Raw genomic sequence first — 57671 nt, 5'->3', positions numbered from 1 at the left:
ACAAACTGTCAATCCCCTGATCCATCAGCCATAAAGCAAAATCCTCATGGTCTGACGGACCCTGACCACAAATCCCCACATACTTGCCTTGACGTTTCGCCGCCTGAATGGCCATCGACAGCAACGCCTTAACGGCTTCATTGCGCTCATCAAACAGTTCAGAAACCACACCGGAGTCGCGATCCAGCCCCAATGTTAACTGAGTCATATCATTGGAGCCGATAGAGAAGCCATCAAAATGCTCAAGGAATTGATCCGCCAGCAATGCATTGGACGGGATTTCGCACATCATAATAAGCTTCAGGCCATTCTCACCACGTTTCAGTCCTTGTCTTGCCAGTTCTGCCACCACCGCCTCTGCCTGAGCCACTGTACGTACGAAAGGCACCATGACTTCGACGTTAGTCAACCCCATCACATTCCGCACCCGCTTAACCGCCTCACACTCCAGTGCGAAACAATCACGGAAGCTGTCTGCGACATAACGCCCCGCCCCACGGAAACCTAACATCGGATTCTCTTCATGTGGCTCATAAGCTTCTCCGCCAACCAGATTGGCGTATTCGTTAGATTTAAAATCCGACAAGCGCACAATCACACGTTTCGGCCAGAAAGCGGCACCCAAGGTAGAGATCCCTTCGGTCAAGCGACCAACGTAAAACTCGACCGGATCGTCATAACCCTTCATCAAGGCTTTGATTTCTGCCTGAATTGCAGGCTCCTGGCTATCGAATTCCAGCAATGCTTTAGGATGCACACCAATCATGCGGTTGATGATAAATTCCAGACGCGCCAAGCCAACGCCGTCATTTGGGAGACGGGCAAAGTCGAAGGCTCGGTCTGGATTGCCAACATTCATCATTATTTTCAACGGCAAATCAGGCAGTTCAGTAACTTGTGAGCTCTGAATCGAGAAATCGAGCAACTCTTGATAAACATAGCCCGTATCCCCTTCGGCGCAAGAAACCGTAACCTTCTGCCCTTCTCTCAGAATATCAGTGGCATTACCACAACCCACAACGGCTGGGATCCCCAGCTCACGAGCGATGATTGCCGCATGGCAGGTACGCCCGCCACGGTTGGTCACAATCGCTGATGCTTTTTTCATGATCGGTTCCCAGTCAGGGTCCGTCATGTCTGTTACCAGTACATCACCCGCCTGAATACGGTCCATCTCGCTGATATCATTAATCACCTTAACCGGCCCCGCACCAATACGATGACCAATGGCGCGCCCCTCCACCAGCACCTCACTTTGGGCATTCAGCAGATAACGCTCCATAACTTGCTCGTTGGAACGTACTGTTTCTGGGCGAGCTTGCACGATAAACAGCTTACCGGTATGGCCATCTTTGGCCCACTCAATGTCCATCGGGCGGCCATAATGCTTTTCGATTGATAGTGCCTGATGCGCCAGCACTTGTACCTCTTCATCACTGAGAGCGAAACGATTGCGTTGTACTTCTGGCACATCTTCAATCTGTACCTGTTTGCCATGTTCCTGGCTTTCGGCATAGATCATGCGAATTTTTTTCGAACCCATAGTGCGGCGTACTATCGCGGGTTTGCCATTACGCAATGTTGGCTTATGGACATAAAACTCATCCGGGTTCACCGCCCCTTGCACCACCATTTCGCCTAAACCATAAGCTGCGGTGATAAAAACCACCTGATCGAAGCCTGATTCAGTATCAATAGTAAACATCACGCCCGCCGAGGCGAGATCAGAGCGCACCATCCGTTGTACACCAGCAGATAGCGCCACCCCACGGTGGTCGTAGCCTTGATGCACACGATAGGAAATAGCGCGATCATTGAACAGTGAGGCAAATACGTGCTTGATAGCAACCATCACCGCATCAATCCCCTGCACATTCAAGAAGGTTTCCTGCTGGCCGGCAAAGGAGGCATCTGGCATATCTTCGGCAGTAGCCGATGAGCGCACAGCAAAAGAAGCCTCAGGCTCACCGTCAGCTAATTGTTGGTAGGCTTCATGAATAGCCTGTTCAAACTCGGGATGGAACGGCGTCTCAACCACCCATTGACGAATCTGCGCGCCCGCTTTGGCTAATGCCGCAATATCATCAACATTGGTCTGATCCAACAATTGATAAATGCGTTGGTTAACACCGCTTTGCTCCAGAAATTCGTTAAATGCTTGAGCTGTGGTAGCAAAACCATTAGGTACCGAAACACCCAGGTCTGAAAGATTGGTTATCATTTCACCCAGGGAGGCATTCTTGCCGCCTACCCGCTCAACATCGTTCATGCCAAGCTGATTGTACCAAAGCACATTGCACAGATTTAGGCCATTGTTGGACATCGAAACAATCCTTTTTACATTGTCTATTAATTATGGACGGTCAGTAGGGTACAGACGGAGGTATCACGGCTGACGAATCAGCTATTTCAGACTAGCACAATGATCCATAGTCCATGGACAGGTGAATCGATCAACCCAACAAGAAAAGTTATTTTCAGGCGATTCTGACAGCAAACGCTTTACCGATAGGCCGAATCAGGCACACTGATTAGGCTAAACTTGTCACCAGATGCTTATTTATCAGTGTGGTCAATCCGACCAGAAAAATACTCAGGAGTCAGCGTGGAGAGAAGTGTGTTTTATATTTCGGATGGTACCGCCATCACTGCAGAAGTACTCGGTCATGCTGTTTTGTCGCAGTTCCCTGTTAAAGCCACTACCTTTACGCTGCCGTTTGTCGAAAGTGCTGCGCGTGCGCAAGAGGTTTGCCAGAAGATTAATCAGATATATCAAGACACTGGCGTTAGACCGCTGGTTTTCTATTCGATAATCAGTGCGGAAGTGCGTGAACTCATTCAGCACAGTGAGGGATTTTGTCAGGATATTGTGCAAGCACTGGTTGCCCCACTACAGGGCGAACTGGGGGTTGCCCCACAACCGGTGCTCAACCGAACCCACGGTCTTACTGAAAGCAATTTGGGCAAATACGATGCGCGGATTGCGGCTATCGACTACGCCCTGGCCCATGATGACGGTATTTCTCTGCGTAATCTGGATCAAGCACAGGTGATTCTATTGGGGGTTTCCCGTTGCGGTAAAACCCCAACCAGCCTCTATTTAGCCATGCAATTTGGGATTCGTGCTGCAAACTACCCATTTATCGCCGATGATATGGACAATTTGCAACTTCCCGCCGCGCTGAAACCTTTTCAGCAAAAACTGTTTGGTTTGACAATTAACCCTGAACGGCTGGCGGCAATCCGTGAAGAACGACGTGAAAATAGCCGTTATGCCTCGCTGCACCAATGCCGAATAGAGGTGGGTGAAGTAGAAGCGCTATTTCGCAAGAATCAGATTCGCTATCTGAACTCCACTAACTACTCCGTTGAGGAAATCTCCACCAAAATCCTGGATATTTTAGGCATGAGTCGCCGCATGTTCTAATGGAATATTTGCCTGAGATATTATTTACAGTTTATTTCATCACAAATTGTATGAATCAAGGCCGTGGCGGTTGAATTCATTTAGTTTTGGTTTATTGTGATCGCCATCACTTCCCGGTATTCCTGCCGCAGAGAAGAACAGATTTAGAGAATTTCCATGCACAAAACAGATGAACTGCGGACTGCGCGCATCGATAGCTTAATCACGCCACAACAACTGGCGGAAAAATTACCGATTTCTGCCAGCATTGCCGATAACGTGACAGCGTCACGTAAACGAATTGAAAAGATCCTCACCGGCGAAGACTCCCGCTTGCTAGTGGTTGTCGGTCCCTGCTCGATTCACGACCTTGATGCCGCCATTGATTACGCCACCCGACTGAATGTATTACGCGAGCGCTATCAGGATCGCCTGGAAGTCGTCATGCGCACCTATTTCGAGAAACCGCGCACCGTCGTGGGTTGGAAGGGGTTAATTTCTGACCCGGCGTTGGATGGCTCATGTCAGGTCAATCGAGGGATTGAGATGGCGCGCAAACTGCTATTGGCAGTTAATGAGTTAGGTCTACCTACTGCCACCGAATTCCTTGATATGGTGACAGGTCAGTACATTGCCGACCTGATCAGTTGGGGGGCCATTGGCGCACGTACCACGGAAAGCCAGATTCATCGAGAAATGGCATCGGCCCTCTCCTGCCCGGTGGGTTTCAAAAATGGCACTGACGGCAATACCCGCATTGCAATTGATGCTATCCGTGCCGCGCAAGCCAGCCATATGTTTTTATCCCCGGATAAAAACGGCCAGATGACGATTTACCAAACCAGCGGCAACCCGCATGGGCACATTATTATGCGTGGCGGTCGGCAGCCTAATTATGGTGCATCTGATATTGCCACAGCCTGTGACAGCCTGCGTGAATTCGATTTACCGGAACATCTGGTGGTCGATTTTAGCCATGGTAATTGTCAGAAAATGCACCGCCGCCAGTTGGAAGTTGCCGCTGATATCGGGCAGCAAATCCGTAACGGTTCTAGCGCTATTGTCGGTGTGATGGCTGAAAGCTTCCTGATTGAGGGCTCGCAGAAAATTGTTGCGGGTCAGCCCTTGATCTATGGACAATCCATTACCGACCCTTGCCTGAATTGGGCCGATACTGAACAGTTATTGAACTTATTGGCCATTGCTGTCAGCAGCCGGTTTTAATTAACACACAGTGATAGAATGGGTTAACACGCCACATTGACTCTGTTCTATCACTGGATTAAATGGTCCACGCCCCCTCATTCCGCTCAAGCTCCCTTTTTACAAATCAATTCTAAACTATCTATCCAAAATATTAATTACTAAGAAAAATAAAGGAATTAACATAAAAAGTAATAGAGATTGTTATTGAAACCATCCACAGATGAAGATGATAATGATTATCACTTAACTGGATACTCTAAAGAATACTTCTTATGCGCAAGGGCACCTATCCTAATCAAGCCGTAAATTGCACACCAACCCCATCTCCTGCGGTGTTGCAATTATCCTGTATTAATAGCGGACAACTGCTTGGTCAACATGATGTCGTGGTGATCAATCACCAAGGGCAGTTCTATTATTTGCGCCAAACCAAAGCAGGAAAACTAATACTGACTAAATAATTTTTAGTCACTCGATCCTATTTGCAAAAAATATCCACTACGCCAGCCACCTTATATTGAATACTCAGGCAGCCAGCAACTTATTGATTATGTTTAATAACATAGGGAGAGTTGCTTATGCTTCGTTTTTTTCGTTTGTCTTTATGCAGTCTGGCAATAACCGTGGCGTTATCCCCGCTGGCAACAGCTCATTCGGCACCTGCCAGTAAGAATCACACCCTTATTGTTACCGGAACTCAACCGGCGACTGACAGTTTCAACACCCCCGGCACAGTCACCGTCATTGATGCTGCATTACCAGACAAACAAACTGCTACCACCGCCGCAGAAATGCTGCAAAACGTACCCGGTGTGAGTGTTAGCGGTGTTGGGCGCACCAATGGACAGAACGTTAATATCAGAGGCTATGATCAGTATGGTGTGCTGGTGCTCATTGATGGTATTCGTCAGGGCATCACGGGGGCCAATATCAGTGGTACTTTCCTTGATCCGGCCCTGATAAAGCAGGTCAGCATCATTCGTAGCCCATCAACATCAAGGTTTGGCAGTGGTGCCATGGGCGGGGTGATTGCTTACCAGACCGTTGATGCGGCCGACTTGCTGGCTGAGGGCCAAAATCTTGGTTTCCGAGTCAGTGGCTTTGGCGCCACGGGTTATCACAGTATCGGCTCTGGGGTGTCCATGTTTGGCCGTACAGAGAGTCTTGATGGCATTATCGCGCTAAGTAAACGTAAGGTCGGCAATATTTACCACGGCAACGGTAATGAAGCGCCGAATGATGAAACGATTAACAGCTTGATGTTTAAGGGCACCGCCTATCTTTCTGACAGCCAATCGTTAACCACCGCCCTGCGTTATTACAATAACCAAGCACTAGAACCGCGCATGGCTAATCTTAGTACGCCTGACTTAAAATTTAATAAAAATCCAATGATGAATCGTTCCACCCTTCAACGTGATGCCGAGTTAACCTACCGCCTGCAACCACAACACCTTGATTGGTTGGATGCCACCAGCCAACTCTACTATTCCGAGATCAATATTAGCGATGACGTCAATCGCGAAGGCTCAGGCCGCCGAAAACAGATCACCCGTGGTTTAAAGCTGGAAAATAGCAGCCTGCTATTTACTCACAGCCCGGCTGCAAATTTATTCACTTATGGCATTGAAACCTACCATCAAGAGCAAGTTCCAGTCGGTGTTATTCGTAGTTTCCCCCCGTCTGAAATCAAATTTTCCTCCGGTTGGTTGCAAGATGAAGTTACGCTGCGTGATTTACCCGTTACCTTGCTGCTAGGCAGCCGTTTTGATCGTTATCACAACAGCCGCGCCGGTTTTGCTGATAGAGAAGCTAAAAACGGGTCAACTCGAGGTGCCGTTACCCTCAAGCCCACCGATTGGCTGATGTTGTTTAGTGCCTACAGCCAAGCGTTCCGTACCCCAACGCTGACTGAGCTTTATAATGATTCGATTCATTTCTCTATGGGGCCTTTTACCAATCGCTGGCGACCCAATCCAAACCTAAAACCCGAAAGCAACGTCACTCGTGAGGCTGGTTTTGGTTTGAACTTTGAACAATTATTGTCCAATGATGATTTGATTGAATTCAAAGCCAGCTACTTTAATATTGATGCCAAAAACCGCATCACCAGTGAAGTCCACACCGAATTTTTTGGTAAAAATTACTCCGGCTACATCAATATCCCGCGCAGTAAAAGCTGGGGTTGGGATGTGTCATTGGATTACCAGAATCAATGGATTGACTGGGCGCTGGCCTATAACCGCACTCGTGCTATTAATCTCGACACCCGCCAATTTATTAACAGTATCAATCCAGATACCGTCACCAGCAGGCTTAATATCCCTATTGCCAACAGTGGTTTTAGCACTGGCTGGATCCTGACAATGGCAGAAAACACCAAGTTTATGAAAAATAACGATGCCAAAACGTCGTCACGCCGTTCCTATGCGCCGCAAGCTGGTTATGCGGTCCATGACTTTGACCTAAGCTACCGTGGGGCTGGCAGCTTGAATGGCCTCACCACCACCGCAGTATTGGGTAATGCGTTTAATAAGGAGTACTACTCACCGCAAGCAATCCCGCGGGATGGGCGTAATGCCAAACTGTTAATCAGCTATCAGTGGTAATCACAAGGAAGCGACTCATGGAAATGTCACATTACCAACACTATCTCAACATTCGGCAGCAACACCCCAGCAAGCCTCTATACGATATTGCCCTCATGATGAATATCAGTGAAGCCGAGCTATTTTATGCGCGGGTAGGACAGGATGCAGAACGCCTGGATATCAGTGCCGATAGACTGCTGACTGAGTTAGCCAGTGTCGGTGTCACTAAATCGATCACCCGTAACGATTATGCAATACATGAGCATTGGGGTGAGTACCAGAATTTACGCTTGCACGGTCACCTGGGCTTGGTTCTTAATCCACGCGCGCTGGATTTAAGGCTGTTTTTCCGCCAATGGGACAGCATTTTTAGCCTGAGTGAGGAGACACCACAGGGTAAGCAACTGAGCATTCACTGCTGTAATCTGCAAGGCAAGGCAATCCATCAAATCTACTGTACCGAAGAAACAGACCTTAACGCATGGCAGCAGTTGGTAGAAAAGTATCGCTGTGAAACCAATGCGCGATTGGTGTTCTCCCCCGCAGAAAAGGCGTTAACTCAAGAGACAGCCATTGATAACGCTGCGATAGATAATGAATGGCGCAAGATGAACGATATCCATCAGTTCTTTATGCTACTCAAACGCAATAAAATCACCCGCCGGCAAGCCTTCCGGTCTGTCGGTGATGATCTGGCTTATCCGGTTGATAATAAAGCATTAAGGCAAATTTTATATGCGGCACAGGCTTGCCAGAATGAAGTGATGATCTTTGTCGGTAACACCGGGTGTATGCAGATCTTCACTGGCGTGATAGAACAATTTATTGCCTGTCAGGGGAAGCAAACACCGCCGCCTCATTGGATCAGTGTGCTTAACCGCCGTTTTGCTTTGCACCTGCATGAGAATGCCATTGCAGAAAGTTGGGTAACACGCAAACCGACCAAAGAGGGTTACATCTCAAGTCTGGAGCTGCTGGATACTCAAGGTAATCATATTCTGCAATTATTTGGGCAACGTAGCGAAGGCCAACCAGAGCAGCACCACTGGCATCAGCAACTGGCCGAATTGACTGCCATAGGCTCCGCTGATGAATAAATGGCTAATATTTATTGCCCTTATAATTCCAATCAGTGGCATTGCCAGCCAACGCATTATCACACTCGGTAGTGATATCTCTGAAATCACCTACGCATTAGGCGTAGGTGCCAACATGGTGGCCAGGGATAGTGCCAGCCAGCACCCCAGTGAATTGAAAACCTTACCCGACGTGGGTTACTTGCGACAACTCAATGCCGAAGGCATTCTCGCGTTACAACCTACGTTGGTGTTATGTCGTAAGCAGGCTTCAGCGTCACGAGCGCTGAAGCAAATCACTGACTATGGGGTAAAGGTCATACTTATTCCCGCGGACAGCTCGCCACAAACAGTGGTAACTAAAATTCAGTTGATTGCCACCGCAGTTAATCAGCAACAGAAAGGCCGACAACTGATCAATCACTACCAGCAACAGCTAGCAATGATAGATTCCACACCATTGTCGGTAAAGGTTCTATTTATCCTAAGCCACGCGGGGTTACCGCCGCTGGCTGCGGGTAAAAATACTGCTGCGGATAGCTTATTTCGCCTTTCAGGCCTGAACAACACCATGCAAAAATTCAGCGGCTATCGCCCTTTATCACAAGAAGGGATTATCGCCAGTGCTCCTGACCTGCTGATTGTTACGTCATATAGCGTTAAATCACTGGGTGGCATTGATAATATATGGCGCTTACCGGGAGTAGCTCTGACTCCTGCGGGTAAAAAACAACGATTACTGGTCATTGATGATAGAGCATTACTGAGTTTTGGCCTGCAAACACCCCAAGTTCTACAACAGTTGCGGAGTGCCGGGGAGTCCAGCCGGTAAAACGTCTTCTGTTAGCGACGAGTAGGAGTGATTGAAATACCTTTCATCCTTGAAGCCACCGCTAAGTTAGCGGTTGTTACTCACCCGAGTCACTGAATACGTTGGATATGCAACCAACTAACTGGAACAGGAGATTTCCAGATGTTTCCCCCAGTCAGGAGGTAATGCCGCCAAGTCATCAAATTCAGGTTGCTCTGCGAAAGGATGTTGTAATGCCTGATGCAACCGCTGTAGAGGTTGAATATCATCCTTTTCAGCGTGATCAATCACTTGCTGTGCCAGGTAGTTACGCAATATATATTTCGGGTTAACCGCTTTCATCAATTGCTGACGCTGAACATCGTCAATCAGCTCTTGTTGCAAACGTGTACGATAACGGTGGTACCAACTGTCAAAACCGGCTCTATCGATAAAATCATCACGTAGTGGCGATTGCGCCGAATGCATTTCAACCTGGCTCAACAAGCGGAATGTACGGGTATAATCTCGCCCCTCTTGAATCATCAAACTCAATAATCCTGTCAGTAACTCGTTATCCTGGCTGCTGTTTTCGACAAAACCTAGTTTAGCGCGCATCTGTTGGCCATAAGCTGCCATTAACTCTGGCTCATAAGCCTCTAGTGCCAACTGTAGCTGCTCCACCGACATTAAGCCGGACAACGCCTGCCCCAACCGATGCAGATTCCATAGTGCGACCGCTGGCTGATTATCGAAAGCATAACGCCCCTGATGATCAGAGTGATTGCAAATATATCCCGGTACATAGTCATCAAGAAAACCAAATGGACCATAGTCCATGGTAATACCAAGAATCGACATATTATCGGTATTCATCACACCATGAGCAAAACCGACCGTTTGCCAATGAGCGATTAAACGTGCCGTGCGTTTTACCACATCAGTAAACCACAACAGGTAACTTTCCGGTTGACCGGCCCATTGCGGCCAGTGACGAGCAATAACATAATCAGCCAACTGTCTGACCTGTGCAGGCTGCTGTCGATAATAGAAGTGTTCGAAATGGCCAAAACGAACATGACTTTCAGCCACGCGTAATAACATCGCCCCACGCTCTGGTTGCTCACGATAAACAGGATGTTCGCTGGTAACAATGGTCAGTGCACGGCTGGTAGGTATTCCTAGATGGTGCAATGCTTCGGAGGCTAAAAACTCCCGGACGACTGAGCGCAAAACGGCCCGCCCATCTCCCATGCGGGAATAAGGGGTTAACCCTGCGCCTTTCAAATGCCAATCCATACTGCGGCCGTCACTGAGTTGTTGTTCCCCGAGCAAAATCCCACGGCCATCCCCGAGTTGCCCTGCCCATACGCCGAACTGGTGGCCACTATATACTTGTGCCAGCGGCTCCATACCTGGTAGCAAAGCCTCTCCTGCCCATACGCTGGCTTTCGGCAAACTAAACCAACTCTCATCCAGCCCAAGCTCCAGCGCTAACGGGGAACTGTGGTACAGCAAGCGTGCCCCCTTTAACGGCGTTGGTTGCAAGTGAGTATAAAAACCGCTCAATTGCTGCCCGTAGCTATTATTAAATTGAGGCGTATTCTCAGATTTTGAAGCGCTATCTGATTGAATGAAGTTAAAAGGGGTCATCAGCGTAATACCTCAGCCAGCCAGTGACTAACTTGCAACAGCTCAGCATGTGACTCAGGAAAATCATCGCTTAATTGCTGACAAACAACGTTAATAGCCTCGGGACGATACACCGTCCCTTGTAGCCGCTCAGCCAAAGCTTCCAGCGGAGCAGGATTCAAACTATCCGTAAAGATTTGGCAGCGAGCGATGGCACCCTGTAATACATCAAAATGCAGTTCAATTCCGCCCCAAATAAAACGGGTATCGACTAAGTGGCTAAAGGCGGGGGCCTGACCGAAATTCCATTCCCAGCTACTCTGTTTCGCAAATTGTTCGGTAAAACCAGGTAGGTCGGGCAATGCTTGTGGGGAGATTCTTTCCGCCAGCACCTTTTCATTATAATAATCGAAAAAAGCCTGCTCAATGGCGACACAAATCTGTTGATGCTCAATTCCCGGTAATAGCTCCACCAGATTGGTGACTCGGGAGCGCACTGATGTAATCCCTTTGGCCTGCAATTTTTTCGGATCAGGATTAAGGTAATCGGCCAAACGACTCAGATCCGCACTCAATAACAATGTGCCATGATGAAAACCACGATCTTTGGTCTCTTTATACGCCGAGCCCGAAACTTTGCGCTCATCATCACCGTTCTTAACCACCAAATCATTACGACCTGAAGCGGTGGCCTGAATTCCGAGCGAGGCTAACGCAGTAAGAATAATTTGAGTGGAGACCGTTTTATCATATTCAGGTTTACCCGCCATAAAGGTGAAACAGGTATTGCCCAAATCATGAAATACCGCCCCGCCGCCGCTGCTGCGCCGAGCCAGCTTCACGCCATCTTGCTCCATTTGGCGCGTATTACACTCTTTCCATGGATTCTGAGCACGGCCTATCACCACGGTGTCAGCATTACGCCACAAAAATAACACTCGCTGATCCGGGGACATCTGACGGAAAATGCACTCTTCTACCGCCAGATTAAACCAGGGGTCATAAGAATCAGAAATGAGTAAGCGAAGGGATGACATAAACGCGGCTCCGAACCAAAATAAGCAGCTATTAAGATAACATAACCAACGCCGATATCTTTAGGTTCGAGGATTCATTCTGTATTGATTAAGAACTATATCGAAAATGCATCAAATGCGACGCGCTTGCCAGTACACACGTTTCCAGTAAACATTTTCCAACGATGAACGGATCACACCTTTACTCGTTGAGGCATGAATAAATTCATCATTAGTATCGTAAATACCGACATGCAGCCCATTTTGTCCACTGCCAGTTTTGAAAAACACCAAATCGCCAGGCATGAGTTCATCACGAGAGACTTTAGTGCCTAAGGTGGTCTGCGCTGCTGTTGTTCGGGGTAATTGCATATCAAAACGATCACGGAATGTGCGGTAAACAAACCCTGAACAATCAACACCACTTTGATCCAGCCCACCATTACGGTATGGCGTTCCTTCCCATTGACGCAGTTGTTCATTCAGTTTAGCGACTACCACAATAGAATCTGATAAGTGACCACTCGGTGTTGGAGCATGGCTGCTACAACCAGCAAGAATCATACTGACCAAAAAGATCCAGAAACGCATCCGCATCGAGATATCACCAGAGTAAGGCTTAGCCAATCCACCGCACAGCAAGCTATTCGGCGCTATATCTGGCCAGCGAGAGGTACCAGTAGAGCTAATTTAGCTATCGAGTCTGGAAAAAACAAGTTATATGAATGAGATAATAGATTTAATCACTTTTTATGGGTTTGGTGTGAATCAGCCATATCCCCAGTAGGATAAACCCCGCCCCTAACGTTTTTAGTAACGTCGCCGACTCATTGAACCAGGGTAGCAATACAGCGGCTAAATAGACCAGCGCATAACTAAGACTCAGTAATGGATAGGCTCGATTGAGTGGCAAATACCTTAAGGCAAAAAACCAGCACAACATGGATACTGCATAGCCGACTAGCCCGAAAGTTACCGCCATTAATTGTGTCAGATGATGTGCTAAAAACTGACCATTAATATCTGCCAACGATATTAATGGAGTATGCATCATCCCCCACTTCAACATGAGTTGGGCCATGGTCACCAACACCACACTGCCTATTCCCCACAGGTAACCTTTCATAAATGCCAACTAATCAAAAGGATGCCAAACATAATGGCAGCAACACCCAACCAATGGCGAGAAGTTGTCTTTTCTCCATAAAACAACTGCGCGGCCAAGGTCACCAGCACAAAGTTAAAGCTTAATAGCGGATAAGCCACACTCAAAGGCAGATGTTGCAATAAACGCAACCACAGCACCATTCCTAAGCCCAGCAATATCACTGCGATAGCAAGCCAACGCAGTGTGGGCGCAAGCCGTTTTTCACCAGATTGCCCCCAACATTGTGCAGCTTGCTTCTGACACAGTTGCCCCGCACAGGTCAATAAACTGACAACTATCAATAGCAAATAATTTGTCATGGTGTCTTTTGGTACCACAAAAGTGCCAAACGATTCATTAAATTAACCTTGTCGGCTACCGGATAATGGGTAGAGATGTCCTCACCGCGAGATAATTGCACAACTAACGACACGTCACCTTGCTGCCTTGCATGAGCCAACCATTCACTAAAATCTTTATTGCTAATGTATTTATCTTTGCTGTCAGCATAGTTCAGCCCATAAGACAGCTCGCCCTTTTCGCTGAACATCAGTATATCGCTACGTTTCAGTTGCCAGGCTAACCCTGCCGCTACACCCACACTGTCGGTAAGCACATAGCGGCTGCTGCTCAACGCATCAAAATTATTCTGAATAAAATTTTGCGGCTGTTTGGAATCAATAACCTGTTGAGGAATCAGGTAACCCACCAGCAAAACCAACAATAATGGACAGGCGGCAGCCCAACGCCAATAACGGGCGTTATTATACAATGTAATCAGCCCCACCAACCCCCATCCAGTAAAGGCGACTATCCCCAACACTACTTTCTGCTGCTCTTGTGGCCCATAGGCGACCAAGTGCCCTACCAAATTCAAACCAATAACTAACACCGCCAGCGCGCAAACTAATCCAAAAATAAGATTTATTGCACCATTTATTTTCAGCGCGCGCATACGCATGTTACTGGCGCAATCTGTTGCATATGCCGCTATCAGTAAAGATAGTGGAGCCATACATGGCAAGATATACGTTGGGAGTTTTCCTTTAGCCACACTGAAGAATAACAACGGCATGACGACCCAACTGAGCAAAAAGAACAGCTCTGGTTTTGCCACCCGTTCACGCCACCCTTTAAGTAACGCTCCCGGTAATAACCCCAACCACGGCAATACACCGATGCAAAGAATAGGCAGGTAATACCAAATGGGGGCTTTATGTTGAGCATCTTTTTCAGCGAATCTCTGAATATGTTCAACCCAAAAGAAGTAATGCCAGAAATCGGGTTCACGTTGCGCGATGGCCAATGCCCACGGCAAGCTCAAGATTACCGCACCCAATATCGCTATCGGGCCAAAAATGATGAGTTCTTTTATTCGCTTTTGCTGTATGACAATAGGCAATACCGAAATAACCGGCACGGCCAACGCCAGAAAACCTTTAGTCATAAAGCCCATGCCACAGGCAAGGCCGAGCAAAAGGTAAGCCCCAACCTTCTGCGCCAAAGTTTCGGCCCGCAATGTGAGATAAAAACAGACCATTGAAGCGGTTAGCCATAATGAAATCATCGGGTCCAATACCGCATAGGAGCCGATACTAAATACCAACAACATGGAGAGATAAATTAATGTCGCCAGTACCGATGTAGAGCGGTTACGCCACAATAAAGTCGCTAACCAATAGACTAAGATTGCACTCAGCGCGGTACTAAAAATGGAACCAAATCGGACGGCAAAATTAGTGTCACCAAATATCCACTGGCTAATATTATTAAACCAATATCCAGCGATAGGCTTTTCGAAATAGCGGATCCCCAGAAAATGCGGCACAACCCAATCACCACGTTGCAACATTTCCCGACTAATCTCAGCGTAGCGAGTTTCGTCAGGTTGCCACAGTAAACGACTATTGATTGGCAATAGGTATAGCAAAGCAAAAAACAACGCCAACAGTGCTGCCCCGCCTCCTTTTAACAGTTTCATCCGACATCCTTAATTTTTGTCTGACACCCTAACCAACCCTCTCGGCCAGGAAAGGTGGTACGCTCGACTGTCCCTATCGGCAATAAATCTAAATCATCGGGTAATAACTCTCGAAGCGGGCAAAACTGGATACCTTGTTTTTTGGCCTGGACTAATAATTGCTCAAACATTACTGCCTGAGACATCCCTTCAACTTCAGCATGAATGGTATAAACCGAGACACCTCTATCACGCAAAATAGCTTCAATGATGAAATTATTAAAATCCTCAGCCCGCACTTCACTCCCTACGACTTCATCGTACGTTGGCAACGTAACAGGAATTTGTACACTGCCGAGACTGCCATCAGGTAATAGGGGGCGGAAAGGGTGAGTACCACGACAATCACTGTTATAACGAAAAGCGAACGGTTGCTTGATGGCTAACACCCGCGAGTCTGCACGCCAGCCAGCAGCGGCGGAACAAGTTACTGGCTGCCCAATGCTGTTCTGTAATTCATCCACACCCCATTGAACCTGCTCAGTTAGCTGTTGTGTTGACCACGATGCAACCTTAGCTTGCCAGCCTTGATGATCCCATGCATGCAAACCAACCTCATGCCCTGCTTGTAGCGTGGCTTTCATTAATGAGCCAAGGTCTTTACCGATTTTTTTACCCGGCCAGGCGGTTCCGGCCAGTAAGATATCCCAGCCATAAAGCGAAGCGGCATTAGAACGCAACATCTTCCACAAGAAACGAGGTCGGAAAAGGCGCCACAAGTGACGCCCCATATTATCTGGACCAACACTGAAGAAAAAGCTGGCGCTGATATCATACTGTTCCAATACAGCAAGTAATGATGGCACACCTTCTTTTGTTCCACGGTAGGTATCCACATCAATTCTTAGTCCAACTTGCTTCATAGATAATGCTCATCCTTTTGGGTTTCACCCAGTTCGAGTACAGCACCACGAAGGAAGAAATCCAAGGTTTCGCTGACAGTTTGCTGCAAAGCGATTTCTGGCTGCCAATGTAAAATACGTCGCGCATTCGTGATGCTGGGGGTGCGATATTCGACATCTTGGTAGCCTTTACCATAATAGGCACTGCTTTCGATATCTTTAAAGCCAGCAAATGGTGGGAAGTGACCACGTAATTGATGTTTTTCAAAACTACTCAGCAGCATTTGCGCTAATTCGCGAATACTAGCCTCATTCGTCGGGTTACCAATATTGATTATCTGACCATCACAGCAGCCATCATTGTTCTCAATAATGCGAAATAGCGCTTCAATGCCATCATGAATATCAGTAAAACAGCGTTTTTGCGCGCCGCCATCAACCAGTTGAATAGGAGAGCCTTCAACCAGATTTAATATCAATTGTGTAATGGCGCGGGAACTGCCAATACGAGCAGCGTCAAGGTTATCCAGACGTGGCCCCATCCAGTTAAATGGGCGGAACAATGTGAATCTGAGATTTTCTTTCGCACCATAAGCCCAGATAACACGATCCAATAATTGTTTGGATACCGAATATATCCAGCGCTGTTTGTTAATTGGCCCAACAATCAGTCGCGAACTGTCCTCGTCAAACTCTTTGTCATCACACATACCATAAACTTCAGAAGTGGATGGGAAGACAATACGTTTATTGTATTTAACGCAATCGCGAACAATCTTTAAATTTTCTTCAAAATCTAATTCGAAAACACGCAGTGGATTGCGGGTATATTCAATTGGCGTCGCAATAGCCACCAGCGGCAAAATGACATCACATTTTTTAATATGATATTCGATCCATTCGGAATGAATACTGATGTCGCCTTCCACGAAATGGAAGAAAGGGTTATCCAAGAAACGACTAATAGCATCAGAACCAATATCCAGACCATAGACTTCGTAACGGTCATCACGCAACAAGCGTTCGGTTAAGTGATTACCAATGAAGCCGTTCACACCAAGGATCAGTACACGGGTACGTCTTTTCAAAGCATTGCTTGGTCTATTAGCTAAACGCACATCCGTGACAATGCCCATTTCTTGGGCTAATCGACTGCCCTGAACATACAAACCAGCGTCTCCCTGACCAGTAACAATCTCCAGCGCACCTTCACCGCAGGCGACAACTAAAGGTGAAATTGAGAGTATGGTGCCGGGTAACTTTCCGTGTGCCATCTTCAGCGGTCGCGCACGCCAGATGATGAGTTTACGCTGTCCAAGATAGCTGAATGCACCGGGATAAGGCTCCGTCACGGCACGAACTAAATTATTGATATCTGATGCTGACTTTTGCCAATTGACCTCTCCATCAGCAGCAGTTCGACGGCCAAAATAGCTGGCATCAGCTTCTTTTTGTGGTGTCAGATGCAGTGAAGAACGCTTCATTTTTGGCAATAAATCACGTAACAACTCTTGCGACGCTTCACGCATTTTTGCATGTAATGTCAATGCAGTATCTGTATCGCTGATGGTAACTTTGTGCTGACCCACAATTGGGCCTGCATCAGCTTTTTTTACCATTTGGTGCAAGGTTACACCTGTTTCGGTCTCCCCATTAACCAGCGCCCAGTTAATCGGAGCACGCCCTCGGTATTTCGGCAACAAGGAGCCGTGTAAATTGAATCCTCCTTGCGGTGCTAACGACAAAATTTCATCACACAGCATATTGCGATAATAGAAAGAGAAAATAATATCCGGCTGTAATTGCTTAATGCGCTCAACCCATAACGGATGATTGGCATCATCCGGTGCAAATACAGGAAGTTCTAAATCAGCAGCAACCCGGGCCACTGAAGAGAAAAAACGATTCTCATTAGGATCGTCAGTATGGGTAAATACTGCCTGAATATCGTAACCAGCTTCTACTAGTGCTTTTAGACCTACACAGCCAATATCATGATAGGCAAATACAATCGCTTTCATTTTTCTACTTCCTGATTATTGTCGGTATGCTCTGCCCCGACCACTTTCTGTATGAAATAACGTGGGCGCGCGCGCACATCGTTATAAATTCGACCGATGTATTCACCGAGTAGCCCCATACCAACGAATTGGGCACCGATGAACATGAACAACACGGCAAAGAGCGTAAAGACACCGCCGCCCGCCCATTCCGGGCCAAATACCAAACGCAAAACCACTAACAGCACAGCAAGAGTAAAACCAGAAAGTGCAATGACACTGCCCACCAGGCTTAACAGACGTAATGGGGTCGTTGTCAGGCAAGTTATCAAGTCATACATAAGATTAATGAGCTTCATCAGGCTGTATTTTGAGTCACCGAATTCGCGCTCAGCATGATGAACTGTAATTTCAGTGGTACGGCGGGCAAAGCTGTTTGCCAGAATGGGAATAAAGGTACTGCGTTCGTGACAGTGTAACATTGCTTCTACGATATGACGGCGGTAGGCTCGTAACATGCAGCCATAGTCACCCATAGATTTACCTGTAGCACGTTGAATCATCAGATTAATCAAACGGGAGGCTGTTTTACGAAACAGCGAATCTTGCCGATTAGCGCGCACAGTCCCGACGACGTCGTAGCCCTCTTCTGCCACACCGACCAGCCGTGGGATTTCCTCCGGCGGGTTTTGCAGATCAGCATCAAGTGTAATGATCAAATCACCACTAACCTGATTGAATCCAGCCATAATGGCTGAATGTTGGCCATAATTACGATTTAGCAAAACTGCGATTATGTGGTTTTCAGGTAGGTTCGCCGCTGTTGTCAAAATTTCAGCAGAACTATCACTACTCCCGTCATCAACCAGAATAATTTCATAAGGTTGGGTGAGTGACTTACAGGCAGCCGACGTCCTCTCTATTAATGCCGGCAAGCTCTCTTGCTCGTTATAAACAGGGATAACTATTGATACTTTTTTGATTTGCTCATTTTGTAACACGGTGCGGCCCTATAATAGTTGCCAATGCATCAACTACCCGGTCAACATCACTGTCTAGCATGTCGGGGAAAAGGGGCAATGTGCATAATCTGGCGGAATTCCACTCGGTATTGGGTAAGTGCAACTGTGGATAGCGTTCGCGATAATACTTTTGAGTATGGGCGGCACGAAAATGCAGACCAGTACCAATTCCTGACTCTTTCAACCGCTCCATCAGTGAGTCGCGACTAATTCCGCAGCGACCTTCATCAACACGCACCATAAACAGATGCCAAGCATGGAGATGGGCATAGTCGGGAACCGCCAGGGGTTGCAAGGGGGAATCGTTCAATGCTTTATAGTAGCGGGCAACTAATTCTTGGCGACGAGCATTGATTTCAGGTAAACGCCTGAGTTGCACTACCGCAATCGCTGCGTGAATATCAGATAAGTTATATTTATAACCAGGCACTATAACTTCGGCCTGTGGGCTACGCCCTTGTAGCTGTCGATCAAAGGCATCCACACCCAAGCCATGAAACTTAAGTTGCCGTACTTTGTCGGCTAGCTCATCATCATCAGTGGCAATTAAGCCGCCTTCAGCACAAGTCATGTTTTTAATGGCATGGAAAGAGAAAATAGCGGTGCCCTTCTCGCCAATCCATTGATTACCATAGCGGGTGCCAGCAGCATGGGCCGCATCTTCAATCAATGGGATACCTTGATGCTGAGCAATTAAACGCAAAGCATCAAGATCACAGGGAGCGCCGGCATAATGCACCGGGATAATGGCTTTGGTTTTTGCGGTGATAGCTGCTGCAACATCCGCAGCATTTACCATTAAAGTGTCGCGATCAACATCAATCATTACCGGCTCAGCGCCCAACAACACAATCATATTAAGAGTAGAAACCCACGTTTGAGACGGGGTAATAACTTCATCCCCTGGGCCAATACCCAAGGCCATCAAGGTGATATGCATTCCCGCAGTGGCCGAACTGACAGCAATAGCATGCTTGCAACCCAATGCCTTACAAAAATCAGTTTCTAACTGTTGATTCTGTGGGCCAGTAGTTATCCAACCTGACCCTAATACATTTATGACCGCATTAATTTCGTCCGTACCGATTGACGGACGTGAAAATGGCAAAAAATTCTGCATTGAATAATCCCTTAGGACACCAGAGCTGTCGGCAACTATATGCTCACTTAAGTTAACGAAAACTAAACGCCCATCAGATAAACCTGTGGTCTGCTAGGGTCAACTCTAGTCCATTAACCTTAAATAAACCTTAAGATAGCGTTTTTTTGCTGATATATTCAGAAAGGGTATTTCACGAAGAAAGGAATTGTTTTTCATAGTAAAATCAATCAATTAACATAAAACACTGTGGGATATTTCATCGCAATGATTTAATTGATTTCTTCTGTGGAGAAAAAGAAAAATAAGCACCATAACAAATATTAATGCAAATTATAGATGCAGGTTATTAATTTTATACTCCCAATAAAACTTAGTAGCTAAATGTAAGTATCATATGCTTTTTGTAATAATCCAATTCTGGCCATCAAAACTATGTATTTGAAATTCCACTTCGAACACATCAGATAAAATATCTGCCTCCATTACCTGTTTAGCCCCACCCTGTGCAAGCACGTCCCCTTTAGACATTAACCAAACCTGATCAGCCTGTTGCAAGGTGTGGTTAAGGTCATGAGCACTAATGATAGCACTGCGCCCAGCCGCACAAAACTCAGCAAGCAGACTATCAAGTGCCACTTTTTGCGCCACATCAAGCCCGGTATAGGGTTCATCAAGCAATAACAGCTTGCTGTCAGCGTTGATATCCGGCCAAACTTGCAAGAATACTGCCGCGAGCCGAACACGCTGCCACTCGCCGCCTGAAAGTTGCGATAACATTCTTGGCAATTTATCGGTTAATCGTAATTTTTTACAGAGATAACCAATCGTTGCCGCTACAGCATCCAAAGCGGCACCGGCTGGCTGATAGAGAGCCAGATATTGGAAAACCGGCATTAGAGTCAGAGCCGATTGCTGTTGACTTAGATAGGCTCGTGAACGGGCCAAGTCGTGCCCTGCATAGATAGGCAGTGGTTGCCCGGCCAGTAAAATATCACCACGAGCAGGCAACAAGCCTGCCAGAGCGGCCAACAGGGTACTTTTCCCTGCACCATTGGGACCTATCAAATGAATTTGCAACCCAGCAGCCACCTGGGCAGAAAAAGGCGCAAGGCGGGTTTCGACATGGACATTGCTGAGTTGCAAAAGCATCAAAATAAACCTGTTGTCGGTAAATTATTTGGTGGCTAACGCTTGAGTAATTGCACTGATTAGAATCGAATCTTCTGGTGCCATATCGGGAGCAAAACGCTCAAGAACTTCGCCATCACGACTAACCAGGAATTTCTCAAAATTCCACAGAATATCACCCGGTTGCTTTGGCTCACGCCCCTTACTGGCTAACCGTTGATAAAATTCGCTCCCTTCCGGTTTTATTGCAACAGACTTAGCCGCAATCAATTGCTGGTACAAAGGGTGCCGTTGCGGGCCATTGACCTCAATTTTACTAAACATCGGAAATTCAACCCCAAATGTGCCACGGCAGAAAGCTTGGATCTCTTCATCACTGCCAGGCTCCTGCCCCGCAAACTCATTACTCGGAAAACCTAAGACTTCAAAACCTTGCTGATGATATGTTTTATAGAGGTTTTCAAGCCCTTCATACTGCTTAGTCAGACCACACTGAGAAGCCACATTAACCACCAACAGCACTGAGCCTTTATACTTTTCCAGCAGAATAGGTTCACTTTCAATGGTTTTAACAGGAATGGAATAAATTGGATTACTCATCAGGAAGGATCCTTATTCAGCGATGATATACAGATGAACTTACAAGAGTATCAATAGGTGTAAGGCAGATCACTTTACACTTTTCACTCGTGTCAGCAACCAGATAAATAATGGCGAACCCAACGTTGCTGTCACCACACCAATGGGCAGCTCAGCCGAAAATAGAGCGATACGTGCGATAACATCCGCAAACAACAGTATTCCAGCGCCAGCTATTGCACATCCGCTTAGCAGATGGCGTTGGTCAGTTAAACCGGTCAATCGTAAGATATGGGGAATAACCAGGCCAATAAAGCTGATAACACCAGCCAGAGCAACACTAATACCTACCAGCAATCCTATAGCCAGTACTAATAAATTCCGCCATAAATGGAGTGGGATCCCCAACTGCCTGGCTTGCTGCTCACCCAATGACATAAAGTTGAGCACTCGCCCCTGGCAACAAAGCCATACCACGATCGGCACCAATGCTACGACCAATCCCTGCTGTCGCCAATCTATACCGCTGAATCCCCCCATCATCCAATACATCAACTGGCGTAAATCCAAGCTGGTACTGAAATAAACAGCCCATGTCATCACCGCGCTGCAAACGATCCCCAATGCAACACCAACCAGTAACAGACGAGCGTTAGTCAACAAACGCCGGCGAGCGAAACCTAACAGCAGAACCGTCATAAGTAAGGCTCCAGCAATAGCACAGCCACTTAAAAACCAGATCGGTAATAACCCGTGCCCTAGCAAGACCGCCATAACTAATGCAACACCTGCACCATTCGCCACCCCCAGCAGACCGGGTTCGGCTAATGGATTTTCAAACAATGCCTGCATTACAGCACCCGCAACCGCAAGACTTGCACCAACCATCATTACGGCTAAGGCTCGGGGCAAACGCAACTGCCAGACGAATAATTGCCCGTTTTCACCAAACCACTGAGTGGGCCAAATCCACGCATCTCCAGCACACAAGCTGACTACCAGCGCAAAAAAAAGTATCACCACCAATCCCTTGAGGTAACGGTGATCACGCTGTTGTTGCCGCTGTTGAAGCGCAGTAAATAACTGACTGGTCTGCATTACATCCTCGGTCGCTGCCTCAGGATTAACCTGAAGATGTCTCATAAATATTAGGGGCTGATACCCATAGCTAGGCTACAGATAGTAGGGGGTTAACGCGATAAGGGGAAGTTTTGCATGAAGAATAAGACTTTTTTATGGTAAGAGAACGCAAACTCTGTCGATGATTTTAGCGACAAAGCCTGCATTCATCGGTTACTTACTGTCAACGATGGCCCTTATTTTGCGATGGATAGAGTGGCTGACCATTATGATTATCGTTATTATTTGGCCCGCCTTGCTTAGCACCACTACCCTGTCGGCTATTATTCACTGGCTGGCCGCGTCCATTATTATCACTGCCATTATTGTGCTGTGGCGAATTACCGTAATCGCTGCGTTCATTATGGCGTTGACTACCTTGCTGCCCACGGAACGGGTTATGGCCATCCTGCGGTTGTGGATGTTGCCAACGCCCCCCGTCCCAATAATAGCCACGGTCATTGCGGTCACCAATATGGCCACCACGATGTTCATGCCACCACTGTGGCGGACGCCAATCATAACCATCCCAGTAATAGCCACGGTTGTCCTGATCACCTAGATGTAAGCTGACTCCGGGTATATTGATGTCAAGTGATACGTCTGCCTGTGCAAACGATGGCATTAATGCCAACACCCCAAGTAATAGCAGATATTTTTTCATATACATCCGAATGTATTATTTAACAGTTATTAAATTTATATCAGCGAAAATAAAAACCATCTATCAGACAATCCGCTCTTTTCATTTTCATTTCATCTTGCTTACGCAATACATACAGTTCTTACAAGTCGGACATTTTCATTTACTACCACTCCTAACATATCTTAACGTTTATCTGACAGTGACATTTATTGTATTGAATTATAATCCAAGCATTGCCGGATAATAAAAGATGAGACAAATAAAATGCAACGTATAACGTTAATGACAATAGTACTCTTATTAAGCACTACATTATCAGCTTGCTGTATATTCCCACCGCATGGCGGTGGCGGTGGCGGTGGCGGTGGCGGTGGCGGTGGCGGTGGCGGTGGCGGTGGCGGCCCAAGGATGCATTATGATAACCATCAGTTGCGTTAGATTACATCCTAAAAAATAAGTATAAAACTGGCATTCAATAAGAATAGTCTAATTTATTTAGAATAAAATATTGAGTGCTAACTTAAGTACTTCATGAAAATATAATCTCAGCCAATCTAATTTGGATGCAAAAATTAATTATCACGTAATGATTAATATAGTCCTTACAATTTAATTAATAAAAAATGTTATAGAATGAATGGTGCCACTCCACCGAACATTAGCAGAAACATGACAAATCCTACTCTAGATTAATGCTTTTGCAACGGTTGTAGACTAGACAAACTAAATGCTGAAAATTCCATTTCCAATCAACCCCCACTGGTTTCTGTGACCCCACCTTAAGGCTAAGCTAGAAATACAAATAAAGGGAAATGGCCCCAACCTGCGGTCATGATGTGGGCACTTATAAAATAAAATCGATGTTTCTCAATGAGGTGCAGGCAAGAAAAAGGCCGCTTGCGCGGCCTTTTGTTTGGGGAAATACTTACTCTTTTGGAGTAGCACTCTCTACCCGGCTTTTTAGCTTTTGCCCTGGACGGAAAGTCACCACACGGCGCGCCGTAATAGGAATGTCCTCACCCGTCTTCGGATTACGGCCCGGACGTTGGTTCTTGTCTCGCAGATCAAAATTGCCAAAGCCAGACAGTTTGACCTGTTCGCCATTCTCGAGAGCACGACGTACTTCCTCAAAGAATAACTCAACCAGATCTTTGGCATCACGTTTGCTAAGCCCTAGCTTTTCAAACAGATGTTCTGACATTTCAGCTTTAGTAAGCGCCATAGGTTCAATCCCTCAAGGATGCTTGGAATCGCTGTTTTAACGCCTCTACACATCTTGCAACGGTAGCGGCGATCTCCTCTTCTTCCAGTGTACGTGCGGTATCCTGCAACACCAGACTAATAGCCAGACTCTTATAGCCCTCTGCTACGCCCTTGCCACGGTACACATCAAACAAGTTTACGCCAACTACCTGATTTGCGCCAACTTTCTTACACTCCGCCAAAATATCTTCTGCGGGGACGTTTTCGGCCACCACAACGGCGATGTCACGACGGTTTGCTGGGAAGCGTGAAATCTCGCTGGCCTGAGGCACAGCGCGGTCTGCGAGCTTGTTCCACTGCACTTCAAACACCACAGTCCGACCATTTAGACTCAGCTTACGCTCCAACTCAGGGTGAACTACACCAATGAAACCAATGTGTTCCCCTGCTAAATAAATTGCAGCACTCTGCCCTGGATGCAGTGCAGGATGTGCTTGTGCACGGAACTGAACATCAGATAATTTGCCGGTAAGTTCCAGAATTGCTTCCAGATCACCTTTCAAATCATAGAAGTCGATTGGCTGACGCGCCAGATCCCAATGCTCTTCAAAACGGTGGCCAGCAATGACACCGGCTAGCATTACATCCTGTCTAACCCCGAGATCTGCTGTATTATCAGGTACAAAGCGTAACCCACTTTCAAATAAACGCAAGCGAGATTGCTGGCGATTCTGGTTATAAACCACTGCTGACAGTAAACCTGTCAACAATGATAAGCGCATCGCAGACATCTCAATCGAGATAGGGCTTGGCAAAATTAATGCGTCTTGCTGTGGGTGCAGAAGTGCTTGTACTTTCGGGTCAACAAAACTGTAAGTAATTGCTTCCTGATAGCCGCGATCGACTAAAGCGGTTTTTACACGCTTCAATGATAAATCAGCTTCGCGGTGTTTGGTCATCACCAAATCAGCTTTGATAGGCACATCCGGGATATTGTTATAACCGTAGATGCGGGCAACTTCCTCCACCAGATCTTCTTCGATTTCCATATCGAAACGCCAGCTTGGCGCCACTGCCCGCCAATCAGAACCGAGTTCAGTCACCTGACAACCGAGCCGGCGCAGAATGTCACTCACCTGCTGTGAAGGGACATGATGACCAATCAACCGATCCAATTTCTCACGGTGTAGCGTGATGGTGGCGCATTTTGGTAATTCTGCGGTCGCGGTCACGTCTATTACCGGCCCCGCTTCACCACCACAGATATCAATGAGCAGACGTGTCGCACGCTCAATCGCTTTATGCTGTAACGCAGGGTCGACACCACGCTCATAGCGATGAGATGCATCGGTATGCAAACCGTGGCGACGCGCACGACCAGTAATTGATAATGGATTGAAGAAAGCGGATTCCAGCAAGACATTGCGGGTTTCTTCGTTAACACCTGAATGTTCACCACCAAAGATACCGGCCATCGCCAACGGCTTATGCTGATCAGCAATGACCAGCGTATCTGCATTCAATTTGGCTTTTGTGCCATCCAGCAGTGTTAATTCTTCACCTTCAGCCGCCAGGCGAACAATAATCCCGCCTTCAATACGGTCCAGGTCAAACGCATGCATTGGCTGGCCTAACTCCAGCAACACAAAGTTAGTAACGTCTACCACCGGATCAATCGAACGAATACCACAGCGGCGCAGTTTCTCTCGCATCCACAATGGTGTCGCAGCCTTAACGTTAATCCCTTTAACTACTCGGCCCAGATAGCGCGGACAAGCCTGCGGAGCTTCTACATGGATTGGGAATGTATCCGTAATGGAAGCCGCAACAGGGCTCATATCCGGTTCGATTAATGGCAATTGATTCACAACCGCCACATCGCGCGCGACACCAATAATGCCCAAGCAATCGGCACGGTTTGGTGTCACACTGATTTCAATGGTTTTATCGTCCAGATACAGATATTCACGCAGATCGACACCAATAGGCGCATCAGCAGGCAGTTCAATAATACCGTCACTATCTTCTGAAATAGCCAGCTCAGAGAAAGAACACAGCATGCCTTCTGATGGTTCACCACGCAGTTTGGCCGCTTTGATTTTGAAATCGCCCGGCAGCACAGCACCAACAGTCGCAACAGCGACTTTCAAGCCCTGACGACAGTTCGGTGCACCACACACGATATCCAATAAGCGGTCACCGCCTACATCAATTTTGGTCACCCGCAGTTTATCGGCGTTGGGATGTTGGCCACATTCGACAACATGACCGACAACGACACCATTGAATTCGCCCGCAACCGCATCTACACCATCAACTTCTAAACCGGCCATAGTGATTTGATGGGCCAGATCATCACTACTAATGGCTGGGTTTACCCATTCGCGTAACCAAAGTTCACTGAATTTCATGAGATATCCCGCCTTACTTAAACTGTTTGAGGAAACGCAGATCATTTTCGAAGAATGCCCGCAAATCGGTGACGCCGTAACGCAACATAGTTAAGCGTTCCATCCCCATACCGAATGCAAAACCTGAATAAATATCAGGATCAATACCGACGTTTCGCAATACATTTGGATGCACCATGCCGCAACCAAGCACTTCAAGCCATTTACCATTTTTACCCATCACATCCACTTCAGCGGACGGTTCGGTAAACGGAAAATAGGAAGGGCGGAAACGAATTTGCAAATCTTCTTCGAAGAAATTACGCAAGAAGTCATGCAAGGTGCCTTTCAAATTGGTGAAACTGATATCACGGTCAACAATCAGCCCTTCCATTTGATGGAACATTGGAGTGTGCGTTTGGTCGTAATCATTACGATACACACGGCCCGGCACGATAATTCGAATCGGTGGCTGCTGGGTTTTCATGGTGCGAATTTGCACGCCCGAGGTTTGGGTGCGCAGCAATCGGGTAGCATCAAACCAGAAGGTGTCGTGGTCAGCACGCGCTGGGTGATGAGCCGGAATATTCAATGCATCAAAGTTATGATAGTCATCTTCAATTTCCGGGCCAGACTCGACGGAAAAGCCCAACTCACCAAAGAACGTTTCGATACGATCGATAGTGCGGGTAACCGGATGCAACCCACCATTTTCCATACGACGCCCCGGTAGAGAGACATCAATGGTTTCGGCTGCCAATCGGGCATTCATGACCGCTGATTCCAGCTTGTCCTTACGTGCATTAAGCGCTTCTTGTACTTCCTGCTTGGCCTGATTAATAACGGCCCCCGCTGCCGGGCGCTCTTCAGCTGGCAGCTCGCGCAGTGATGTCATTTGAAGGGTCAAATGGCCTTTTTTACCTAGATATTCGACGCGTACCAAATCCAACGCGGCAACATCTTGGGCATCTTCTACGGCTGCTTTAGCTTTGGCAACCAGCTCTGCGAGATGTGGCATTGTTCTCTCTTCCTCTGGCCAGTATGGCCCGCTTGTAGTTATATCCTTTGTTCTTGAAGCTGCTGGGTTGTTAGCTACGCTCACTCACCCGAATCACTTACCTATGTAAGCTCATCGGGATTTACTCGCTTGCTGCCTACCAGCAACTCCAATAACGTTGGATATAGATAATGAGTTAAAATCCGATAAGTAAACTAAACTTTTCATACAAAATCAATAAGGTACCACATCCGCGATACCCTTACTCCAGTCGCCATAAATGCTATAGAGCAAAAACAAAAAAGCCTCCACGATGGGAGGCTTAGGCGTTATTTTTCGTTTCTATTCTTACGCGCAAGCCTCCTGAAATCAGGCGCTAAAGTAAAAAAAGAAGCGAAAAGTAACTGCATGCATCATAAAAGTGACCTTCTTACCAAGAAGATAAAGATTAAAAGAGGGAGACAAGCTCCCTCTTCAATTCTGACTTACGCCAGAGCTACTTTCGCTTTTTCGACCAGTGCAGAGAATGCCACTTTATCGAATACTGCGATGTCAGCCAGGATCTTACGGTCAATCTCAACAGAAGCCTTTTTCAGACCATTGATGAAACGGCTGTAAGACAGACCATTCTGACGAGCAGCTGCGTTGATACGTGCAATCCACAGTTGGCGGAATTGACGCTTCCGTTGACGGCGGTCACGGTAGGCGTATTGGCCTGCCTTGATTACTGCCTGGAAAGCAACACGATAAACGCGCGAACGGGCACCGTAGTAACCTTTCGCCTGCTTTAATATTTTTTTGTGACGTGCACGAGCTACCACACCACGTTTTACGCGAGCCATTTACTTCTCCTATCGTCTTAATTCAAACCAAAATTACTTATGCGTATGGCAGACATGCTACGACCAAACCTAGATCGTTCTTAGATACCATGCCTTTTGGACGTAAATGACGTTTACGCTTAGTAGCTTTTTTGGTCAAAATATGACGCAGGTTGGCATGCTTACGCTTAAAACCACCGGCACCGGTTTTTTTAAAGCGCTTAGCGGCGCCGCGTACTGTCTTAATTTTTGGCATTGAATATATCCACTTCGCATTGTTAATTACAACGAGCTAGCTAGGCGAACAGACCCCTACTCTGCAATCAGAAAGAGGCCTATTACTTGAGTGCCTTACTGTCTCTTCTTAGGTGCGAGCACCATGATCATCTGACGGCCTTCGATACGAGTCGGGAAAGACTCCACGACAGCCAAATCAGAATCTTCAGTCAGATCTTTTTTGACACGGTTAAGGACTTCCATGCCGATCTGCTGGTGCGCCATTTCACGCCCACGGAATCGCAGGGTGATTTTGGCTTTATCGCCATCTTCCAGAAAGCGAATCAGGTTGCGTAGTTTGACCTGATAGTCGCCATCATCGGTACCAGGACGGAATTTGATTTCCTTGACCTGTATGACTTTTTGCTTCTTCTTCTGTTCTTTTGTCGACTTGCTCTTCTCATAGAGGAATTTGCCGTAATCCATGATTCGGCAAACCGGCGGCTCGGCATTCGGACTGATTTCTACTAAATCAACACCAGCTTCCTCAGCTTTTTCAAGAGCTTCATTCAGACTGACAATGCCAATCTGCTCACCATCGACGCCTGTTAAGCGAACTTCTGTGGCGCGAATCTCTTTGTTGATGCGATTAGGACGCGCCGGTTGAACTCGTTTTCCGCCTTTAATACTTTATTCCTCCAGTTGATGAAGACTACGGCTGCGAATTTCTGCTAGCAGCTGGTCTACGACCACGTTGACGTCCAAGCTTCCTAAGTCTTTACCACGGCGGGTACGAACGGCAATTTTGCCTGATTCGACCTCTTTATCGCCACAGACCAACATATATGGAACCCGACGCAACGTATGTTCACGAATTTTAAAGCCAATCTTCTCATTTCTCAAGTCCGCTTTTGCCCTAATCCCTGCATCTTGCAGTTTTTTGGTCACTTGTTGGACATAATCAGACTGACTATCGGTGATATTCATCACCACGACTTGTACCGGAGCTAACCACGTTGGGAAGAAGCCTGCATACTCTTCGGTTAAAATACCGATAAAGCGCTCCATTGACCCCAAAATAGCCCGGTGAATCATTACTGGCACCTGACGATCGTTATTTTCGCCGATGTAAGACGCACTTAAGCGGCCCGGTAATGAGAAATCGAGCTGTACGGTACCACACTGCCACGCGCGATCCAAACAATCATGCAAGGTAAACTCAATTTTCGGACCGTAAAACGCTCCCTCACCCGGCTGATAATCAAATGGAATACCATTTTCAGTCAGCGCAGCGGCCAAATCATCTTCGGCACGGGTCCACAGATCATCACTCCCAATCCGTTTTTCAGGGCGGGTAGACAGCTTAACCACAATTTTCTCGAAGCCAAAAGTGCTGTACATGTCGTACACCATCTTGATACAGCTATTCACTTCATCGCGAACCTGCTCTTCGGTACAGAAAATGTGTGCATCATCCTGAGTGAAACCACGGACGCGCATTAAACCATGCAGTGCGCCTGAAGGCTCATTACGGTGGCAGCTACCGAACTCAGCCATACGCAATGGCAAGTCACGGTATGATTTCAACCCTTGGTTGAAAATCTGCACGTGCCCTGGGCAGTTCATTGGCTTGATGCAATACTCGCGGTTTTCAGACGATGTGGTGAACATATGCTCAGCATAGTTTTCCCAATGTCCGGTTTTTTCCCACAGTACGCGGTCCATCATAAACGGCCCTTTCACTTCCTGATACTGGTACTCTTTGAGCTTAGTCCGCACAAAAGTTTCCAGTTCACGGAAGATAGTCCAACCGTCGTTATGCCAGAACACCATACCTGGTGCTTCTTCCTGCATGTGGTAAAGGTCCAATTGCTTACCAATCTTACGATGGTCGCGTTTGCCCGCTTCTTCCAGACGTTGCAGATAAGCATTTAGTTGCTTCTTATCACCCCAAGCCGTGCCATAAATACGTTGCAGCATTTTATTTTTGCTATCGCCACGCCAATAAGCACCGGATGTTTTCTGCAATTTAAAGTGATGGCAGAAACGCATATTCGGTACGTGCGGGCCACGGCACATATCAACGTATTCTTCATGGTGATACAAACCAGGATGATCATCGCGGCTAATATTCTCATCGAGAATCGCCACTTTATAATCTTCACCACGAGCAGCAAAAGTGTCGCGGGCTTCTTGCCAACTGACTTTCTTCTTAATTACATCGTAATCTTTATCGGCAAGTTCATGCATCCGCTTCTCCAGCAGATCCAGATCTTCCTGCGTCAAGGTGCGGTCGATATCTACATCGTAATAGAAACCGTTGTCGATAACCGGGCCGATGGCCATTTTGGTATCAGGCCAAAGTTGCTTGATTGCGTGCCCCAATAAGTGTGCACAAGAGTGGCGGAGAATCTCCAGACCTTCAGCATCTTTGGTGGTGATAATAGCCAGTTGGGCATCAGATTCGATCAAGTCTCTGGCATCGACCAGTTCGCCATTAACTCGACCAGCAATACAGGCTTTTGCCAAACCAGGGCCGATATCCAAAGCAACATCGAGAGCAGAAACGGCGTGATCGAAATGACGCTGACTGCCGTCAGGAAGGGTAATAACGGGCATTCTAATTCCTTATCTACAGTGGTGACCCACACGACAGATCACATGCAAAATTCTAATACTATTTAAAATCAATATGTTATAAACGCTATCCGACTTTACTTTGCCTGATATATACACTCATATGTACACAACTTGTTTGCACATAGGGTGTGACGCTATAACGGACGAACCATACTAACATCCTCATTATTGGTTTATCCACTCAGAATGATTTCTTTATCAGGCATCCCTGCCCCGTTAAAGAGTGATAATTATCTGATAATTGGTCACTTCACTCAGCGATGTTACTGTCGACGTTACCCTCGGCGAATTTGCCATATTGCGACTAATGAACTGATTAGAGCATGACAAAAACGCGTAGACTACATCGAATCGGGGAACGACCAGCCACACTAGCAACGGCTATCACAGTTAAGGGCAACATCATGCTACGTATCGAAGTGACAATAGATAAGCTAAATATCAATAAATTCCCGGCAGGATACACCGACGCACTCACTGAGGAGTTGGATAAGCGGCTTGGGAGGAAATTTGACCATATTGATGTGAAAGTAAGGTTTGCGGGCGCTGATGGTCTATCAGTTCTAGGTGGTGCGCCAGATGATAAGAAAGCGGTAGAAGAAATTTTACAAGAAACATGGGAAAGTGCTGATGATTGGTTTCAGCCTTAGAATAGACTGGGCAATTACGCCCGGTTTTTGTATTTAGAATGGCAGTACAATCCGCTCCTGGCATGATCGACCCAATGCCAATAAAGAGGATGTATCTCCGCAATCGGCCGTCACGGATAGAATAATACCTAGCGAATAATCTATTAATACTACAGCCAAACGGTGATAATGATCACCGACAAAGTTATCAAGCTCAAACTGCTCTACGATCACTATAATATCAATACCGTACAACTGAGGGTCAACTAGTGCAGCGACAACCTGTTACATCTTCCAGAATTCTGTCGATTGGTTATGATCCTGAAAATCGCATGCTGGAGATACAATTTCGCGAACAAGGGATTTATCAATATCTTGGCGTCCCGGAGCGCGTTCATCAGAATTTTATGTCCGTGGTTTCGAAAGGTCGTTTTTTTGATGGCGTGATTAAGGGTAAGTTTTTGTGCCGGAAAATTGGCTAATTAGAAAAATAACCAATTAAAACAGTCAACTAAATAAATCTGAAACGGTCGCTTCAATGATAAATCTGTGCAGAGAAGCCTACCGTTTTAGAAATCATCTTTCCGCTCCACAGATTATCCCATCAAGTAGCGCCATAAATAGGATATGGGTACCACAAACAATAGCGCGGGCAGGAAATTCACCACCGCGAATATTTTAATTTGTGCAATACGTAACCCCACTGCAATCATAATAATCCCACCGCAGGCGGAAAAATCAGCAAAGGCAATATCATCCATATACGGCATGATCAGTTTAGCCAACAAAACCAATGCAATTTGGATCAACAATTGCGGCACAGCAATAGCCACCAGCGCAATACCGAGCGAGATGGAGAATATCAGCGCGGTGAAGAAGTCCATTAACGCTTTGACAAATAGCAGTTGAAAATCACCAGTAATGCCTTCAGTCAACGAACCAACAACTCCCAGTCCACTAGCACAAAACAGCACAATCATCGCGGTGAAACTCTGCGCAAACTCCTTCGGCGGCAATGTACTGCGTGATGGAATAACTCGTTCCAACATTATACGGGTTTTATTTGCCCCCCATTTTACCCCCTGCTCAAGGGATAATAACTCCCCCACGGCTGTCCCGATAATCAACGCCAAAATAACCGCTGGCATAAAATGTACTTTTACCACCATCACAATACCGATGGAGATAGAAGCTAGCGCAAACGTAGCCGGTAACCCTTCCTGTAAACGCTTAGGGACATGACGCGCTAGTAATACGCCAACTATCCCCCCCAGGATAATGCCTGCACTGTTAATAAATGGGCCAACCATACCGTGCTCCCAATGGCTAAAACGCGTTCTGCTGATAAAAAATGTGTCTGTTTTAGAATTAGGAATTTCGATAATAGCTAAAGACAAACAACTGATATGAGGTATCCCGACCACTGGAATCCCCCATACAGACAAATTATATGTTACGGTGTCACAAACCCCAATTCCTGCGAAATACGCTGGGCCGTAGCCAGAATAGGTTTAATTAGGGTTTTTACCCCCACCTGTTGCAGTTTGGCTGTGGGCAGGGAAACTGAAACGGAGTACGGTACCCGTTGCTGAATATCAAAAACAGGAGCCGCCACACAAGATACACCTAGTTCATTCTCTTCACGATCCATCGCCAGCCCTGCTTGACGAATATCTGCCAGCTCCTGGTACATTTTGGGTAATTCGGTGATGGTATTGTGCGTCAGCGGCTGAATCTCATGCTGATGGCTCTGCCAATAATCATCTGGATAGTCACTTTTACCGTACGCCATAAATATCTTACCCATCGCCGAGCAGTACAGTGGCATATGCTGCCCGATATAAGCGCGGGTGCGCATCATGCCAGTGGTAGGTTCTAACTTATAAATCAGGATAACGTGGTCATCTTCGCGGGTTGAAAAATTGACTGTCTCACCAAGCTCAAGATTGAGTTGTTCTAAATGTGGGGCCGCGACATGGATAATATTCAGTGATGACAGTGCTTTTTGGCCAATTGAGATGAACTTGGTTGTCAGCCGATAACTGCCTGGAGAAGGCGCCTGAGTGACATAGCCACAGGTATGTAGCCCTTGCAATAACCGATGAACGGTACTTTTGTTCATCCCGGCCAATTCAGATAGATGCGCCAATGGGCAGCCATTAGGGTAATTACTTAATATCTCAATCAGTTGCAGCCCGCGGAACAGACTTTGGCTGCCTAACGGCTTATCTTTCTTGTCATCTGTGAGTATAAGGGCCATAGACGATATCCTTGTTGTTTAGCATGAAATGGTACTCCAAAGCCGCAGTCTGTGTGAAGCACGAAACAGTGTTTCGTTATCATCCCTGGCGCTGTATCTCGCAACATTTATCCAACATAAGAAGTGCGTAGTTCGTCACATTTCCACAAACAAATAAATAAGTACTTGTTTTTTATAGCAACTTAATTCATCACTTCTTTTGCTTTAGCGAAGATATCAGCATATTATTTTTGAAATCAGATTTCGTATGTTGAAATATAAAGTCTAGTTTATGCTCGATAACCACTAAATCGCGAATGCTTTCACTCAAGACATTCACCGGATAAGGGGCGTCACACTGATGAATACCACTGAATTGGGCCAACCCATTCTCTCGATGCGCCATATCATCAAAGGATTTGGCGGCAATATTGCGGTCAACGATGTCAGTCTTGATGTTATGCCAGGCGAAGTACTGGCATTGCTCGGCGAAAACGGCGCAGGAAAATCCACTCTAATCAAAGTATTGGCGGGCGTCTACCCACGGGACAGTGGCGATATTCTGTTCCAGGGAAATAACATACGTTCTGCCGCAGAAATTAAAAGTGATACTCGTCAGCCTATTGCTTTTATCCATCAGGATTTAGGGCTAATTGACTGGATGACCGTTGCCGAAAATATGGCGTTGGTGATGGGGTTTCCGCGTCGATTCGGTCTGATTAATTGGTCAGCTATTCGCCTGCAAGCCAGTCGGGCTTTACAGGATATCGGCATTGACCTCTCACCTGATGCGCGCGTGTTTGAACTGTCGCGCACTGAAAAGTCATTATTGGCCATTGCCCGCGCCGTTGCGGTTAATGCCGAACTATTGGTGTTGGATGAGCCGACCGCCTCTCTACCCGCCAACGATGTCCGCCATTTATTTGAAGTGATTAACCGCCTGAGGGATAAACATGTTGGCATGATTTATGTCACTCATCGTTTGGATGAAGTGATTGAAATTGCCGACCGGGTGTGTGTGATGCGGGATGGACGCTATGTTGCGGGTGGGAATACCGCCGATTACTCATTGCGTGATCTGGTGCAAATGATTGTTGGTGAAGCCATGGGCGACTCCCAGCGTGAACCGTTACCTGAAGCCAGTAAACCTGTATTACAGCTTAACGCGGTGGTGGTAGGTGAGATTGGCCCGGTTACTTTCAGCCTACAACCAGGCGAAATGCTGGCACTAGCGGGGCTAAGAGGAGCGGGCCAAGAAGAGTTAGGCCGCCTGCTATTTGGTTTACGCCATTGTGATCAGGGTGAAATTATTTTCCGCGACCGCCCCTATACCGCCGCCTCACCGCAGCAAGCTATGGCAGCAGGTGTTTCCCTGGTGGCCGGTGACCGCACCGGTGAAAGTCTGGTGATGTCGATGTCGGTGCGCGAAAACCTATTCATTAACCCAATTGCCAGCGGTCACAAATTACTTTCCCGTTATAGCACCCGCAGCGAAATGGGGGAAAGTTGGTGGAAAGTGCAGTTATTCGATGTCCGACCTAAAGACGTCAATATTGATATCAGTGCCCTTTCCGGCGGTAACCAACAAAAAGTGGTCATGGCACGCTGGATGCACCTGGGCGCGCCATTACTGATCCTTGAAGATCCAACTGCTGGCGTGGATGTTGGCGCGCGTGCTGAAATTTATCACTTATTAAACAAATCATTAGCAGAAGGTGTGGCGGTTTTGGTGATTTCCAATGATTTAGAGGAGATCGCACATATCTGTAATCGGGCATTGGTGTTTAACCGTGGCGAAGTGGTTGGTGAACTGCGTAACCAGCAGGTCTCGTTCGCTAATTTATTGGAGTTGGCGTCTGCCAGCACCGGGGAAGTTACATCCGTTTAAAACAGCGACCTGTGCTAATGGTTACATCGCCCCTCGCGGTGTCATTGTGGTGCTCAGGTTTCGGAGAGTGTTATGTCTAAAACATCCATAAAATCGACAGCGCTTGAACAACGAGTCAGCCTGAGTGAACACGGTTTCGGTGCCTGGTCCATGCAGGCCATGACGCGCTACGGCTTACTATTATTGTGTATTTTATTGGTGCTGGTGTTCTCACTGACCACCCCGTCGTTTGCTTCCATGCTCACTTTGCAGGCCATTTTGTCCAGTAAATCAAAAATTGCTTTGCTGGCACTGGCCGCCACTATTCCGATGATTGTCGGCAAGATCGATTTAAACGTCGGTTTCGGTATTGTGCTCTGGCACATTCTGGCGATAACCCTGCAAGTGCAATACGGTTTTTCTTGGCAGGCTGCCGTCATAACCGTATTGATAATTTCGGCACTTTACGGGCTATTAAACGGCATATTGGTAGCATTAGCCGACATTGATAGCTTTGTGGCGACCTTAGGCTCCGGCACCGTGCTTTACGCCATCGCGTTATGGCACTCAGGTGGCCGTCAGATAGTCGGTGATCTTCCTGATGCTTTTATTGCACTGCACCATACCGAGATATTCGGCATTCCTATTGTTGCATTCTATGTATTGATTATCGCCGTGGTGCTGTGGCTCATTACCGAACATACCCCGCTTGGCCGCTGTATGTATGCCGTGGGTGGGAATCCCGCGGCCGCCCGGCTTAACGGGATTTCGGTCAACCGTTTTACTGTCGGTGCATTTATCACCTCCAGCGTGTTGACCGGATTCAGTGGTGTGCTCATCGCCTCGGAGCAAGGGGTTGGCCAGGCCAGTGTCGGTATGGACTATCTGTTACCAGCACTGGTCGGTGCCTTCCTCGGCAGTACCACCATCCGCCCAGGCCGGGTCAATGTATGGGGAACGGTAGTAGGGATTGCGATTCTGGCAATTGGTATTGCAGGTATTCAGCAATTCGGTGGCGAGTTCTGGGTTGAACCCTTGTTTAACGGTGCCACATTGCTGCTTTCCATCACCTTAGCCGGTTATGCCCAACGGCGCAGATTATTGAATCAAAAAGCCGTCAAGCCCAACCAAACGCCGGGCAACACTAAAAAAGCTACAAATTCTTAACCTCACCAAGGAACAGAATATGAAACGCAATTTGATACTACAGGGCTTAGTTTTTACCACGCTATTTACCACAGCATTACCCGGCTGGGCTGACAGCTATCTTGATGAAGCCAAGGCCGCAGTCAGTAAGGCCACATCAACGGTGACTGAATGGGATGGCCCCACCAGTGGCCCAGCACTGCAACCCAATAAACATATTATTTTTATTGCTTCTGATATGAAAAACGGCGGCGTGCAAGGAGTACAAGAAGGCTTATCACAAGCGGCCAAAGCCGCTGGCTGGAAGCTGGAAACACTTGATGGCGGAGGCTCGGTTAAAGATCAGTTATCATCATTAAATCAGGCGATTGCACAAAAACCTGACGGTATTGTTATCGGTGGTTGGAATCCCAATGTCGCGAAAATACCACTCAAAAAAGCCATTGCACAAGGTATTGTGCTGACCGCCTGGCATGCCGTCCCAGAGCCGGGTCCGGTGAAGAATTACAATATTTTTTATAATGTTACCTCCGACTCCAATGATGTAGCCCGTATTGCTGCACTGTATGCCGTAGCAAAATCAGAAGGTCAGGCCAAGGTACTGATTTTCACTGATTCGCTGTATCAAATCGCGTTGGACAAAGCCAATGTGATGAAACAAACCATTGAGAAATGCACCGGATGCCAGGTGATTGAATTTATTGATACCCCGTTGGCAGATACCGCCAACCGTATGCCAGCAATGACTTTCAGCCTGTTACAAAAATACGGTGATAACTTCCAATACGCTTTAGCAATTAACGACCTCTACTTTGATTTTATGGCCCCTGCCCTGAAAACGGCTGGTAAAGGTGGCAAGAACGCGCCTTACAATATTTCGGCGGGGGATGGCTCTATTTCTGCCTATCAACGCATCCGCTCTGGCGACAGCCAGTCAGCTACGGTGCCGGAGCCGTTGAAGCTGCATGGCTGGCAACTACTGGATGAATTTAACCGTGCATTCGCCAAACAGCCTCCCTCTGGCTACGTGACTCCTGCTCATTTGGTTACCCGCGACAACATAAGCAGCGACGGGGGTGATAAACAGATGTTTGACCCACAGAACGATTATCAGGGTCACTATAAAGCTATTTGGGGCGTGAAATAAGTCAGGCGTAAATACGCCGTCGGAGGCAGCAACCATGACCACGTTAACGCTGGCTGAGACAGGTATTGGTGAATTATCGGCGGTGTTGGCCGCCGATAGCCCACTGGAATGTTTATGCTCCCCAGCTATCTGGGCGGAAGGGCCGGTCTGGTTACCACAAGAAAATGCGGTGGTATTCAGTGATGTAAAAGGGAACCGGATGTTTCGCTGGTGTCGCGACGGCGAACTCAGCCTCTACCGGTCACCGTCCAACTTTGCTAATGGTAATGCCCGTATGGCTAATGGCTCGATTGTCAGTTGTGAGCATGGCCGACGCGGTATCAGCCAGACTGATATACAAGGCAATATCACGCTATTAGTTGATCGTATCGACGGCAAGCGTTTTAACTCGCCCAACGACATTGTAGTGAAATCAGACGGTACCTTATGGTTTACCGATCCGCCTTATGGCATTACCGGCGACGACGAGGGCTATAAATCAGAAAGTCAGGTTATTGGCTGCTACTTGTACTGTTTCGATCCTAAAGATAGCTCACTACGTATCGCCGCTTGTGACTTACAGCGACCAAACGGGCTGGCTTTTTCGCCAGATGAACAACTGCTGTATGTGGCGGATATGTCAATTGTCGATTTCCCCACCCTCGGCCGGCGGCAGTTGCGGGTTTACCCCGTAATTGGGTTACAACTGGGTGATGGCCGTGTTTTTGCAGAAATATCACCGGGCTTCCCTGATGGATTCTGTGTCGATCATGCGGGCAATCTATTTTGCAGTTGTGCGGATGGTGTGCTGGTTTTTACCCCACAAGCAACATTACTGGGTAAGATTTCAGTTCCTGAGCGGGTATCAAATTGCACTTTTGGCGGACCGAACGGTGATGAACTGTATATCACTGCCGGTACTTCACTGTATCGCATCAGAGTGAATACTTATGGCTGAGAAAAACCCATAACCCAGCCCCCTATCCATGCCGGATTCATCCGGCATTAACCCTCGTAACCCCATAATAAAACAGGATTATCCTGCGTACGACCACGTCGTGTCTGTGCGCCACACTGCCTAAATAATCAACAAAACGAGGTGGTGATCACATTTTGACTAAAAACAATATAACTGATTGTTTTTAAAAAACATTTAACTACGGCGCTGCTTTGACTTCACTTCTGTGGAGGTATAGCATTAATTTGAAATGTGATTTCGTATATTGAAATTTAGCGCATCAAAAAAATACACTTCAATTTTTAAATTATTCAGGGGAGCGCGCAATGAGAGTCAGTTACCAGCAGTTAAAGGCAGAGTTTAAACGGGTACTATTGGCGCGAAAAGTGAGTGAAGTTACCGCTGATGCTTGTGCCGAGATGTTTGCGCAATCCACTGAATACGGTGTTTATTCCCACGGCGTAAATCGATTCCCACGTTTTATTCAACAATTGGAAGCCGGTGATATCGTGCCTGATGCTATTCCAACGAAGGCATTAGCACTCGGGGCTATCGAGCAATGGGATGCTCATCAGGCTATTGGCAATTTAACCGCCAAACAAATGATGGATCGTGCCATGGTATTAGCGGATCAGCATGGTATTGGGGTGGTTGCCTTGCGCAATGCTAACCATTGGATGCGCGGTGGTGCCTACGGCTGGCAAGCGGCAGAACAAGGTTATATTGGCATCTGCTGGACAAACTCAATTGCTGTAATGCCGCCGTGGGGAGCCAAAGAGTGCCGTATCGGCACCAATCCTCTGATCATTGCCGTTCCCGGTGAAACCATCACTATGGTCGATATGTCTATGTCGATGTTCTCTTATGGCATGCTGGAAGTTAACCGATTGGCGAGCAATACATTGCCCGTGGATGGTGGTTTCGATAATGACGGCAATCTCACGCGGGATCCGGCCATTGTTGAGAAAAACCGGCGCATCCTGCCAATGGGTTATTGGAAAGGTTCTGGTTTATCCATTGTGCTGGATATGATTGCCACCCTGCTCTCTGGCGGTTTATCCGTTGCCGAAGTCACGCAAGACAAATCAGATGAATTCTGTATCTCACAAGTGTTTATTGCCATTGAAATCGACCGTCTGATTGATGGCAAAACTCGCGATGAAAAATTAAAACGCATTTGTGATTATGTCACTCAAGCTGAGCGCGATAACCCTGATGTCGCTATTCGTCTACCAGGGCATAAATTCCCACGCGTTAAAGCGGAAAATCAGCGCGATGGTATTCCCATTAATGACCAGGTTTGGAAAAAAATCTTAGAAATGTAATTAAAATCAATAAAATTCAGCAGGATACTTATTTTTATCTTGAAGGAGAATTAAGAGCAGTGAGTCCTTAAAATATTTAGCCAATGGATTAACCTCGAGAGTTTAAATAAATATCCAGCGGAATAATCTCGGATGAAAAATTAATCATCTTTAAATTTAAACATTAATAATAAATAGGAAAGGCGTCTTTTTATATAAATATACTTGATATTTATATTACTAGCTGTCGCCTCCTTATTGGCACTGTTGCTGCCCAAAATAGACAAAAAAGCTGACCGGAGGCTGAAATGGAATATTGGTTGGGTATCGATTGTGGCGGCACCTTTATTAAAGCGGGTCTGTATGACCGAGACGGTAACGAATGCGGGATCGCGCGGCAAAATTTAGCCATTATCAGCCCCCAGCCGGGATGGGCTGAGCGCGATATGACTGTGCTATGGCAGGCAATGAGTGCGGTGATTCGCCAACTGTTAGCCCGCCACACGATTCCCCCCAGCAGTATTCAGGGCGTGGGCATTTCTGCTCAAGGTAAGGGACTGTTTTTACTTGATAAAAAAGGTGAGCCATTAGGCAATGCCATATTATCCTCTGACCAACGGGCGCTGTCATTGGTTAAACAGTGGCAACGAGATGGCATCCCACAAATGCTCTATCCAATCACCCGCCAAACATTGTGGACCGGGCACCCGGTATCCTTGCTGCGCTGGTTGAAAGAACATCAACCCAGCCGTTATGAGCAGATTGGCAGCATTCTGATGGCCCACGACTATTTGCGTTACTGCCTGACCGACCAATTAGGTTGCGAAGAGACCAATATCTCAGAATCTAATCTCTATCCGATGGCCGAAGGTGGCTATCAACCCGCACTGGCACAACTGTTAGGTATCCCTGAAGTTATGGCAGCCCTGCCACCGATTGTGGGTTCGGCACAAATTGTCGGCACCATCACTCAGGCTGCCGCCAATGCCACCGGTCTGCCGGTTGGCCTCCCCGTTGTCGGCGGTTTGTTTGATGTGGTCTCTACCGCCCTCTGTGCTGGCCTGAAGGATGAAAGCCGATTAAATGCAGTGATGGGGACCTGGTCGGTGACCTCGGGAATCACCGACCAGCTTAAAGCTGATGTTGAATATCCCTTTGTTTATGGCCGTTATGCCGAAGCAGGTAAATACATCGTGCATGAAGCCAGCCCGACCTCTGCGGCCAATCTGGAATGGTTTACCCACCAATGGTTTGGTGCTGAGGGCGGGAAAACAGACTACCAACAGCTTAATCAATGGGTAGCACAGTTACCCAAAGCAGGTAGCCAGCTACTGTTTGTGCCGTTTTTATATGGCTCCAACGCTGGATTAGGAATGTGTGCCGGATTTTATGGCATGCAATCTTTCCACCAGCGCCAACATCTGGTGCAAGCCATCTACGAAGGGGTGGTATTCAGCCATATGACCCACCTCAACCGAATGCTGAAACGCTTTTCGGCCGTCAGCGCACTACGGATTACCGGCGGACCGGCTCAATCACTGCAATGGATGCAGATGTTTGCCGACATCAGCGGGTTACCGGTAGAGCTGCCGCAAGTTGAGGAGACGGGTTGCCTGGGCGCATCACTGGCGGCAATGGTTGGCACGGGGCGCTTTGTCGATTTCAGTGATGCTCAGCAGGCCTTAACCCCGCTACTGCACACTCTGCAACCCGATCAGCACGCCCGACAAGCATATCAGGAGAAATATCTCCGCTATCAGGCACTGGTTGCTGCTCTTGGCACTTTGCAATGAGCTTCTATTGCTCAGGCAAGGTTGCGGCACCGACTCTATTTAGGACATTGATACTATGACAACTCAGCACCTCAGGCCGCAATTACAACTCGCACTGGACAATACCCGGCTTGATGCCGCACTGGCGACCACCGCGTTGCTGCACCGCCATGTCGATATCATCGAGGCCGGTACCATCCTGTGTATCAGTGAAGGTATTCAGGCGGTCAAAACTCTACGTCAACGGTATCCACAACATACGCTGGTCGCTGATCTTAAAGTGGCTGACGCGGGCGCCACACTGGCGCAGCAAGCATTTTCTGCCGGCGCAAACTGGATGACGGTGATTTGCGCAGCCCCTCTCGCCACCATGGCAGCCGCATTGGAGGTGGCAAAGCAACATGATGGCGATATCCAGATAGAACTGTTTGGCCACTGGACGCTAAATGACGCTAAAAACTGGCGTGACTTAGGGTTAACTCAAGCCATTTATCATCGTGGCCGCGATGCTCAAGCCAGCGGACAAAGCTGGAGTCAGGCTGATCTAGAGAGGATGCAGACACTGTCCGACTTAGGAATCGAACTGTCGGTTACCGGCGGTATCACTCCTGCTGATTTACCCCTCTTCCACACCATTGCGGTACGTGCCTTTATTGTCGGCCGTGCACTGTCTGAAGCCGAACATCCCGTAGCCACCGCCACCGCGTTCCACCATGCCATTGACGCTATTTGGGGGAAATAATATGCGCCAACATCCATTAGGTATTTATGAAAAAGCATTGCCTAAACACTTGAGCTGGCCTGAGCGTTTAGCCTTAGCCAAAGCATGTGGTTTTGATTTTGTTGAAATGTCTATCGATGAAACAGATGAAAGGTTAGCGCGGCTCAGTTGGAGCAAAGCACAGCGTTTATCTCTGGTTGATGCCATGTTAGAAACCGGGATTGCAATCCCTTCCATGTGCTTGTCGGCTCATCGCCGCTTCCCTTTTGGCAGCCATGATGACGAGTTGAGAAAGCAGGCCTACCTTTTGATGCAACAAGCGATTCAATTGGCGAAAGACGTGGGTATCCGCACCATTCAGTTGGCGGGCTATGATGTCTATTACGAAGAGCAGGATGCTGGCACTCTAAAGCGCTTTACCGAAGGGCTGCAATGGGCAGTACAACAGGCAGCCGCCGCGCAGGTTATGTTGGCGGTCGAAATAATGGACACGCCGTTTATCAATTCGATCAGTAAATGGAAGGTCTGGGATAACTGCCTCGCTTCACCGTGGTTCACGGTTTATCCTGATGTCGGCAACCTGAGTGCCTGGGGTAATGATGTCAGTAATGAGTTATCGATAGGAATTGACCGTATTGCAGCCATTCATCTGAAAGATACTTATCCAGTCACTGACCAGTCACCAGGGCAATTTCGTGATGTGCCTTTTGGTGAAGGATGCGTGGATTTCGTCAATGTTTTTAAGACACTTAATCAACTCAATTATCGCGGCGCATTCCTGATTGAAATGTGGACGGAGAAAGCAGAGGAACCGGTGGCGGAAATTGTTCAGGCTCGCCGCTGGATTGAACAACGAATGCAACAAGGGGGTCTCACCCCCTAATTTAACGTTGGCTGCATTACGGTATTGGCAAAGAAACGAATTGGGAACAAAAAACCTACAGAGACGGCTGACATTGGTTGTGTAAAGGTGTTTATCACCACCAACAATGATTTACATTATGATCTATTGCTTTTGAGTAGCGCTGGGTGTATTGCTATTTCTACAGGATGTGCTCATAATCAATTTCCGTTTCCGTGTAGCAATGGTTACTGGAACGCCGCCCCGATTGTTCATGCAATCGGGGCGTTTTATTTGGTCGCTATCCACCATTTCTCGCGCCAAAAACGCGCAACCGCCCCCCTACCGTGCATCTCTCACTATTTAGCTTTTGCCCTGACAATGATAAATACGGAACAAAATAATACTTTCCATCCGTTTTTCTTCCGTATTTTGTTGCCTATGATTTGTTCACCGGTCAACGAGGGGAGAAATATAATGCAAAAGATTACAGACGATCTGTCGGATCTCGAACGCTACTTCCAACAAACACACCAGCAATGCACCGCCAAAACACCTTGGTTTACGCGTTGGTTATATCTTCCGGTAGCAGAAAGAATGCAAATACTGGATGACTTACTGCTGCCATATTCAGAGAAGCCCCAGCAGAAGCAATAAGCGCTGTGAGTGAATGCAGATAGTTGACCTCATGAAGAGAGGCCCAGACGGGAGGTGGCTGCAACGGGCTCACTCAGATGTGTGCGTTTTAGCCAACTCTATGGCAGCTTGAATCGCTGAGCGCGCTTGCGGGCTATTCTTCCAACAAGTAGAACCCACCATGGCCGCCGCACTGGTGACAATTTCACCCATATCCGCCTGACTGAGTTGCGCAAGGGAGGTAAAACCGAGTTGTTCCAGGCGGGTGACTACCGTTGGCCCGACCCCTTTGACGGCTAACAGCGCATTGCGTTCATCGGCGTTAAAGGCCATATCAGCTTACTCCACATTTAACTATTAGAGCCGTTTTCTGGCCGCATTCTCCGCACTGAAGAACCAGAGTTCTGGCATACGGTTAGGATAAAAACGAATTTCGTAAGTATCTTTCAGGGGGGCTAAACGCCAACGCGGCCGGGCTTCACGCTTAGGTTTTAAAAAACGTAACCGACCACGCGCACGCGCGGCCTGCGTATCTAACACCCATGCAGCAGAAGCCGATAGTGGCTGACGAGTATATTCGTCTTCAACGCTGATATCACAAATGCACAAAACCGTATTCCTTGCAGAAATTAATGCTGACATGATTATTCTGGATCTACCCTATTGAACCAACTGTTGCTCGCCAGAGATTTGATCTATATCACATATAAGTTACCGTAGCGTTGGCAGCATTTATTCACTCAACCCGCTCACTTACCAGTGATTCATCAGCCACAAGTTAATCCCCGATAGCCTTTTGCCTGACGTATCGCGTAGAGTGGCAAAGTAGGGAATAATGCACTGTTGCAATATATTTACCCAATGTACGACTAATTGCCTGATATGCTTTACTTTCATCGGGGCGTTTGATGTTATTTTCGGAGTAAGACTGATGCAAGATATTTTCGAATTATGTAAAGCCATTGGTTTAGGCTTGGTATTACTGCTGCCACTGGCAAACCCGTTGACAACGGTAGCCCTATTACTTGGGTTATCTGGCAACATGACCAGCGAGGAGCGCAATCAGCAATCGAAGATGGCATCAATCTATGTCTTCTTTATTATGACCATCGCTTATTATGCCGGCCAGGTTGTGATGAATACCTTCGGTATTTCTATTCCCGGTTTGCGTATTGCCGGTGGGCTAATTGTGGCGTTTATTGGTTTTCGTATGCTTTTTCCGCAGCAATCAGCTGAAGATACGCAATTAGAAGCAAAATCGCAGGATTTAAAGAAGCGAAAATCTATTAATATCGCCTTTGTGCCACTGGCGATGCCAAGTACCGCTGGGCCAGGTACTATTGCCATGATAATCAGTTCTGCCGCATCAATGAAAGGCCATGCTGTATTCAGCCCATGGGTCGTTACCGTTGCCCCAGTGCTGATTTTTCTTTGTGTTTCATTGATTTTATGGGGTTCACTGCTCAGTTCCGGGGCCATTATGCGCTGGGTGGGCAAAAGCGGCATTGAAGCCATTTCACGCTTGATGGGGTTCTTGCTGGTGTGTATGGGCGTACAATTTATTATAAACGGCATCCTGGACATTATTGCCAACTACCATCCAGCACTTGCATAACCAAGAGTGAGATTGAAGAGGGAAACGCTAGCCGATGTTTATACTGATAACAGTTACGGCGCCTATAAGACTACATCGGTTAGCGTTTTAATATTACTCTGACATTGCCCGGTACGCGGTATCTACTTTCCACAAATAGCGTGGTGCTTGTGCGGCCGGATGTTTCTTTTGTATATGCTGATAAAACTCGTTCGGGCTAAGACTATTTATTTTATTTACTGCCAGACGTTTATCTGATGAAAAAGTCCGTAGCATCGCCCCCGCACCATTGGCATAAGAAACGATGGTGGCATAACGCAATGTTTGCGGATCACTTATCCCCGCTAACTGCTGGTTTTGCAAAATATTGATATACGCCGCGCCAATATCAATATTCTTCACCGGATCTTTTAATTCACCTGAACTCGGTTGACCATCGCGCCCTTTCATCCGGTAGGCATCTCGACCAGCGGTAGAGGCTTTAATCTGCATCAAACCCACAGCATTCGAGGTGCTCACCACATCAGGATTGTAACCAGACTCCACCTGAATAATGGCTTTAATCAACGTTTCATCAACGCCGTAATGGCTAGCTGCTTGTTTAATTACATCGCTATAGGCAACTGTACTTGAACCGCCGCTGCTTTTCGGTGCGTTAAGGAAACCACCCTGTGGCGCTTTCTTCAGCCACCCGTTATTTGCTTGTGGTGACGGAGTTTGTTTAGCACACCCCGCCAGCAATAAAATTGCCATTAGGCAACCGACTTTTGGATTCACAGTATTCCCCGTGCTGATAAGCCGTTTTGTAGCATATACAAGTTGTCACCTCGTCCAAATAGATTTTTTGGCCTAGCTTGACCATTATCAACATAATGATCAGGCTATATTCAGTAACTATCGGTAAGTTTTAGTTTATTGTATGGCAAGGCTTGACTTCATCGCTAATGATATTGATAATCATTTTCATTTAAAGAAAGGGAACATCGCCATGTTTATTAAGCAAAAAATACCCTACCTGCACTCAATTAGCCGTATTACACCTCGTTTTTTACCTGCCATTACCCTATTGGCTCTTGTTGCATTCTCCTCGATGATCAGCAACTCAGCCTTGGCAGAAAATAAACCCAGCGACTCTGATAAAAAATTCAAAATTGTGACTACATTCACAATTATTCAAGATATTGCGCAGAATGTCGCCGGTGATGCTGCCATTGTTGAGTCAATCACCAAACCCGGCGCAGAAATTCACGACTATCAGCCCACGCCACGAGATATCGTGAAGGCACAATCAGCAGACTTGATTCTCTGGAATGGGATGAACCTGGAGCGCTGGTTTGAGCGTTTCTTTGAAAATATTAAAGATGTCCCTTCGGCTGTGGTTACAGATGGCATCACCCCCCTGCCTATCCGTGAAGGGCCATATAAAGGTATTCCGAATCCACATGCCTGGATGTCACCATCAAACGCTTTAATCTATATTGAGAATATTCGTAAAGCACTGGTGGAGCACGATCCCACCCATGCTGAAACCTATAATCGTAATGCCAAAGCTTATGCTGAAAAAATTGCCGCCTTGGATGCCCCGTTGCGTGAGCGTTTATCTCGCATCCCCGCACAGCAACGGTGGCTGGTGACCAGTGAAGGTGCCTTCAGTTATCTGGCAAAAGATTATGGTTTTAAAGAAGTTTACTTGTGGCCAATTAATGCGGAAGAGCAAGGTTCCCCGCAACAAGTGCGCCACGTGATTGATACCATGCGCGCAAATAAAATCCCGGTGATATTCAGTGAAAGTACTATTTCCGATAAACCGGCGAAACAAGTTAGCAAAGAAACCGGTGCACAATATGGTGGTGTGTTATATGTAGATTCTCTGTCGAATGAAAAGGGGCCGGTCCCCACTTATATCGATCTGATTAACGCCACTGTACAAACTATCGCGAAAGGATTTGGTCAATGAGCCATGCTGTTTTTGTCCGCCCGGAGCTGGTAGTGGATAATGTCACTGTCACTTATAACAACGGGCATACTGCTATCTATGACGCCAGTTTCTCACTGACCGGTGGCACAATTTGCGCCTTGGTCGGTGTGAATGGTAGCGGTAAGTCGACACTGTTTAAAAGTATTATGGGGTTAGTTAAACCCAGTGTCGGGAAAGTAGAGCTGAGTCATAAACCCATCAGCCATGCCTTAAAACAAAATACCATCGCTTACGTGCCGCAGACCGAAGATGTCGACTGGAATTTCCCAGTGTTGGTGGAAGATGTGGTCATGATGGGCCGTTATGGCAAAATGAATTTTCTGCGCATCCCGAGCCGGGAAGATAAAACCATTGTCGATAAAGCCATTGAGAGAGTCGGCTTGACGGCATTACGGTCACGTCAGATCGGTGAGCTATCGGGGGGGCAAAAGAAACGGGTGTTTCTGGCACGCGCGTTGGCACAGCAAGGCTCAGTCTTGTTATTGGACGAGCCGTTCACCGGCGTTGACGTCAAAACAGAAAATGCCATTATTGATTTATTGCGGGCACTGCGCGATGAAGGCCATCTGATTCTGGTTTCCACGCATAACCTCGGTAGCGTGCCAGAATTTTGTGACCACGTGATTCTGATTAACCAAACCGTGCTAGCCGCCGGGCCGACCGAAACCACCTTTACCCAAAAGAATCTCGAAATGACTTTTGGTGGTGTTCTGCGCCATATCAATCTCTCCGGTACGGCACTGCACGATGATAATGACCCACGCACCGTCACGGTCATTACCGATGATGAACGTCCTGCGGTATTTTATGGTCACACCAAGAATGACCCGCCGGCACAGAGTCAGTCAAAGGAGAATAACCCCTGATGCTGGAACTGTTACTGCAACCGTTTAACTACAATTACATGGTCAAGGCTATCTGGGTCAGTGCGATTGTTGGTGCCGTCTGCGCATTCTTATCGGCATATCTGATGCTGAAAGGTTGGTCGCTGATGGGGGATGCGCTATCGCACTCCGTCGTTCCGGGAGTTGCTGGCGCTTATGCTCTTGGGCTGCCTTATGCCGCTGGTGCATTCTTTACCGGCATGCTCGCCGCATTGGCGATGACATTAGTGCGCCATATCACTCGTCTGCGTGAAGATGCCATCATTGGTTTCATCTTCTCGACCTTTTTTGCTGTTGGTTTATTAATTGTTTCGCTCAACCCTACCTCGGTCAATGTCCAGTCGATCATTTTCGGTAATATTCTGGGGATAGCAGACGAAGATGTATTGCAGGTAGAGATCATAATTTTGGTTTCGTTTGTGATTCTATGTCTGATCTGGAAAGACTTGCTGGCGGTGTTTTTCGATGAAAGCCACGCTATGTCGATAGGACTATCACCCCTGCGCCTGAAAATTTTGTTCTTCACCCTGTTAAGTGCCTGTACTGTCGCGGCTTTACAGACTGTTGGCGCGATCTTAGTCATTGCCATGGTGGTGACCCCCGGGGCGACGGCTTACCTACTCACGGACCGTTTCAGCCGCTTACTGATGATAGCGATTGCCATTGGTGCCTTTACCAGTGCCTTTGGTGCATATCTCAGCTTCTATCTGGACGGCGCAACAGGCGGGGTCATTGTGACCTTACAAACACTGGTCTTCCTCTTAGCCTTTTTCTTCGCGCCGAAACACGGATTACTGGCGACCCGTTTTCGTTCGCGGCAAAAACGCCGTCACCCATTACCCCACCTGCCAGAGGATAATGTATGAATACATTGTTTAGTCTGGTCAGCGAACCCTTCGCCTACCCCTTTATGCAACGGGCGATAGTGGCCGCGATTATTACCGGTGTGGTGTGTGCAGTCTTGTCTTGTTATCTGGTGTTAAAAGGCTGGTCATTAATGGGGGATGCTATCTCTCATGCCGTGCTACCAGGCATTGTGCTGGCCTTTTGGCTCGGTATTCCGCTGGTTATCGGTGCCTTTGTCTCAGGTATATTCTGCGCGATTGCCACCGGTTATTTAAAAGATAATAGCCGGGTCAAAGAAGATACCGTTATGGGGATTGTGTTCTCCGGTATGTTCGCATTTGGCCTGGTGCTATTTTCCCGCATGGATACAGACCAGCACCTCAGCCATATTTTATTCGGCAATATGCTGGGTATTTCATTAGCGGAACTGAAACAGACATTGTGGATTGCCGGCTTCACTCTGTTGGTGGTGCTATTAAAGCGTAAAGATTTCATGCTCTACTGCTTTGATCCAAACCATGCCAGGGTGATTGGGCTGCCGGTCAAATTGCTGCACTATGGCTTACTTTGCCTGCTAGCATTGACCATCGTGGCATCATTGCAGGCGGTTGGGGTTATTCTGGTTATCGCCATGTTAATCGCCCCCGGTATTATCGCCTTTATGGTTTGCCGTAGTTTTGATCAAATGCTGATTGTTGCCACACTGGTGTCAGTGGTGGCCTGTGTGCTGGGCACCTTAATCAGTTTCCATATTGATGGTGCCACGGGTCCCTGTATTGTCATTATTCAGGCACTGTTCTTTGTGGTCGCCCTGATTTATAGCCATATAAAACCCGTAAAGGGCCGAAAAATATCCCCTCAGGCCAAAGCTGCTAGCGCTAAAAACCTGCCGAAAGGTAACCTGCTATAATCAATTAAGTCCCAATAAATATGCCGGATGGCCATTACGCTGTACGGCATATTTATTATTCAGATTCAGCCAGCAGCAAGTTTTTTACCATGCCATTTTTGTCGTAATATGAGCAAAACAGCGAAACGACTAACACTTTACCAGTAGAATCAGTCTTTTGTTTGATCCGGCACGGGTATCCCTGTGCGCCAGCTCTTGTTCTTCGCAGCATAAAGACGCTAACCTAATGATCTGTAGCCAGAGTCATTGGACTTGCAGGTAGCGGCGAATGTCAAATCGGCCGGGAGTCGATTTAAATAGCATTAATGCTAGCCCGCAGGATGAGCCTTATGGATTAGGCTCATTAATCCTGATGCGCTAATGTAGTCGAGTGATTAGGATAAGTTAACGTCGCTAACAACCCTGTAATTTCAAGTTCACAGGGTTTAACTGGCAGCTAATAGGGGGTGAATCATGTGGCAAGCAGTGAATCGTCTGTTAGGTGAATATCTCGGTCCCGCCGAAATTCGGGAAAGGACTGAATTACCGGGCGGAGATATTCATGAAGCCTGGCGTCTCAGTTATGGTGAGACTGAGGTTTTCGTAAAATGCGATACCCGTGAGATGTTACCCATATTTACCGCCGAAGCTGATCAACTCGCTTTATTATCCCGCAGCAAAACAGTCCAAGTCCCTGAAGTCTACGGCGTGGGCAGCGATCGCGATTACAGTTTTCTGTTACTAGAGTATCTCCCCCTAAAGCCACTCGATGCGCATAACGCCTATTGTCTGGGCCAGCAATTAGCCCATCTGCATCAATGGAGCGAACAACTGCAATTCGGGCTGGATTTTGATAATGATCTGGCCACCACACCGCAGCCTAATAGCTGGCAGCGCCGCTGGGGGCAATTCTTTGCTGAGCAGCGTATCGGTTGGCAATTGCAATTAGCGGCGGAAAAAGGCATGTCTTTTGGTGATATCGACCAGATAACTGACTTAGTTCACGCACGTTTACAAGGCCACCAGCCACAGCCCTCACTCCTACACGGTGATTTATGGCCAGCTAACTGTGCTGCCAGTGCCCAAGGGCCAGTAATTTTTGATCCCGCCTGTTATTGGGGAGATCGCGAGTGCGACCTTGCGATGTTACCGCTCTACCCTGCCTTACCCGCCCAAATTTATGATGGTTATCAGCGTGTTTGGCCGCTGCCTGCCGATTTTATTGAGCGCCAACCTATTTATCAGCTTTATTATTTATTGAACCGCAGTAATTTATTTGGTGGACAACACTGGATTAACGCGCAGCAAGCCGTTGAGCATTTGCTGCACCCCGAACGTTTTTAGTGAGATACCCGCTCGCTGGTTAGCACGAATAACCCGCCTATTATAAATAGCACCCCCAATTATTGGCTAGCCAACCAATAAGGGTGCTTTTTTTATGACCAACTTCTCATAACGAAAGACGCCTTTCCTAAAAAAACATGAACAAAACCACAGATTAGATGCATTTCCACTGACTAATAATGACGTGACACCCTGTTCTTTTTTGCCAGCGACAACCCACGGCAAAAAGCGCTTACTTAAATAAAATCAAAAGCCTTCGTCGAGGAATATCTCATAACCTTCGATAGGCATTCTATTGCCAGTAATTGGGAGCAAGACAAATGGTGGATATGCGTGAGTGGGAAAACCTCGCTAATAAAGAATTAAGCAAACGAGGAAAAAAAATAGAAGATTTGATCAGCAAGACGCCCGAAGGTATTGCGGTAAAAGCACTTTATACCGCCAGTGACCTTGATGGATTAGAGGTTACTGGCTCATTCCCCGGTCTTGCACCCTACGTCAGGGGGCCAAGAGCCACAATGTATGCCGCTCAGCCCTGGACAATTCGCCAATATGCTGGTTTTTCAACCGCTAAAGAATCAAATGCCTTTTATCGCAAAAACCTGGCTGCGGGGCAAAAAGGTCTTTCTGTAGCATTTGATCTTGCCACTCATCGTGGTTATGACTCAGATAACCCACGCGTTTCTGGTGATGTGGGTAAAGCAGGTGTGGCAATTGATAGCGTTGAGGATATGAAGGTTCTGTTCGACCAAATACCACTCGATAAAATGTCTGTTTCGATGACGATGAATGGTGCGGTGCTGCCCATTCTGGCGTTTTATATCGTCGCGGCCGAAGAGCAAGGGGTAGAGCCTGCGCTACTGACCGGCACTATTCAGAACGATATTCTGAAAGAATATCTGTGCCGCAACACCTATATTTACCCACCCAAACCCTCCATGCGCATTATTTCCGACATCATCGCCTGGAGTTCGCAAAATATGCCGCGCTTCAACACTATCAGCATCAGTGGCTACCATATGGGAGAAGCCGGCGCTAACTGCGTGCAGCAAGTGGCTTTTACTATTGCTGATGGTATTGAATATATCAAAGCGGCCTTAAATGCCGGTTTAAATATTGATGACTTCGCCCCACGCCTCTCATTCTTCTTCGGCATTGGCATGGATCTGTTTATGAACATCGCCATGTTACGCGCCGCACGCTACCTCTGGAGTGAGGCGGTCAGTGGATTTGGCGCAACCGACCCTAAATCATTAGCGCTACGAACCCACTGCCAAACTTCAGGGTGGAGCCTGACCGAGCAAGACCCCTACAACAATATTATTCGTACTACCATCGAAGCTCTGGGCGCAACACTCGGCGGCACACAGTCTTTGCATACCAATGCTTTTGATGAGGCTCTCGGCCTACCGACTGATTTTTCAGCACGCATTGCGCGTAATACACAAATAATCATTCAGGAAGAATCGGCGATTTGCCGCACCATTGACCCGCTGGCAGGCTCTTATTTTGTCGAGTCATTAACCGATCAAATGGTGAAACAAGCCAGAACCATTATCAAACAGATCGATGATGTGGGCGGCATGGCCAAAGCCATTGAGGTTGGGCTACCCAAACGGATGATTGAAGAGGCGTCCGCCAGTCAGCAATCACTTATCGATCAGGGAAAACGCGTTATTGTCGGGGTGAATAAATATAAGTTAGAGACAGAAGCTGAAACTCAGGTGTTGGATATTGACAACGTTAAAGTGCGCAATGGACAAATTGCACAACTTAAACGTATTCGCGCCGAACGAGATAACAGCGCGGTTCAACAAGCATTGCTAAACCTGCGTCATGCGGCGGAAAACCATGAAAATCTACTGGAAGCCGCAGTTCAAGCTGCACGACTGCGGGCAACACTGGGTGAAATCTCAGATGCAATGGAGAGGGTGTTTGACCGCTACCTGGTACCAAGCGAATGCGTTACCGGTGTCATTGCGCGCAGCTATCACCAGAGCGAGAAAGACGCTCTGGAATTTGATCAAATAGTGGCGCAGACCCAAACGTTCTTCAGTGAGAATGGGCGCAGACCCAGAATTCTGATTGCCAAAATGGGCCAGGATGGCCACGACCGGGGGGCTAAGGTTATTGCCAGCGCTTACTCTGACCTCGGTTTTGATGTCGATCTTAGCCCGATGTTCTCAACACCGGATGAAATCGCCCGTCTGGCGGTGGAGAATGACGTTCACGTCATCGGTGCTTCTTCCCTTGCCGCCGGCCACAAAACATTGATCCCCGAGTTGATTGAAGCGCTGCGTCAATATGCACGGCCAGATATTCTGGTGGTGGCTGGGGGGGTTATTCCGCCACAGGACTACGCCTTCTTGCGTGAACAGGGTGTGGCAGCAATTTATGGGCCGGGTACACCAATGCTCGTTAGCGTGCGTGACGTTCTACAACTCATCAGCCGCCGCCATGATTGATATCGACAATATGGCGGACTACGTTCACCGTTTACGCCACGGAGACCGAGCCGCATTAGCGCAAGCCATGACCCTGGCAGAAAGCCGCCTCCCCCGACATCAGGCATTAAGCGCTCGGCTGTTAGACCGCATTATGCCTTATACCGGTCAGGCTAAACGGCTAGGCGTTACTGGCACACCCGGTGCGGGGAAAAGCACCTTTCTTGAGGCGCTAGGCGAAGAGTTATTGGCACAAGGGCATAAGGTCGCGGTGATTGCCGTTGACCCCAGCAGCCCGATCAGTGGCGGCAGCATTTTGGGCGACAAAACCCGCATGCTGAATCTCTCACGCGCTGAGCATGCGTTTGTGCGCCCGGTGCCGTCAGGGGGCCACCTCGGTGGGATAAGCCAGAGTACCCGCGAGTTGATCTTGCTCTGTGAGGCCGCAGGCTACGACGTCATCATCGTTGAAACCGTCGGCGTTGGGCAGTCTGAAACCGAAGTGGCTGAAATGGTGGACTGCTTTATCTCTTTGCAAATCGCCGGTGCGGGCGATGACCTACAAGGCATTAAGAAAGGCATTATGGAAATGGCCGATTTTATTGTGATTAACAAAGATGACGGCGACAACCATAGCAATGTTGAAATCGCCCGCCATATGTATCACAGCGCACTGCATATCATTCGCCGTAAATATCCCGCATGGCAGCCACGGGTTCTCACCTGTAGCGCGTTGGAAAAACGCGGTATCCGCGAAGTGTGGCAAGCAGTACAAAGTTTTTGGCCGGTCATGACGCAAAGTGGGCAGCTCACCACCTTGCGCCAACAACAAAATCTTGGTTGGGTGCGTCATCAGGTAGAGGCAAATGCACTTGCAATGCTGTTTTCTCACCCCGAGGTCCGCCAGCACTATCAGCAAATTGAAGATCTGTTACGTCAAAATCAAATCTCGCCGCGAGCCGGTATTAATGACGTAACCCATTTTATTACACAAAAAATTATCAATTAAAGGGAACAACCATGTCTTATCAGTATGTCAAAGTGTTGATTGCCAATCGGGTGGGTATTATTGAGTTCAACCACACACGCAAACTCAATGCCTTAAGTAAGGTGTTTATTGATGATTTGATGCAAGCGCTGCATGACCTCAATCATACCGATATCCGCTGCATTATTCTCCGCGCGCCCGAAGGTTCAAAAGTGTTCTCCGCCGGCCATGATATTCACGAATTACCCACTGGCCGACGGGACCCACTGTCATATGATGACCCACTGCGCCAAATCACCCGAACTATCCAAAAATATCCTAAACCGATCATTTCGATGGTCGAAGGTAGCGTTTGGGGTGGTGCATTCGAGATGATCATGAGCTCAGATATTATTGTGGCTTGTAACACCTCAACCTTTTCGATGACACCGGTGAATCTGGGCGTTCCCTACAATTTGGTGGGTATCCACAACCTTATTCGCGATGCTGGCTTCCATATCGTGAAAGAGTTGATTTTCACTGCCGCGCCAATAACCGCGCAGCGTGCACTTTCGGTTGGTATTCTCAATCATGTGGTTGACCCCGCTGAACTGGAGGATTTCACACTGAAATTAGCCCACGTCATTTCTGAAAAAGCACCACTGGCGATAGCCGTTATTAAAGAAGAACTACGGGTTTTAGGCGAAGCCCACACCATGAATTCAGATGAGTTTGAGCGCATTCAAGGTTTGCGGCGTGCCGTCTACGATAGTGAGGATTATCTCGAGGGTATGAGTGCATTTATGGAGAAGCGTAAGCCTACCTTTTTGGGGCATTAAACCTTCTCAACCAGAGGATTTCTTTATGAAACGGTCATATTGCATAATGAGCGCGGATGAAGCCGCTGAATGTATTGAACATGGTCATATGGTGGTGTTCAGTGGTTTTACCCCAGCCGGAGCGCCTAAGGCGCTTCCTGCCGCTATAGCCCGGCGCGCTATAGCGCATCATCAGCAGCAAAAAGATTTTCAGATTCGTTTACTGACCGGCGCGTCCATTAGTGCTAAAGCTGATGATGAAATGGCTGAGGCTGACGCTATCGCCTGGCGCGCGCCCTATCAGACCGCATCATTATTGCGGGAAAAAATCAACTTGGGTGCGGTCAGTTTTGTCGACCTGCATCTGAGTGAAGTGGCGCAAATGGTTAACTATGGCTTCTTTGGCGACATTGATGTCGCGGTTATTGAAGCCTCGGCGATCACCGCTGATGGCAAGGTGTATCTTAGCAGCGGCATTGGTAATGCCCCGGTTTTTTTACATAAAGCCAAGAAAATCATCATAGAACTCAATCATTATCACAGCCCACGGGTCGCTGAACTGGCTGATATCATCATGCTCGGTGCCCCACCACGGCGTAATACCCTGCCTATCTACCATACATTGGATAAAGTCGGCCAACCCTATGTACAGGTGGATCCGAGTAAAATTTTTGCCATCGTTGAAACCGAACTGCCGGATGCCGGTAATAGTCTGGATCGCGAAAACCCACTATGTGAAAAAATAGCCGACAATGTGGTGAGTTTCCTGCTTAATGAACTCAAATTGGGCCGTATTCCACCAGAGTTTCTCCCGCTGCAAAGCGGCGTCGGTAATATCAATAATGCCGTGATGAAACGTCTGGGAGAAAACCCAGATATTCCGCCGTTTATGATGTATTCAGAGGTGCTGCAAGAGTCGGTGGTTCAATTATTAGAAACCGAAAAAGTGATGGGGGTAAGTGCCTCCAGCTTGACCGTTTCCCCCGCCTCATTGAAGAAAATCTATGACAATATGGATTTCTTCTCTACCCGCATTGTATTGCGGCCACAGGAGATTTCTAACAACCCAGAGATCATTC

The 57671-nt window shown here is 47.5% G+C and carries 55 protein-coding genes and 1 other annotated feature (2 of these 56 only partly in view); of the genes, 27 read left to right on the top strand and 28 right to left on the bottom strand.

Translation table 11 applies throughout. From position 1 onward, the window contains the following. Nucleotides 1-2323: the 5' portion of a phosphoenolpyruvate synthase gene (gene ppsA, locus V2A84_RS06825; RefSeq protein ID WP_083158717.1), read on the bottom strand. 62 nt of this gene lie to the left of the window's left edge; 2323 of the gene's 2385 nt are visible here — the first part of the coding sequence; it begins with the start codon at nt 2321-2323; its stop codon lies beyond the left edge, outside the window. Between the two features lie 282 nt (nt 2324-2605). Here ppsA and ppsR point away from each other — a divergent pair, with 282 nt between their 5' ends. From ppsR to V2A84_RS06795, 6 genes are all read left to right on the top strand, one after another. Continuing rightward, nucleotides 2606-3427, top strand: a complete 822-nt coding sequence (gene ppsR / locus V2A84_RS06820) for a posphoenolpyruvate synthetase regulatory kinase/phosphorylase PpsR (protein ID WP_083158716.1) — start codon at nt 2606-2608, stop codon at nt 3425-3427. A 156-nt stretch (nt 3428-3583) separates the two neighbouring features. Next, nucleotides 3584-4630, top strand: coding sequence for a 3-deoxy-7-phosphoheptulonate synthase (locus tag V2A84_RS06815; protein ID WP_083158715.1), 1047 nt, complete (start codon nt 3584-3586; stop codon nt 4628-4630). Nucleotides 4631-4884: 254 nt separating this feature from the next. Beyond that, a complete protein-coding gene (gene hemP, locus V2A84_RS06810) occupies nt 4885-5073 on the top strand; it encodes a hemin uptake protein HemP (RefSeq protein ID WP_083158714.1) in 189 nt (62 codons plus the stop codon). 117 nt (nt 5074-5190) lie between these two features. Further along, a complete protein-coding gene (locus V2A84_RS06805; RefSeq protein ID WP_083158713.1) occupies nt 5191-7221 on the top strand; it encodes a TonB-dependent hemoglobin/transferrin/lactoferrin family receptor in 2031 nt (676 codons plus the stop codon). Between the two features lie 17 nt (nt 7222-7238). Continuing rightward, a complete protein-coding gene (locus V2A84_RS06800; RefSeq protein WP_083158712.1) occupies nt 7239-8300 on the top strand; it encodes a hemin-degrading factor in 1062 nt (353 codons plus the stop codon). Continuing rightward, nucleotides 8293-9111: a heme/hemin ABC transporter substrate-binding protein gene (locus V2A84_RS06795; RefSeq protein ID WP_083158711.1), complete on the top strand. Its 819-nt coding sequence runs from the start codon at nt 8293-8295 to the stop codon at nt 9109-9111. The genes V2A84_RS06800 and V2A84_RS06795 overlap by 8 nt, the downstream gene beginning before the upstream one ends. A gap of 117 nt (nt 9112-9228) precedes the next feature. Here V2A84_RS06795 and V2A84_RS06790 read toward each other — a convergent pair whose 3' ends face one another. The 22 genes from V2A84_RS06790 to thrS all read right to left on the bottom strand — a co-directional run bounded on the left by V2A84_RS06790 (nt 9229) and on the right by thrS (nt 31568). Further along, a complete protein-coding gene (locus V2A84_RS06790) occupies nt 9229-10722 on the bottom strand; it encodes a protein adenylyltransferase SelO (RefSeq protein ID WP_083158710.1) in 1494 nt (497 codons plus the stop codon). Beyond that, nucleotides 10722-11738: a lipoate--protein ligase A gene (locus V2A84_RS06785; RefSeq protein ID WP_372569235.1), complete on the bottom strand. Its 1017-nt coding sequence runs from the start codon at nt 11736-11738 to the stop codon at nt 10722-10724. Before V2A84_RS06785 ends, V2A84_RS06790 begins: the two co-directional genes overlap by 1 nt. Before the next feature lie 111 nt (nt 11739-11849). Continuing rightward, a complete protein-coding gene (locus tag V2A84_RS06780) occupies nt 11850-12314 on the bottom strand; it encodes an NlpC/P60 family protein (RefSeq protein WP_083158708.1) in 465 nt (154 codons plus the stop codon). A 142-nt stretch (nt 12315-12456) separates the two neighbouring features. After that, nucleotides 12457-12843: a 4-amino-4-deoxy-L-arabinose-phosphoundecaprenol flippase subunit ArnF gene (gene arnF, locus V2A84_RS06775; protein WP_083158707.1), complete on the bottom strand. Its 387-nt coding sequence runs from the start codon at nt 12841-12843 to the stop codon at nt 12457-12459. Beyond that, the gene (arnE, locus tag V2A84_RS06770; protein WP_083158706.1) at nt 12840-13184 is read right to left on the bottom strand and encodes a 4-amino-4-deoxy-L-arabinose-phosphoundecaprenol flippase subunit ArnE; all 345 of its coding nucleotides are present in this window, start codon (nt 13182-13184) and stop codon (nt 12840-12842) included. Before arnE ends, arnF begins: the two co-directional genes overlap by 4 nt. Further along, on the bottom strand, nt 13181-14845 hold the full coding sequence (gene arnT, locus V2A84_RS06765; RefSeq protein WP_372569236.1) for a lipid IV(A) 4-amino-4-deoxy-L-arabinosyltransferase: 1665 nt from the start codon (nt 14843-14845) through the stop codon (nt 13181-13183). The genes arnE and arnT overlap by 4 nt, the downstream gene beginning before the upstream one ends. Then, on the bottom strand, nt 14842-15747 hold the full coding sequence (gene arnD, locus V2A84_RS06760; RefSeq protein WP_083158705.1) for a 4-deoxy-4-formamido-L-arabinose-phosphoundecaprenol deformylase: 906 nt from the start codon (nt 15745-15747) through the stop codon (nt 14842-14844). Before arnD ends, arnT begins: the two co-directional genes overlap by 4 nt. Beyond that, nucleotides 15744-17747 carry a bifunctional UDP-4-amino-4-deoxy-L-arabinose formyltransferase/UDP-glucuronic acid oxidase ArnA gene (arnA, locus tag V2A84_RS06755; protein ID WP_083158704.1) on the bottom strand — a complete coding sequence of 668 codons (2004 nt, stop codon included), beginning with the start codon at nt 17745-17747 and terminating at the stop codon, nt 15744-15746. Before arnA ends, arnD begins: the two co-directional genes overlap by 4 nt. Then, nucleotides 17744-18727 carry an undecaprenyl-phosphate 4-deoxy-4-formamido-L-arabinose transferase gene (gene arnC / locus V2A84_RS06750; RefSeq protein WP_442848665.1) on the bottom strand — a complete coding sequence of 328 codons (984 nt, stop codon included), beginning with the start codon at nt 18725-18727 and terminating at the stop codon, nt 17744-17746. Before arnC ends, arnA begins: the two co-directional genes overlap by 4 nt. Next, nucleotides 18714-19868, bottom strand: coding sequence for a UDP-4-amino-4-deoxy-L-arabinose aminotransferase (gene arnB, locus V2A84_RS06745; protein ID WP_083158702.1), 1155 nt, complete (start codon nt 19866-19868; stop codon nt 18714-18716). Before arnB ends, arnC begins: the two co-directional genes overlap by 14 nt. Nucleotides 19869-20240: 372 nt before the next feature. Beyond that, nucleotides 20241-20999 (bottom strand): vitamin B12 ABC transporter ATP-binding protein BtuD, encoded by a 759-nt coding sequence (btuD, locus tag V2A84_RS06740; RefSeq protein WP_193784652.1) that lies wholly within the window; start codon nt 20997-20999, stop codon nt 20241-20243. A gap of 24 nt (nt 21000-21023) precedes the next feature. Beyond that, the gene (locus V2A84_RS06735) at nt 21024-21578 is read right to left on the bottom strand and encodes a glutathione peroxidase (protein WP_442848664.1); all 555 of its coding nucleotides are present in this window, start codon (nt 21576-21578) and stop codon (nt 21024-21026) included. Between the two features lie 69 nt (nt 21579-21647). Continuing rightward, nucleotides 21648-22655 carry a vitamin B12 ABC transporter permease BtuC gene (btuC, locus tag V2A84_RS06730; RefSeq protein ID WP_442849117.1) on the bottom strand — a complete coding sequence of 336 codons (1008 nt, stop codon included), beginning with the start codon at nt 22653-22655 and terminating at the stop codon, nt 21648-21650. Between the two features lie 205 nt (nt 22656-22860). Further along, a complete protein-coding gene (locus V2A84_RS06725) occupies nt 22861-23340 on the bottom strand; it encodes a DUF2502 domain-containing protein (protein ID WP_420073407.1) in 480 nt (159 codons plus the stop codon). 907 nt (nt 23341-24247) lie between these two features. Beyond that, on the bottom strand, nt 24248-24544 hold the full coding sequence (gene ihfA, locus V2A84_RS06720) for an integration host factor subunit alpha (RefSeq protein ID WP_002211830.1): 297 nt from the start codon (nt 24542-24544) through the stop codon (nt 24248-24250). A 4-nt stretch (nt 24545-24548) separates the two neighbouring features. Continuing rightward, nucleotides 24549-26936: a phenylalanine--tRNA ligase subunit beta gene (pheT, locus tag V2A84_RS06715; RefSeq protein ID WP_083158697.1), complete on the bottom strand. Its 2388-nt coding sequence runs from the start codon at nt 26934-26936 to the stop codon at nt 24549-24551. A 13-nt stretch (nt 26937-26949) separates the two neighbouring features. Beyond that, the gene (pheS, locus tag V2A84_RS06710; RefSeq protein WP_083158696.1) at nt 26950-27933 is read right to left on the bottom strand and encodes a phenylalanine--tRNA ligase subunit alpha; all 984 of its coding nucleotides are present in this window, start codon (nt 27931-27933) and stop codon (nt 26950-26952) included. A 274-nt stretch (nt 27934-28207) separates the two neighbouring features. Further along, nucleotides 28208-28330, bottom strand: a sequence feature (Phe leader region). Further along, nucleotides 28282-28326 (bottom strand): pheST operon leader peptide PheM, encoded by a 45-nt coding sequence (gene pheM, locus V2A84_RS06705; RefSeq protein ID WP_223300610.1) that lies wholly within the window; start codon nt 28324-28326, stop codon nt 28282-28284. It overlaps the preceding feature by 45 nt. 67 nt (nt 28331-28397) lie before the next feature. Next, nucleotides 28398-28754 carry a 50S ribosomal protein L20 gene (rplT, locus tag V2A84_RS06700; RefSeq protein WP_004706556.1) on the bottom strand — a complete coding sequence of 119 codons (357 nt, stop codon included), beginning with the start codon at nt 28752-28754 and terminating at the stop codon, nt 28398-28400. Between the two features lie 37 nt (nt 28755-28791). Beyond that, nucleotides 28792-28989: a 50S ribosomal protein L35 gene (rpmI, locus tag V2A84_RS06695; RefSeq protein ID WP_004713020.1), complete on the bottom strand. Its 198-nt coding sequence runs from the start codon at nt 28987-28989 to the stop codon at nt 28792-28794. 95 nt (nt 28990-29084) lie between these two features. Then, nucleotides 29085-29636 carry a translation initiation factor IF-3 gene (gene infC, locus V2A84_RS06690; RefSeq protein WP_011816226.1) on the bottom strand — a complete coding sequence of 184 codons (552 nt, stop codon included), beginning with the start codon at nt 29634-29636 and terminating at the stop codon, nt 29085-29087. Nucleotides 29637-29639: 3 nt separating this feature from the next. Then, the gene (thrS, locus tag V2A84_RS06685; RefSeq protein WP_083158695.1) at nt 29640-31568 is read right to left on the bottom strand and encodes a threonine--tRNA ligase; all 1929 of its coding nucleotides are present in this window, start codon (nt 31566-31568) and stop codon (nt 29640-29642) included. A gap of 425 nt (nt 31569-31993) precedes the next feature. Here thrS and V2A84_RS06680 point away from each other — a divergent pair, with 425 nt between their 5' ends. Both V2A84_RS06680 and V2A84_RS06675 read left to right on the top strand, forming a co-directional pair. Beyond that, entirely contained in the window at nt 31994-32239 is a 246-nt protein-coding gene (locus tag V2A84_RS06680; RefSeq protein ID WP_083163607.1) for a DinI-like family protein, read from the top strand. Between the two features lie 248 nt (nt 32240-32487). Next, a complete protein-coding gene (locus V2A84_RS06675) occupies nt 32488-32700 on the top strand; it encodes a KTSC domain-containing protein (RefSeq protein WP_005161573.1) in 213 nt (70 codons plus the stop codon). A 114-nt stretch (nt 32701-32814) separates the two neighbouring features. Here V2A84_RS06675 and V2A84_RS06670 read toward each other — a convergent pair whose 3' ends face one another. Further along, entirely contained in the window at nt 32815-33528 is a 714-nt protein-coding gene (locus tag V2A84_RS06670) for a DUF554 domain-containing protein (protein ID WP_442848663.1), read from the bottom strand. A 143-nt stretch (nt 33529-33671) separates the two neighbouring features. Further along, nucleotides 33672-34478: an IclR family transcriptional regulator gene (locus V2A84_RS06665; protein ID WP_102970400.1), complete on the bottom strand. Its 807-nt coding sequence runs from the start codon at nt 34476-34478 to the stop codon at nt 33672-33674. Nucleotides 34479-34818: 340 nt separating this feature from the next. Here V2A84_RS06665 and V2A84_RS06660 point away from each other — a divergent pair, with 340 nt between their 5' ends. The 9 genes from V2A84_RS06660 to V2A84_RS06620 all read left to right on the top strand — a co-directional run bounded on the left by V2A84_RS06660 (nt 34819) and on the right by V2A84_RS06620 (nt 44849). Beyond that, nucleotides 34819-36345, top strand: a complete 1527-nt coding sequence (locus V2A84_RS06660; protein WP_083158692.1) for a sugar ABC transporter ATP-binding protein — start codon at nt 34819-34821, stop codon at nt 36343-36345. A 72-nt stretch (nt 36346-36417) separates the two neighbouring features. Continuing rightward, nucleotides 36418-37491 carry an ABC transporter permease gene (locus tag V2A84_RS06655; RefSeq protein WP_083158691.1) on the top strand — a complete coding sequence of 358 codons (1074 nt, stop codon included), beginning with the start codon at nt 36418-36420 and terminating at the stop codon, nt 37489-37491. A 19-nt stretch (nt 37492-37510) separates the two neighbouring features. Further along, nucleotides 37511-38617 carry an ABC transporter substrate-binding protein gene (locus V2A84_RS06650; RefSeq protein ID WP_083158690.1) on the top strand — a complete coding sequence of 369 codons (1107 nt, stop codon included), beginning with the start codon at nt 37511-37513 and terminating at the stop codon, nt 38615-38617. A gap of 34 nt (nt 38618-38651) precedes the next feature. Then, nucleotides 38652-39554: an SMP-30/gluconolactonase/LRE family protein gene (locus V2A84_RS06645; RefSeq protein WP_227746531.1), complete on the top strand. Its 903-nt coding sequence runs from the start codon at nt 38652-38654 to the stop codon at nt 39552-39554. A 326-nt stretch (nt 39555-39880) separates the two neighbouring features. Further along, nucleotides 39881-40879 (top strand): 3-dehydro-L-gulonate 2-dehydrogenase, encoded by a 999-nt coding sequence (yiaK, locus tag V2A84_RS06640; RefSeq protein WP_442848662.1) that lies wholly within the window; start codon nt 39881-39883, stop codon nt 40877-40879. A 287-nt stretch (nt 40880-41166) separates the two neighbouring features. Beyond that, nucleotides 41167-42651 carry an FGGY-family carbohydrate kinase gene (locus V2A84_RS06635; protein ID WP_083158688.1) on the top strand — a complete coding sequence of 495 codons (1485 nt, stop codon included), beginning with the start codon at nt 41167-41169 and terminating at the stop codon, nt 42649-42651. 55 nt (nt 42652-42706) lie between these two features. Beyond that, entirely contained in the window at nt 42707-43372 is a 666-nt protein-coding gene (gene ulaD, locus V2A84_RS06630) for a 3-keto-L-gulonate-6-phosphate decarboxylase UlaD (RefSeq protein WP_083158687.1), read from the top strand. Nucleotide 43373: 1 nt separating this feature from the next. Beyond that, entirely contained in the window at nt 43374-44234 is an 861-nt protein-coding gene (locus tag V2A84_RS06625; protein WP_083158686.1) for an L-ribulose-5-phosphate 3-epimerase, read from the top strand. Between the two features lie 24 nt (nt 44235-44258). Continuing rightward, entirely contained in the window at nt 44259-44849 is a 591-nt protein-coding gene (locus tag V2A84_RS06620) for a hypothetical protein (RefSeq protein WP_442848661.1), read from the top strand. 69 nt (nt 44850-44918) lie between these two features. On the opposite strand, the gene V2A84_RS06615 is transcribed toward V2A84_RS06620, so the two are convergent. After that, entirely contained in the window at nt 44919-45161 is a 243-nt protein-coding gene (locus V2A84_RS06615) for a Pathogenicity locus (protein WP_083158685.1), read from the bottom strand. Between the two features lie 24 nt (nt 45162-45185). Next, complete coding sequence (locus V2A84_RS06610; protein WP_193784813.1) at nt 45186-45437, bottom strand: hypothetical protein; 252 nt, start codon at nt 45435-45437, stop codon at nt 45186-45188. A 322-nt stretch (nt 45438-45759) separates the two neighbouring features. Between V2A84_RS06610 and V2A84_RS06605 the strand changes: the two genes are divergently transcribed. Beyond that, the gene (locus tag V2A84_RS06605; RefSeq protein WP_083158683.1) at nt 45760-46443 is read left to right on the top strand and encodes a MarC family NAAT transporter; all 684 of its coding nucleotides are present in this window, start codon (nt 45760-45762) and stop codon (nt 46441-46443) included. A gap of 93 nt (nt 46444-46536) precedes the next feature. Here the strand turns inward: V2A84_RS06605 and V2A84_RS06600 are convergent, their stop codons facing one another. Beyond that, nucleotides 46537-47199, bottom strand: a complete 663-nt coding sequence (locus tag V2A84_RS06600; RefSeq protein ID WP_083158682.1) for a transglycosylase SLT domain-containing protein — start codon at nt 47197-47199, stop codon at nt 46537-46539. A 211-nt stretch (nt 47200-47410) separates the two neighbouring features. Here V2A84_RS06600 and yfeA point away from each other — a divergent pair, with 211 nt between their 5' ends. The 9 genes from yfeA to V2A84_RS06555 form a co-directional block, all read left to right on the top strand. Then, a complete protein-coding gene (yfeA, locus tag V2A84_RS06595; protein WP_083158681.1) occupies nt 47411-48379 on the top strand; it encodes an iron/manganese ABC transporter substrate-binding protein YfeA in 969 nt (322 codons plus the stop codon). Then, nucleotides 48376-49266: an iron/manganese ABC transporter ATP-binding protein YfeB gene (gene yfeB / locus V2A84_RS06590; RefSeq protein WP_083158680.1), complete on the top strand. Its 891-nt coding sequence runs from the start codon at nt 48376-48378 to the stop codon at nt 49264-49266. Before yfeA ends, yfeB begins: the two co-directional genes overlap by 4 nt. Continuing rightward, a complete protein-coding gene (yfeC, locus tag V2A84_RS06585) occupies nt 49266-50150 on the top strand; it encodes an iron/manganese ABC transporter permease subunit YfeC (RefSeq protein WP_083158679.1) in 885 nt (294 codons plus the stop codon). The genes yfeB and yfeC overlap by 1 nt, the downstream gene beginning before the upstream one ends. After that, nucleotides 50147-51040 (top strand): iron/manganese ABC transporter permease subunit YfeD, encoded by an 894-nt coding sequence (gene yfeD / locus V2A84_RS06580; protein WP_083158678.1) that lies wholly within the window; start codon nt 50147-50149, stop codon nt 51038-51040. The genes yfeC and yfeD overlap by 4 nt, the downstream gene beginning before the upstream one ends. Before the next feature lie 453 nt (nt 51041-51493). Beyond that, nucleotides 51494-52363, top strand: a complete 870-nt coding sequence (locus V2A84_RS06575) for a fructosamine kinase family protein (RefSeq protein WP_442847794.1) — start codon at nt 51494-51496, stop codon at nt 52361-52363. Between the two features lie 320 nt (nt 52364-52683). Continuing rightward, nucleotides 52684-54828 (top strand): methylmalonyl-CoA mutase, encoded by a 2145-nt coding sequence (gene scpA, locus V2A84_RS06570; RefSeq protein WP_420073433.1) that lies wholly within the window; start codon nt 52684-52686, stop codon nt 54826-54828. Continuing rightward, nucleotides 54821-55816, top strand: a complete 996-nt coding sequence (meaB, locus tag V2A84_RS06565; protein WP_420073432.1) for a methylmalonyl Co-A mutase-associated GTPase MeaB — start codon at nt 54821-54823, stop codon at nt 55814-55816. Before scpA ends, meaB begins: the two co-directional genes overlap by 8 nt. Nucleotides 55817-55827: 11 nt before the next feature. After that, nucleotides 55828-56613: a methylmalonyl-CoA decarboxylase gene (gene scpB, locus V2A84_RS06560; RefSeq protein ID WP_083158674.1), complete on the top strand. Its 786-nt coding sequence runs from the start codon at nt 55828-55830 to the stop codon at nt 56611-56613. Nucleotides 56614-56638: 25 nt separating this feature from the next. Then, nucleotides 56639-57671: the 5' portion of a succinate CoA transferase gene (locus V2A84_RS06555; protein ID WP_083158673.1), read on the top strand. Its footprint extends 449 nt past the window's final position; 1033 of the gene's 1482 nt are visible here — the first part of the coding sequence; it begins with the start codon at nt 56639-56641; its stop codon lies off the right edge, out of view.

Source organism: Yersinia sp. 2553 StPb PI (genome assembly GCF_052217105.1).
Taxonomy (GTDB): domain Bacteria; phylum Pseudomonadota; class Gammaproteobacteria; order Enterobacterales; family Enterobacteriaceae; genus Yersinia; species Yersinia enterocolitica_E.
Note: the sequence above shows the minus strand (reverse complement) of the source record. Positions and strands in the feature narration are given on the sequence as shown.

Coding starts and splice junctions, on each gene's coding strand:
- arnB (WP_083158702.1), bottom strand. CDS start 19,868: ATGCAGAATTTTTTGCCATTTTCACGTCCGTCAATCGGTACGGACGAA.
- hemP (WP_083158714.1), top strand. CDS start 4,885: ATGCGCAAGGGCACCTATCCTAATCAAGCCGTAAATTGCACACCAACC.
- ihfA (WP_002211830.1), bottom strand. CDS start 24,544: ATGGCGCTTACTAAAGCTGAAATGTCAGAACATCTGTTTGAAAAGCTA.
- yfeD (WP_083158678.1), top strand. CDS start 50,147: ATGAATACATTGTTTAGTCTGGTCAGCGAACCCTTCGCCTACCCCTTT.
- rplT (WP_004706556.1), bottom strand. CDS start 28,754: ATGGCTCGCGTAAAACGTGGTGTGGTAGCTCGTGCACGTCACAAAAAA.
- V2A84_RS06650 (WP_083158690.1), top strand. CDS start 37,511: ATGAAACGCAATTTGATACTACAGGGCTTAGTTTTTACCACGCTATTT.
- V2A84_RS06635 (WP_083158688.1), top strand. CDS start 41,167: ATGGAATATTGGTTGGGTATCGATTGTGGCGGCACCTTTATTAAAGCG.
- V2A84_RS06660 (WP_083158692.1), top strand. CDS start 34,819: ATGAATACCACTGAATTGGGCCAACCCATTCTCTCGATGCGCCATATC.
- V2A84_RS06645 (WP_227746531.1), top strand. CDS start 38,652: ATGACCACGTTAACGCTGGCTGAGACAGGTATTGGTGAATTATCGGCG.
- pheS (WP_083158696.1), bottom strand. CDS start 27,933: ATGCCACATCTCGCAGAGCTGGTTGCCAAAGCTAAAGCAGCCGTAGAA.
- ulaD (WP_083158687.1), top strand. CDS start 42,707: ATGACAACTCAGCACCTCAGGCCGCAATTACAACTCGCACTGGACAAT.
- V2A84_RS06605 (WP_083158683.1), top strand. CDS start 45,760: ATGCAAGATATTTTCGAATTATGTAAAGCCATTGGTTTAGGCTTGGTA.
- rpmI (WP_004713020.1), bottom strand. CDS start 28,989: ATGCCAAAAATTAAGACAGTACGCGGCGCCGCTAAGCGCTTTAAAAAA.
- V2A84_RS06670 (WP_442848663.1), bottom strand. CDS start 33,528: ATGGTTGGCCCATTTATTAACAGTGCAGGCATTATCCTGGGGGGGATA.
- V2A84_RS06735 (WP_442848664.1), bottom strand. CDS start 21,578: ATGAGTAATCCAATTTATTCCATTCCTGTTAAAACCATTGAAAGTGAA.
- V2A84_RS06575 (WP_442847794.1), top strand. CDS start 51,494: ATGTGGCAAGCAGTGAATCGTCTGTTAGGTGAATATCTCGGTCCCGCC.
- V2A84_RS06790 (WP_083158710.1), bottom strand. CDS start 10,722: ATGACCCCTTTTAACTTCATTCAATCAGATAGCGCTTCAAAATCTGAG.
- V2A84_RS06665 (WP_102970400.1), bottom strand. CDS start 34,478: ATGGCCCTTATACTCACAGATGACAAGAAAGATAAGCCGTTAGGCAGC.
- yiaK (WP_442848662.1), top strand. CDS start 39,881: ATGAGAGTCAGTTACCAGCAGTTAAAGGCAGAGTTTAAACGGGTACTA.
- V2A84_RS06795 (WP_083158711.1), top strand. CDS start 8,293: ATGAATAAATGGCTAATATTTATTGCCCTTATAATTCCAATCAGTGGC.
- arnD (WP_083158705.1), bottom strand. CDS start 15,747: ATGAAGCAAGTTGGACTAAGAATTGATGTGGATACCTACCGTGGAACA.
- V2A84_RS06785 (WP_372569235.1), bottom strand. CDS start 11,738: ATGTCATCCCTTCGCTTACTCATTTCTGATTCTTATGACCCCTGGTTT.
- V2A84_RS06815 (WP_083158715.1), top strand. CDS start 3,584: ATGCACAAAACAGATGAACTGCGGACTGCGCGCATCGATAGCTTAATC.
- V2A84_RS06725 (WP_420073407.1), bottom strand. CDS start 23,340: ATGAAAAAATATCTGCTATTACTTGGGGTGTTGGCATTAATGCCATCG.
- yfeB (WP_083158680.1), top strand. CDS start 48,376: ATGAGCCATGCTGTTTTTGTCCGCCCGGAGCTGGTAGTGGATAATGTC.
- V2A84_RS06800 (WP_083158712.1), top strand. CDS start 7,239: ATGGAAATGTCACATTACCAACACTATCTCAACATTCGGCAGCAACAC.
- thrS (WP_083158695.1), bottom strand. CDS start 31,568: ATGCCCGTTATTACCCTTCCTGACGGCAGTCAGCGTCATTTCGATCAC.
- V2A84_RS06805 (WP_083158713.1), top strand. CDS start 5,191: ATGCTTCGTTTTTTTCGTTTGTCTTTATGCAGTCTGGCAATAACCGTG.
- arnT (WP_372569236.1), bottom strand. CDS start 14,845: ATGAAACTGTTAAAAGGAGGCGGGGCAGCACTGTTGGCGTTGTTTTTT.
- arnA (WP_083158704.1), bottom strand. CDS start 17,747: ATGAAAGCGATTGTATTTGCCTATCATGATATTGGCTGTGTAGGTCTA.
- btuC (WP_442849117.1), bottom strand. CDS start 22,655: ATGCAGACCAGTCAGTTATTTACTGCGCTTCAACAGCGGCAACAACAG.
- yfeA (WP_083158681.1), top strand. CDS start 47,411: ATGTTTATTAAGCAAAAAATACCCTACCTGCACTCAATTAGCCGTATT.
- yfeC (WP_083158679.1), top strand. CDS start 49,266: ATGCTGGAACTGTTACTGCAACCGTTTAACTACAATTACATGGTCAAG.
- V2A84_RS06615 (WP_083158685.1), bottom strand. CDS start 45,161: ATGGCCTTTAACGCCGATGAACGCAATGCGCTGTTAGCCGTCAAAGGG.
- btuD (WP_193784652.1), bottom strand. CDS start 20,999: ATGCTTTTGCAACTCAGCAATGTCCATGTCGAAACCCGCCTTGCGCCT.
- V2A84_RS06655 (WP_083158691.1), top strand. CDS start 36,418: ATGTCTAAAACATCCATAAAATCGACAGCGCTTGAACAACGAGTCAGC.
- arnE (WP_083158706.1), bottom strand. CDS start 13,184: ATGACAAATTATTTGCTATTGATAGTTGTCAGTTTATTGACCTGTGCG.
- pheT (WP_083158697.1), bottom strand. CDS start 26,936: ATGAAATTCAGTGAACTTTGGTTACGCGAATGGGTAAACCCAGCCATT.
- meaB (WP_420073432.1), top strand. CDS start 54,821: ATGATTGATATCGACAATATGGCGGACTACGTTCACCGTTTACGCCAC.
- V2A84_RS06780 (WP_083158708.1), bottom strand. CDS start 12,314: ATGCGGATGCGTTTCTGGATCTTTTTGGTCAGTATGATTCTTGCTGGT.
- scpB (WP_083158674.1), top strand. CDS start 55,828: ATGTCTTATCAGTATGTCAAAGTGTTGATTGCCAATCGGGTGGGTATT.
- scpA (WP_420073433.1), top strand. CDS start 52,684: ATGGTGGATATGCGTGAGTGGGAAAACCTCGCTAATAAAGAATTAAGC.
- arnF (WP_083158707.1), bottom strand. CDS start 12,843: ATGAAAGGTTACCTGTGGGGAATAGGCAGTGTGGTGTTGGTGACCATG.
- V2A84_RS06680 (WP_083163607.1), top strand. CDS start 31,994: ATGCTACGTATCGAAGTGACAATAGATAAGCTAAATATCAATAAATTC.
- V2A84_RS06625 (WP_083158686.1), top strand. CDS start 43,374: ATGCGCCAACATCCATTAGGTATTTATGAAAAAGCATTGCCTAAACAC.